We start from the raw sequence: 54,079 nt of genomic DNA on the forward strand, positions 1-54,079 counted from the left end.
CACGTCGCCTCGGCCCTGGCTCGCACCGGCGAATCGGCCGCCACCATCGAGTACGGCACCGGCCGGTCACACTCGCCGGGGGTCACCCGCTGGCCGGTGTCCTACACCACCGGTAGTCTCCCGCAGCAGGAGTGACACAACCACTGACCAATCCCAGAGGTCGGGTTCAGCGGCGTCGCGTTGTGCCGACTTCTCATCGGCATATTCACCCAGTGCCCTGCCCGCAGAGACATCGGCGCGGTTCGTTCGGCCGGGCGGGCGCGGGCCGGTCAGCGTTCATGTGACATGCTGGTTGACGAGCACGGGTTGTTGACATGATCGCTCGGCTCGCAACAGGAAGTTGTACATCAGTATGTCGCAGGGCAGTGTGAAGTGGTTCAACGGCGAAAAGGGCTTCGGCTTCATCGCTCAGGACGGGGGAGGCCCCGACGTTTTCGTCCACTACTCCGAGATTTCCGGCTCCGGCTTCAAGTCCCTGGATGAGGGACAGCGCGTCGAATTCGAGATCGGCCAGGGCCAGAAGGGCCCGCAGGCCCAGAGCGTTCGCGCCATCTAGGGACCGAGTCTCCACGAAACCCGCGCCTGTGGCGCGGGTTTCGTGCTTTTCGGAGGGTTGCCGGCCCGGGCGGCAGAGCGTTCGCCGGCATCCGGCCGGGCATGGGCGGTATGCGGATGGCGTGGGCCCACGTGGACACGGACGGCAGATTCCCGTAGCGTCGAGGTAGACACCCGGTCTCGTAGCAGCGGACGGTGGACTACAGGGTCCGCTCGGCGCTTCTGATCCGGAGACGGGATCACGGTCCTGACGATCGAATATCGGATCGGCAAACCACGAGCGGTCGAACGCCGCTGGATCACTCTTCGCAACCAGCGCCTGCATGATTCGCTTGCTCGGGTGTGTGTTCTCCATCGCTCATCACAGGACCGCCACGGCCCGCGAACGGGCCCAGCGCCGGCGACGCCAGAGCGGAGCGAACCGTTCGGCTCGGCGACATTGCGACCGATCTCACGATCGTCACGTCGCCGGCTTCCCTCAATGCGGCCGATTCGCGGCCGAGTCAGGAGCGTCGGCATGAACTGCCCGACCCGCCCCATCCCCAACACCGCACACCTGGACCGCGAGCATGGCGCACGCGTGCAACTCAAGACAGCCGAGACGAAAACGGGGTATGTCGACGGCGCTTGGTGGCCGCACAGCACCGATCTCGCCGCCGAACTGCCCCACCTGATCACCGCGATCGCGGGACGGCTCGACTCGATTCACCGCGTGGTTTACCAGCCCGGCGAATGGACTCCCACCCCACAACAACTTGCCCACGCCGGACGCAGTGTCCGCCTCGACGGGAACCGGCACGGCACCGCGCATACGATCGAAATCCTCGGCGCCCGCGACCGGCGGCAGATCCTTCTGATCATCCCGCCACACACCGATCCCCACAGGGCCGCCGCCGTGATGGCGATGGCCTGCCGCGTCGACGACGAATCCACGATCGACCAACTGCTGGCCCAGCTTCCCGGACGCACCGGCAGAGCCGCAGCCCTACGACAGTGGCGCAGCAGCGGAACCATCCGCCGGGTCGACACATCCGGCAGCGCACACCAGCTACCTATCCGATAACGACAGAGAGAACTCACCATGAGCGACAGAGCATCCGCCGGACCTCAGCTGTTCAGCCACGAATACACCGCACCGGACAGCACTCCCGCCAGTGCAATCGACACCGACCTGCGACCGAAATTCCTTTCCGCGCACGAAGACCGGCAACACGACGACTAACCGCAGCGGCACCTCGATTTATCGTGGCGGCTCCCGCAGGCGCCGCTTCGACCGCACCGGCATCGGCGTCGAGAGGCCTACCGACGCCGTGCAGTGCGCCATCGGCGGATCGAACACGGTCGTCACCGCCGGCCGCCGATGCGAGTCACCGGAACCCGTGGGGACGAGATCGCCGCCCTCGGTGGCGCCGATATCGAAGCGCGGCAACAGGATCGGCACCGACTCACCGAGCGTGTCGTAGAGCGTCGGCGACGGGCCGATATCGCCGAGAGCGAGGTGCCGACGGCCCTCTCGGTTCGACATCCGGCGGGCGTGGTGGTGCGTACCCCGGCCGTTGAACGATCGGACCTGTCGGTGCATCGTTGCCGACGCTGAGCGAGACGCCGGGGTGATGTGAACCGGATCCGCTGCCGACGGCGTGCGCCGGGAGATCCGGTGGGGTGCGTCACCGGTCTTAGTTTATACAAGCTTTAGATGTATAAATAGAGGTATGGCGTATGTGATCGGCGAGCCGTGCGTGGACGTGATGGACCGGGCGTGTGTGGAGGAGTGTCCGGTCGACTGCATCTACGAGGGTGCTCGCTCGTTGTACATCCACCCCGACGAGTGCGTGGACTGTGGGGCGTGTGTGCCGGTCTGCCCGGTGGAGGCGATCTATTACCAGGACGACCTGCCGGCCGAACTCGAGCCCTACCTCGACGACAACGCCGCCTTTTTCAGCGAGACCTTGCCCGGTCGCGGCGAACCACTCGGATTTCCCGGCGGCGCAGCCAAACTCGGCCCCGTCGGGGTGGATACGCCGCTGGTTGCCGCGCTGCCGAAACGGAGTGCCCAGCCATGACGCGCGAAACGGCGTCCGCTGCCACGCCGTCCAGTTCGCGTGCGACGCCGACCGGAGCCGGTGGTGGGCGGCGCGGCGAGGTGCTCGCGGTATTGCGCGACTCGCGTGATGCGTTGAGCATCCTCGATATCGCCGCGCACCTGCAGCTGCATCCGAACACGGTGCGTTTTCACCTCGAGGCGCTGGTCGAGGCCGGGCAGGCCGAGCGGGTCGACAGTCCGCGCACCGGTCCGGGCCGGCCTCCGCAAATGTTTCGCGCCCATCGCGGGATGGACCCCGCCGGGCCGCGTAACTACCGGCTGCTCGCCGATATCCTCACCGCCCAGCTGGCCTCCGATCCCGACCCGCTGGATCGTGCGGAGGAGGCCGGTCGCAGCTGGGGCCGCACATTGACTCGCGACATGGATGCCGCGGTGCCGACCGCCGAGCAGGCTGTGAGCGATTTGGTGCGGGTGCTCGACGAGGTCGGATTCGACCCCGAACCCGACCTCGATAGCGGCCGGACGCGAATCCGGTTGCGGCACTGCCCCTTCCTCGACCTGGCCGAAACTCGTGCGAGTGTGGTGTGCCCGATCCATCTGGGCCTGATGCAGGGCGTGCTGGAGGGCCGGGCCGCGCCGCTGGCTGTCGAGCGGCTCGAGGCGTTCGCGGAACCCGATCTGTGCCTAGCCCATCTCACCACGACCGGCAGCGCCGGGTCCGCCCCGGCGCGAACGGACTCCGCGCGATGACCAGCGCCGGGGCCGGCATCGTATCCTCCACGACCCGCCCCTGCCCTGGTCGTTCACCGTCCGCCGTGGCGACCCCGCAATCGAACTGACGCGGCTGATTGTTCACATCCACCTCCGACGGTCTGTTCTGCGTCACGTCCGTGGCGGGCATGTGACCCACCTCCTAGTTTTTACAATATTGCTTTGTATAAACTGATTCGTGCGAGGCTCGCCAGCCAAGCCACCCCGGTTATGACACGCGTCATTCATGACCCACCGGCCCGGCAGGGCGGCGACTCGACACAACCGCCCATACCGGAGATTCGAGGAAATGCGATGACCACCGCGATGCTGCCCCCGCCCCCGATCCACCACCCGCTCGAGATTCCGCAGCACGCGGTCGGCGTTATCCACCGGGTGCGAGACGCCGTGCGCGCGTTACCCGCTCCGACACTTCCGCGGGACATGCTCGCGGCAACGACGGTGGGCGATCTCGCCTTCACTCACGTCATCGACGCCCGCACTCTCGCCGTCGTCGCCCGCAAGGACCGCCACATCCAGCCGATCGCCGCGATGATCACCGAACACCTGCTCGGCGTCACCGCGACCGTGGTCGGCAGCGCGATCACGGTGACTCTCCGCTGACCGTTCCGCCACTGTCCACAGCGACGCCACGTTGATCCCGGCCCCGCTGAGCTCGAACCGGCCGAGGGGCCGGGAAGTGTTTCCGCAACGAATCGAACGGTGGTGCTCACTATGCCTATCGGGAAAGCCACGATAGTTCCGGCACTCGATGACCCCTGGCCGAGACCGGAACGGGGTCGGGCTGATGAGTGACGTGGCCAAGGTGATTCGACTGCGCGACAGCGACTTCGAGGCGCGGCAACGGCCGGCGTCGCGGCAATGGCCGAGCCGGCCGGCGTTACGCCCGGTGACGTCGCTGACCGGGCGACTGGCGCCGGCGACCCCGCGCAGCCCGGGCGCCTCGGCCGGCGCCACGATCATCAACGGAATCCGCTGCACCGCCGAATTCGCTCGCCGCCGCTTCACCGGCGACTACAGGGTCGACGAGTTCGGCTTGGACGAACACCTGTTGGAATCGGTTCTGCTGCCGGCTCTGCGGCCCCTGTCGGACCTCTGGTTCCGGGTCCAGGTCACCGGCGTCGACAACATCCCCGAAACCGGCGGCGCCCTGATCGTGGCCAACCACGCGGGCGTACTCCCCATCGACGCCCTGATGCTCCAGCTGGCCGTGCACGACCGACACCCCGAACAACGGCTTCTGCGGTTGCTGGCCGCCGATCTGGTCTTCGACCTGCCCATCCTGGGCGGGTTGGCCCGCAAGGCCGGGCACACCCTGGCCTGCCCCGCCGACGCCGAACGCCTGCTGCGCTCCGGCGAGCTGGCCGGAGTGTTCCCTGAAGGATTCAAGGGTGTCGGCAAGCCCTACCGTCAGCGCTACAAGCTGCAGCGGTTCGGGCGCGGCGGATTCGCTTCTGCGGCGGTCGAGGCGCGCGTGCCGATCATTCCTTGCTCGATCGTCGGCTCCGAGGAGATCTACCCCAAGCTCGCCGACATCACCCCGCTGGCCCGGCTGCTCGGGTTGCCCTACTTCCCGGTGACACCGACATTCCCGCACCTGGGCGTGCTCGGCGCAGTCCCGCTGCCCTCCAAGTGGTACATCGAATTCGGCACCCCGATCCCGATCGACGGCTTCGCCCCGGCGGCCGCCGACGATCCGATGGCCATGTTCGACCTCGCCGGCCACATCCGCGAAACCATTCAACAGACGCTGTACAAACTGCTCGCCAAACGTCCGCACCCTTTCACCGGCCCCGACAACTAACCGCACTTCGAGGCTTTCGGTTCAGAGATGTGCCTGCAGGCCGGTGGTGGCCGAGCCGGTCACTGCATCGACGAGCGGGGTCAGCCGACGAAGTTCTTCCAGATGGGTAGCACTGAGCTGGGCGAGAGCACGTTTTCCGGTCTCGGTCAGGGTGAGGCGCACGACGCGTCGGTCCGTGCCGCCCTCCCGGTTGCGGGTGACGAGCCCGAGTTGTTCGGTGCGATCGATCAGCTGCACCACGCTGTGGTGCCGGGTGCACAGGTAATCCGCGAGCTCGCCGATGCTGGGTCCATCCGGGCCGAGATGGCCTCGGATCGCCAGGAGCAGTTGGTGCTGCGCGGCGGTGAGTCCCACGTCGGCCGCCCGGTGTTCACTCCAGCGCAGGAACCGGCGCAGTCCGACGCGGAACATCAACAGCCGCGAGTACTCCTGATCGGTGAGATCGGGCGACGACGTCGACTCATATGTCATGACATGATATTATCATGTCATGACATAAGGCCGGCGGTGTACCGGACCGGTTCCGCCTATCGTCGTTGTCGATCTCAGCCGCTGGTCTTCACCGTGCAGCCGAAAGGTGGTGGAAGACATGGCTACTGACGCCATGAACATGAGCCTGCATCCCGACATCGTGGAGTTGCGGGCCAAGTACGAGAAGTACGAACTCGCCGCGATGGAACCGGCCGCGCAAGCTGTCATCGGCGTGATGTTCCTGACCGGGCTCTACATCGCGATCTCGGCGTGGGTCGTCGGTTTCCACGGTTATCCGACCTTGACCGCGAACAACCTGATCGTCGGGACCGCCCTGGCGGTGCTGGCGCTGGGGTTCGCCTCGATGTACGGACGTGTGCACGGCATCGTCTGGGCCGCTCCGCTGATCGGCGTGTGGATGATCATCAGCCCCTGGGTGGTCAGCGGCAATGTCGCCCATCCCGCGACGATCTGGAGCAACGTGGTCGCCGGTGCGGTCGCCGTGTTGCTCGGGCTGAGCTCGATGGCACTGGGCATGCGCCGGACTCGATGAGCGCGAACCGCCAACGATGGGGTGCGGGCCGATAACCAGTGGGATTCGGTCCCGCACCGGATAGCGGGACGGAACGGAGGGTGCATGACCGATAGCAAACATAGGTCGCGGGTGGTTGTGGTGACCGGTGCCAGCGGCGGTATCGGCCGCGCGACCGCGGTGGCCTTCGGCCGGCGAGGTGACAGGGTAGCGCTGCTCGCCAGGGGTGAAACAGGTTTGGCGGCCGCGGCCGAGCAGATTCGTCGCGCGGGCGGTACCGCTCTGGCCGTGCCTACCGATGTGGCCGAGAGCGACCAGGTGACAGCGGCGGCCGAGCGGGTCGAACAGGAACTCGGGCCGATCGATGTGTGGGTGAATGTCGCGTTCACTTCCGTGTTCGCACCGTTCGACGAGATCGAGCCCGCGGAGTTCCGGCGGGTCACCGAGGTCTCCTACCTCGGCTACGTCTATGCCACGATGGCGGCTCTGAAGCGGATGAAGGCCCGTAATCGAGGCACGATCGTGCATGTCGGGTCGGCTCTGGCGTATCGCGGCATCCCGCTGCAGAGCGCCTATTGCGGAGCGAAACATGCCATTCAAGGTTTTCACGAGTCGTTGCGATGCGAACTGCTGCACGAGCGCAGCGGGGTGCGGGTGACCATGGTGCAGATGCCCGCGGTGAACACGCCGCAGTTCTCATGGGTGCTGTCGCGGCTGCCGAAGCAGGCTCAGCCGGTGCCGCCGATCTACCAGCCGGAGGTCGCTGCCCGCGCTGTGCTGTACGCCGCCGACCACCCGAACCGACGCGAGTACTGGGTGGGCGGCAGCACCGCGGCCACGCTGGCCGCCAATGCGATCGCGCCGGGCCTGCTCGATCGTTATCTAGCCAAAACGGGTTTCGATTCCCAGCAGACCGATCAACCCCGCGACCCCGAGCAGCCCGAAAATCTGTGGCATCCCGCCGATGGCGAGCAGGGCAGGGACTTCGGCGCCCACGGCATCTTCGACGCCCGGTCCACCGAACGCAGTGCGCAGTTGTGGGCCGGTCAGCACCACGGCGCGGTGGCCGCTGCCGTCGCCGGGGTCGCTACGGCGGCGCTGGGCCTGTGGTCCCGTTCGCGCCGGTCCCGGCTGTGAGCGCCCGCGCATCCGGTTCGGCGGTCCGGCGGAGCCGGCTGGCGGGCATCGTCGCCGGCGTATGCGGTGTGATTCTGCTGAGCGCTCCCCGCCGGTTCGTCGGCCCCGCCCCGAGGGCGGTGACCGTGGCGCGGCTGCTCGGCGCCCGATACGGCGTGCAGGGCGTGGTGCTGGTTGTGGTGCCCGGGCCACCGGTGCGCGCCGTGCGCGCGGTGGACGTCCTGCACGCCCTGAGCATGCTCGCATTCCTCGGCTCACCCCGATACCGGCGCCCGGCCCTGGCCAGCGCCGCACTCTCGGTCGGCCTGACGCTGCTGGCCCGGCCGAGCAACCGTCGGTGATCGCCTCGGACCGCACCGACACGCCGTGCGAAAAGGTGAGCCGTGGGGCTCCGATGTGGTGACCAGGACGCTGACCGCGTGACGGATCGGATCGAATAATCGCTGGTAGAGGTGCTCGCCCGTGTAAGATTCGTCCTGCTTGGTCGAAATGGATGATGCCGCGGCTGGAGCCGGTGGGTACTCGGCCTTCCGTGTTCGTGCGTAGCCCGGTTGTGTAGTGGCAGTACGGCGGCGCATTTCGAGTTGGTCCGATGGCGTCCGCGGTAGCCGACAAATGGATACTTCGCTGACGAGGGAAGGCTCGTATGCAGATTCCGGCTGCGCGAATCCTGTTCACCGACGATGATCGAGACGAAATCGCCCGTCGTGTCACCACCGCGCTGAGCACCGGTGCGCTCACTCTCGGGCCCAATACGCGAGAGTTCGAATCCGATTTCGCCGCCGCCCACGGCGCCCCCTATGCGGTCGCGGTCAGCAGCGGAACCGCCGCGTTGGAGATCATCCTGCGCAGCGTCGGCGTTGCCGGACGTGACGTCGTCGTGCCGGCGAATACCTTCGCCGCCACCGGATTTTCGGTGCTGCGCGCGGGCGGCAACCCGGTCTTCGCCGACGTCGATCGCGATACCTTCGCGCTGTCGCCCGCAACCGTGGAGGCCGCGCTCGGACCCGACACGGCGGCCGTCGTGCTCGTCCATATCGGCGGATTGGTCTCGCCCGATGCGCCGGCCCTGCGGGAGCTGTGCGACGAGCGGGGGATCGTGCTCGTCGAGGATGCGGCGCATGCCCACGGCTGTAGCTACGGTGGGCGGTTCGCGGGCTCCTTCGGCGTCGCGGGTGCTTTCTCGTTCTATCCGACGAAGGTGCTGACCAGCGGAGAGGGCGGAATGATCGTGACCGCCGACGAGCGTATCCGCGACGAGGCCGTGCTCTACCGAGACCAGGGCAAGGCCGGCTTCCTCGGAAACGTGCACATCCGTGAGGGGTATGCCTGGCGGATGAGTGAGCTGCACGCTGCGGTCGGCCTGGTTCACCTGCGTCACCTTCCCGAATTTCTGCGAGTGCGCCAGGCCGCGGCACACCGCTACGACGCGGCGATCGACGCGATGGACGGATTCGAGCGGCTCGCCATCGCTCCCGAAGGGCGCAGCAACTACTACAAGTACATCGTGTTGCCCACCGACGACATCGACCGGGCGCAGTTCAAGAAGGCGGTCAAGGAACGGTTCGAGGTCGCGCTGACCGGTGAGGTGTACGAGGCGCCGCTGCATCGGCAACCGGTGTTCGAGCGCTTCGGCGGCCGCCGGCTCGAGGTTGCCGACGATATCTGTGCCCGGCACATCTGCCTGCCGTTGCATTCCGACATGACCGATGCCGAGGTCGATCATGTGCTGGCTGCGTTGTGCGAGGTCCGAGACACACTGATGGGAGGCTGAACAAGACATGCGGATCGGAGTGACAGGCGGCTCCGGCTTCATCGGAGCCCACGTGATTCACCGGCTCGCCGAATCCGGACACACGGTCTACGCCCTGGATACGGTCGCCCCGTCGAGTCCGGACCCTCGAGCGCGATTCCGCCGGGTGGACGTGCTCGACTCGTCCGCCGTCGTCGGCGCCTCGGCGGATCTCGAGGTGATCTTCCATTTGGCCGGCATGTCGAATGTCGATGTGGCGCATCGCGATCCGCTGCGGACGGTGCGATTGAACGTGGACGGCACCGCCAACATCCTGGACGCGGCCCGCGTGCACGGCCTGCGCCGAGTCGTCTTCGCCAGCACCGTATGGGTGTACGGGGCCGCCTTCGACGTCTCGGACGGGACGCGGCCGCTGACGGAGGCGGCGCCGATGGCGTTGGCCAAGGCCGGCCACATCTACACCTCGACGAAGATCGCCGCGGAGATGCTGATCCACAGCTACGCCGAGACCTACGACGTGCCGTTCACGATTTTGCGCTACGGCGTGCCGTATGGGCCCGGCATGAGAGACGAACTCGTCCTGGCCCGATTCGTTCGCAAAGCCATCGCGGGTGAGCCGCTGACTGTCGCCGGAGACGGCAAACAATTCCGCAACTACGTTTTCGTCGAGGACCTCGCCGACGCGCATGCACGGGTGCTCGACGACGCTGCCGAGAACCAGGTGATCGCGCTCGAAGGCAGCGAGCGGGTGAGTGTGCTCGATATGGCGGAGGCGGTGCAGGCGCGTTTTCCCGGTACCCCGATCGAGCATGTTCCGGCGCGGCCGGGTGATTTCCGGGGCATCGACGTATCGAACGCCCTGGCCGACAAGCTGATCGGGTGGCGACCCACGACCTCGTTCCAGGACGGAGTCCGGCGATACGTCGAGTGGTATCTGGCGGAGCATCCGGACACGGCCGCGGCCCGCGGAAACGGGTAGCTATGTCGACTCCCTCCGCGCTGCTGCTGTCCGGCTCGCTCGGTATGGGACACGATGTGATGGCCGACGCATGCGCGGTGTCGCTGCGCCGGCGCGGCTGGACGACCGACACCGTCGACAGCATGCGCATGATGGGAAACCGTCGAGGTGGACTCGGCGAGAAGGTGTTTCGCGGCATGCTCGCCGTGCCCGGCCTGTACGACGCCTTCCACTTCGGGCCACTGCGCTCCGGGGGCCGGCTGGCCCGGTTCATCGACGCGGCATCGTGCCGCTACCTGGTTCCCGCCCTGGACGCGCGGCTGCGCGACCGGCCGGTGCAGTTGCTGGTGTCGGTGTTCGCCACCGGCGCCGCCGCGGCCAGTCGGATCAAGGATCGTCATCCCGATGTGGTGAATGCGGTGTTCTGCACCGACACCTGCCCGCATCGGTTGTGGGTGCACCCGAACACCGATCTCTACCTGGTGACCTCGGACCCGGCGGCCCGCTACATCCGGCGCTTCGAACCCGGCGCGGAGATCGCGGTGGTACCGGCGCCGGTACGCCCGCAGTTCTACCGGGCGCCGCCGCAAGCCGAGGCGCGGGACGCGTTGGGCGTGCCCCGGAACGCGAAATGCGTGCTGCTCATATCGGGGGCGTGGGGTATCGGTCCGCTGGCCGAGGCGGCCGACCTGATCGCGCGCGCGGGCGTTCACGTGCTGGTCGTGGCGGGCCGCAATGCCGGACTGGAAGCGCGGCTGCGGTCGATGGCCGCTGAAACCGAGCGAATCGTCCCCTTCGGTTTCACCGATGAGATTCCCGTGCTGATGTCCGCCGCCGATCTCGTCATCACCTCGTCGGGGGATACCTGCGCCGAGGCGAGAGTGATCGGCCGCGACTTGCTGCTGCTCGACGTCGTGCCCGGACACGGTCGAGACAACCTCCATCAGGAGCTCGTGCGTGGCGCTGCCGCGGTGACGTCCGCGCAACCGGAGGCGATCCGGCGTTGCGTTCTGGCTTGTCTGGAGCGAGTCGAACCACCGCCGGCTCGAATTGCCGTCGAACCCGAGGCGTGGGAAGAGGCGTTCGGCGCCACGCTGGACCGGGTCGGGCTGGGCGGCCGGGCGTCGGCGCCGTGAATCAGTCGCTGACTTACGGGTTGCCGGCGGTGGTCGTAGCCGCGGCGCTGTACGGATGCGCGCCGGCAATCCAGGCCACGGCGGCGCGGCGGACCGCGCACGGCGGCGGCCTGGGACTGCTGTTGCTGGCGCGGCTCGCCGTGCGGCCGCTGTGGCTGTTCGGATTGGCTTGTGAGATGGGCGGTTTCGCGGCCGAGGCATACGCGTTCTCGGTGGCGCCGGCAACTCTGGTCGCGCCCTTGCTGACCCTGGACATGGTGTTTCTCGTTGTGATTGCCCGCCGCGGTCTCGATGAACGGCTGGCGGCGGTGGGGCGCTACGGGATCGTCGCGATGGTGCTCGGCACCGGCCTGATGGCGTATGCGTTCAACGACGAATCGGCACTCGGTTCGCCCGCATCGAACGTAGAGATGCTCCTGTTCGTCGTTGGCGGCGTAGTGGCCGCCGCGGCCGGGGCGGTCGTGGGGGACCTCGGTACCAGGACCCCACGACCATGGGTCGCGGCGCTCGGGTTCGGCACCGCGGCGGGAATCGCCTACGGCATCGCAACGGTCGCGACACGCCAGGTCGGGCTCACTTTCGAGCTACACCGTCCCTGGACGATGCTCGCCACGCCGACACCGTATGTCCTCGCGGTATGTTCGGTGCTCGGGATCAGCCTGCTGCAGCGCGGTCTGCAGGCGGGCGCCGCGGTCCTCACATTTCCGGTCACCAGCTTTCTGTCCTCGTTCGTTCCCGTCGTGCTCGGTGTCACCGTGCTCGGTGACGAGATCCCCGGAGGCGGCGCGGGCGCCGCCTTCGTCCTCGCGTTGCTGGCGGTATCCGTCGGTGTGACATGTCTCGGCCGCGATCGCGCGTCGGCCGCGCGCAGGCTCGAGGCGGAGACCGACCCGACCCCGAGGAGGGTAGGGTGAGCTGGCTGGTGACCGGTGGTGGCGGTTATATCGGATCGCACGTGGTGCGCGCGCTCCGCGCGACCGGCCGGTCCGTGGTCGTCCTCGACGATTTCTCGACCGGTCGCCGCGCCGCGATACCCGATGATGTCGCGACGGTCGCGGCGTCGGTCACCGACTTCGCGGCCATGACCGCCGCACTGCGCGACCACGAGATCACCGGAGTCGCCCACCTCGCCGGCCGGAAATCGGCAGTGGATTCGATGTCCCACCCGCTCGAGTACTACGAGCAGAACACCGGCGGAACCCGCACCTTGCTCGCCGCGATGCGCGCTACCGGCGTCGAACATCTCGTATTCTCTTCCAGCGCAGCGATATACGGCTCGCAGGTCGGAAACGGTTCGGTACGCGAACAGACACCGCCGTGCCCGATAAACCCGTACGGGCGCAGCAAGCTCGCATGCGAGTGGATCGTCGCCGACGCCGCCGCGGCGTTCGACGCGCTGAGTTCGACCGTACTGCGCTATTTCAACGTCGCGGGGGCGGGCGGCCCGGGGCTCGGGGATCGAAACGCGACCGGCTTGATTCCCACTGTGCTGCAGGCGATTTCGACCGGCCGGCCGCCGGTCGTCTTCGGTGCGGACTACCCGACGCCGGACGGATCCTGCGTCCGCGACTTCGTACACGTGCTCGATGTCGCGAACGCACACGTCAGCGCGGTCGAACGGCTCGAGTGCGGCGGGACGGGGAATTCGGTGTACAACGTCGGCACCGGGCGCGGGTACTCGGTATTCGAAATTCTCGATGCCGCCCACGCGGTGACCGGTGAGCGGTTCCGGTACGAGGTCGGCGACCGACGGCCGGGCGACCCGCCCCGCGTTATCGCCGATATCGCCAGAATCGGTCGGGAACTGGGGTGGCACGCGCGGCTGGGACTGGCTGACATGCTGGGCAGCGAGTGGGAAGCGCGAAACGCCGTGCGGGGGCGAACGAGCGCATGAAATCCGCTGTCGCGCAGGCGATGATCGCTGGTGCCGGTGCCGTGACGCTCAATGCGCTCCCATCGGTCACGGCGATCTCCGCGGTTCGCGAGCACCTGACCCCTCGCCTGTCCGGATACGCGGATACCGGCACGGTCGCATTGACCTTCGACGACGGTCCGGATCCGGCGTCGACACCGGCCGTCCTGGACGCACTGGCCACTGCTGGCGTGCACGCGACGTTCTTCCTCCTCGGATCGATGCTCGAGCGGGCACCGGCGCTCGGCGCTCGGATCGTCGCGGAAGGTCACGAGGTAGCGCTGCACGGCTGGAGCCACCGCTGCCTGCTGGCGCGCGGGCCGGTATCGACGCATCGCGACATCGCGCGCGCGTACGGCCTGATCGCGGAGACGACTCGGAGTAGACCGCTGCACTACCGACCGCCCTACGGAATACTCTCGGCCGCGGCGCTGACCACGGCCCGGCGGCTGGATATGACGCCCGTGCTGTGGACCGCGTGCGGTAAGGACTGGACGCGGACCGCAACGCCGGACACGGTGGCACGCCGAGTGATCCGCGAACTCCGCCCCGGGGGCACCATCCTGCTGCACGACTCCGACTGCACATCGGCGCCAGGCTCGTGGCGCGCGACCCTGGAGGCGCTGCCGCAAATTTTGACCGAGTGTGCCGAGCGTGATCTGTGTGTCGGCTCTCTGGCGCAGCGGACCCGCACCCAGGGGAGTGAGGCCGACAGCCGCACGGGGAGCTGATCGCTACCATGGGGCCACCCCTGATGCTGGACCGCGGAAGTTCGACGGTCAGGTGTCGAGCAGTTCTCGGGCGAAGAGGTCCTCGATCGCCCACTGTCGCGAGGACAGTCCCTGTTCGGCGTGGTAGCGCAGATAGGTGTCGAGGGTAAGGCGGTTGGCCGCGATGCCGTAGGGCCACCAGTCGTCGCCGAACTGCTCGGCGTTGCGTTCGACGAGTGCGTTGAACCACGGCACCATGGTCTGCACCTCGTAGAGGCGGCGATTGCACCGATAGTATTCGGCCGCAGTGTCTTTCGCCTCGCTGAAGACGCGGAAGATTTCGCGCGCGAGGCCGGGACGTTCGCGCAGCAGGTCGCGGCGCACGACGATGACGTGCATGATCGGGAAGATCCCGGTGCGCCGGTGATACTCGCGCTCCAGGAGTTCGGCGTCGGGAAACAGGCGGGCGACGTTCGGTGATCCGTCGAGTACGCACTGAGGGACGTTCGCCGAGAACAGGGCGTCGATCTCGCCCGCGTCCAGCATCGCGCTCAGACAGGCGCCCTCGGGTGCGGCGGTCACGTCGACGTCGGCGGGATGCGGGTGCGGTACGAAATCGAAGGGGGCCATGGGTTTGTCCAGTCCGCCGATCACCCAGCGGCTGCGTTCCGGGTGAAAGTCGTAATCGTCGGCGAAGATGCCTTTGGCCCACACGCCGGAGTCCTGACCGTAGGTGCCGAACTCCCCGATGGTGCGCCCGGCGAGCTGTGCGGGGCGAGTGATACCGGCGTGGACGTTGACGAAGACGCAGGAATGACGGAACACCCGGTTCGGGAAGATCGGCAGCGCCACGTACGGTAGGCCCGCGTCGAGCAGGCGCAGGTAGAACGTGAGTCCCAGTTCCGCGATGTCGTATCCCCGGTCGCGGATCGTCCGTTCGAAGATCTCCGGCAGGGTGGCCGCGGTGTGCACGGTGAGCGCGCTGCCGTCGACGGTGGCGGTCGCATCGAACAGTGCGCGGGTGGTGTCGTAGCGGAAACAATCGGCGGTGAGCGTGTCGTCGGTCATGAGCGTGAATCTCCTTTCGGTTCTGCGCTTTCCACGGTGGCCGGTGGACGTACAAGGTGTCCAAGTCCCGCTCCGCATCGTCGATACCCTCTCGGTATCGTGCGTGGGGTGGATCTTCGCCTGCTCCGGTACTTCGTGGCCGTCGCGGAGGAGCGCCATGTCGGCCGGGCGGCGCACCGCCTGCACATGACCCAACCGCCGCTGACCCGCGCGATCCGCGAACTCGAGGACTACGTGGGTGTGGCGTTGTTCGAGCGCACGCCCAAGGGGGTCGTCCCGACTGCGGCCGGATCGGTGTTGTACGAGGAGGCGTGCGCCCTGCTGCGCCGGGCCGACCGCATCCGCGAGCGGGTGACCACCGCGGCCGGCACCGCGACGCTGACCATCGGGACACTGGCCGATACCGCCGCCCACGTCGGCAGCCGGCTGGTGGCCGCGTTTCGCGCCCGCCATCCGCATGTGCAGGTCAGGATTCACGAAACCGATCTCGGCGATCCGACGGCCGGGCTGCGCGCCGGGCTCGTGGACGTGGCGCTGACCCGAACTCCGTTCGACGCCAACGGAATCGGCATGCGTGTGCTCCGCTCGATACCGGTCGGTGTGGTGATGCGCGAGAACGATCCCCTCGCCCACCGTTCATCGGTCACGGCGGACGATCTGACCGACCGCCGCTGGGTGCGGCTGCCCGCCGAGACCGACCCGGCGTGGACCGCGTACTGGACGTGCGGCACACCCGATGGCGCCGCGCCGGAACTGCGCACGATCCAGGAATGCCTGCAAGCGGTCCTCTGGAACGGGACCTCGGCCCTCGCCCCGCTCGACCAGCCACTACCCGCCGGGCTGGTGACCGTCCCGTTTCCCGATCGCCCGCCGAGCCGTCTGGTCGTGGCATGGTCGAAAACCGCTCGCAGCCCGCTGATCCGCAGTTTCGTCCGGACAGCCGCGGAGGGATACGGAGCCCCGGACGACGGCGCCTGAACGTACCGGCGCGCGGGCGGTGCTGAATCGAGAACTAGCGGATGATCTCGTGAACGAATTTCGCTATGGCGTCTTGTAATCGGGTCAGGCCGGGGTTGTTCGAGGGGGAGTGCCCGGTGTTGTCGAGCACCCGTCCGTACCGGCATTGGCGGAGATCGGCACCCAGGACTGGCTGGCTCAGACGCGACGGCGGTTGCGACGGAACGGAAAGCGGCTGTGCTAATGCGAATTCGGGGTGCTGCATAGGGCGACTCGACCTCATCTCGAGTGACTATCGTGTGTCGGTGAGCAATCGCGAATACGAGCCGGGTGATGTCGTCTACTTCCCGGCGGGACCGTTCCACGGCATCTGCGCGGTCGTACAAGAGGTGGACGACCGCCGAGCGCAACTGCACCTGAGCTTCAGTGAAGGCGTCGCGCATCGCGAAGGGAACGTACTACGAGAACGCCGCCACAACTTGACCGTCGGATTCGATGAAATCGAGTTGTTCTAGGCAGTAAGTCGAGATCGAATCGAGCGCACTGCGGTCCGGTGCGGCCCCCTCACTATCGGCGTTCGAACCGTATTGTCCAGGGAGTGACCAACGCCGAGCAGATCGTACGACTCGCCCAGGGCAACGCTGCTGTCACCATCGACCCTCGCAACGGATGCCGGATCAGCGGCATGACCGTTGACGGCATCGAATTGCTCCGCCAGGGAACCGAATACGGCGCCTTCACGATGGTGCCCTGGTGCGGCCGCCTCGCTTACGGCCGCTTCCGCAACGGTGGCGTCGTCCACCAGATGCCGGTCAACCACCCGCCGCACGCCATCCACGGCACCGGACGGGACTCCGCCTGGACCACAACCCAGGCGGACGACACATCAGCTGCATTCACCGTCGACCTTGCTGACCCGTGGCCTTACCCAGGCCGCGTCACGCAGCGGGTCGAACTCGGCGAGGACTCTGTGACACTCACTCTGGGGATCGAAGCCTCGGCGGATTCGTTTCCGGCGCAGGCCGGCTGGCATCCCTGGTTCCTGCGTAACCTCGGCAAGGGTGACGATGTCGAGATCGACTTTCATGCGTCATGGCAGGAATCCCGTGGCCCCGACTACCTGCCCACCGGTGAGCGCATCGAACCCCTGCCCGGTCCCTGGGACGACTGCTTCGGGATGCCCGACGGCGTCGACGTCACCCTCGCGTGGCCTGGTGCTCTCGAACTGAAGGTCACCAGCGCCGCCGAATGGGTCGTCATCTACGACCAGCAGCCCGGGGCGGTTTGCGTCGAACCGCAGAGCGGGCCACCGAACGGCCTCAACACCCTGCCGCGGCTGGTCACGCCCATCGACCCTCTCGAGATCTCCATGACCTGGAGTTGGCAGCGCCTGACGTAACAGGGCCGAACGACTCGGCAGCCGGCGACATGTCAGGGCCGGCTTCGGCCTTTGGTCTGGCCTTCGGCTTCCTGGATCCGGCGTGCGACTTCGCCGAGGCCGTCGGCGAGGGCGGTCAACTGTGTCGGTGTGAGAACGTCGATCAGCAGATCGCGGACCAGTGTGACGTGCCCGGGGGCGGCTTGTTCGAGTGCGCGGCGGCCCTTGTCGGTCAGGGTGGCGGTGACGCCGCGGCTGTCGCCGGGAACGGTCCCGCGGCAGACCAGCCCGGCCTTCTCCAGCTGATCCACCTGATAGCTCAACCTGCTCTTGGAGTTGATCAGCGAGTCGGCGAGCGCGCTCATGCGGAGGGTGCTGTCAGGGGCGTCGGCCAGCCGGACCAGCACCTCGTATTGCCCGTGGGACAGTCCGGCATCGCGTTTGAGCTGGCCGTCGATCTCTCGCTCGAGCAGCGCCCAGCCGGAGAGCAGCGCCTTCCAGGCGCGCATTTCCTGGTCGTCGAGCCATCGCACGGGCTCAGTCTACCCACCTTGTTCGAATTTGAATAAAGGCGTACTATCGCCGCATAAGGTTCAAATTTGAACAACAGGAGGTGTGATGACTGCCGAGCGGACAGACCGGATGCCGGTTTTGTACCTGTCGCACGGTGCGCCACCGCTGGCCGACGACCCGATCTGGCCCGAACAGCTGGCGCAGTGGTCGGCGGCATTGCCGAAACCGAAAGCGGTGCTGATGATTTCGGCGCATTGGGAGGATGCGCCGGTGACGCTCGGGGCAACCGAGACGGTTCCGCTGGTGTACGACTTCTGGGGCTTCCCGCAGCACTACTACGACGTTCGTTATCCAGCACCGGGCGCGCCGGAGTTGGCGGCGCAGGTTCGGAAGTTGGTGCACGGTCCGGGGACGGCGGTGCGGGAAGCGCCGGACCGGGGCCTGGATCACGGTGCGTACGTGCCACTGGTGGAGATGTATCCGGAGTCGGACGTTCCGGTGCTGCAGATGTCGCTGCCCACTCTCGATCCCGCGGAGCTGATGGCGCTCGGGCGCAAGCTCGCTCCGCTTCGGGACGAGGGCGTACTGATCGTGGGCAGTGGATTCTTCTCGCACAATCTGCGGGCGCTCACCGAAGACGGCTCCGTGCATCCGGTGATGGCCGAATTCGACGAGTGGGGCCACGGCGTGCTCGCCGCGGGCGATATCGATGCCCTGCTCGACTTCGAGAACAAGGCCCCCGCAGCGCATCTCGCGCACCCGCGCACCGAGCACTTCGCCCCGCTGTTCGTCACCCTCGGTGCGGGCGAAGCCGGCCTCGCCACCCAGCGCAGCGTCATCGACGGCTTTTGGCACGGCCTCGCCAAACGCTCCATCCAACTCGGCTGAATCACTCACCCCGACAATAGGAGTTTCCATGACCAGCACCACCGCGACCGCCCCTGTGGCGCACGCCTCCAGCCAGGTCGGCTATGACACCGGGCTGCTGGTGTTGCGTCTGGTGATCGGCCTGACCGTCGCCGCGCACGGCACCCAGAAGCTCTTCGGCTGGTTCGGCGGCGGCGGCATCTCCGGCACCGGCCAATTCTTCAGCGCCAGTGGCTATCCCGCGAGTGACGCCATGGCGGCGGTTGCCGGGCTCAGCGAAACCCTCGGCGGTCTCGGCCTGGCACTCGGTCTGCTCACCCCGTTGGCGGCGGCCGCCGTGCTGGGCGTCATGATCAACGCCATCGAGGTGCACGGAACCGGTTCGTTCTTCGCCCCCAAGGGTTTCGAATACGAATCGACCCTCGCCCTCGCCGCTGCCGCGCTCGCCCTCACCGGACCCGGCCGCTTCTCCGTCGACCACTACCTTCCAGTGCTGCGCACTCACCGGCTCGTGTACGGCGTGGCCGCGATCGTGCTGGCCGTAGTCGCCGCGAGCATCGTGCTGCTGGTACGCAACTGACCTGCCGTCACTGTTCGGCTTCCGTCCCGGGACCGGGCATACCGCCCCGGCGCCGAAGCGGCCGCCCTGGCACCGCAACGAATCCGGCGCCTCGGTCGGTGCTTCGACCTTGCCGGGACGGACTGTGAAGATCAGCCGAGTGTGAACGTCCTGGCGCGGATGCGGCGCCGGCTGGGAGAGTGTTCCCCATGGAGAACTTGCGGGACGCCGAGCGCCGACTCCAGAGCGCGCAGCTCGCCGGAGATGTCGAGGCGCTGGATCGGCTGCTGGATGATCGGCTGATTTTCACCTTCGGTGCGAACGTTCAGACCAAGGCGGACGACCTGGAGCTGCACCGCACCCGAGCGCAGGTGGTGACGAAGGTGACCGAGGAGGAGTTGACCGTGCTCACCGACGGGCGTACCGGGGTGACGTGGTTTCTCGGCACGATCGAAGGGACCGTCTCCGGTACGCCGTTCGCGGCCAGGATGCGCTACACCCGTACTTGGCTGTACGACGAGACCCACGGTTGGCGAATCATCGCCGTGCACGCCAGCACGACTCATTGACGCAGCCGAGCTACACTTTCGCGACCGTGTGCCAGCCCTTCCAGAGATGATGTCCGCCGGCAGTTGGCATCGAGTCCTACTGCTACCCAGTTACTTTCGTCCCTGCCGAACCGGCTGATGGGGCGTTAGCCTTGCGCGAGTTCATAGCTGTAGTACACCAGGCCGTCACCGAGCTGTCGGGTGTCGACCAGGTGTAGCGGCTTCTTGGCGCCGCCCTCGTCGAACAGCCGCCGGCCGGTTCCCACCACCACCGGAAAGACGACCAGCCGCAGTTCGTCGAGCAGGTTGTGTTCGATCAGTGTGCGTCCGAGCCGGTAGCTGGCGTAGATCAAAATGTCCCCGTCCACTGTGCCCTTCAGCTCCGAAACCTCCTCGACCGCGTCGCCGCGCAGGACGGTGACGTTGCTCCACCGAGGGTCCTCGACAGTCGAGGACACGACGTATTTGGGCATGCTGCGCACCCTGTTCGCCCACTCGGGGCCCACACGGCCCTCCGCCAGGTTCTGCTCTGTCATCCGGTCCGCGAACCACTCATTGGTCCGCCCGCCCAGGAGCAGCACCTCGGCGTCCAGCGCCTCCTGCGTCTCACGGACGGTCCAGTCTTCGAGGTCCTTGGCTCCTACGAACTGGTGGAACCAGCCGCCGTGTTCGAAGCCCTCCGCGCCGTCCGGGTCTTGGACCACTCCGTCGAGTGTGACGTTCGAGGTGAGGACGATCTTTCCCATTTCCGTGCTCCTTTGACGAGGTTGTCGGTTGTCACGGGTGTGGACGCCGCGACATCGGAAAAGGGGGTGCTGCCCGAGCGCCCCCTTCGCGCAGCGGCCGGCGTCCGTACAGGATGGAACCGCACACGCGGAGAAAGGTGGCCGGAGTGGAGCTGGCGAAAACAGACCTGATGTCGCGGGCGCGGGCCGGCGACGGCGAGGCGTTCCGAGCGCTGACCGAGCCGCACCGTCGCGAGCTACAGGTGCACTGCTACCGGATGCTCGGATCGTTTCAGGATGCCGAGGACGCTCTTCAGGACACCATGTTGGCGGCGTGGCGGGGCCTCGACCGATTCGAGGGCCGCGCCTCGGTTCGCACGTGGCTGTACCGCATCGCGACCAACCGGTGTCTCGACGCGTTGCGCGCCGAACGCCGGCGTCCCGCGAAGCAGTGGGACGTTCCGGGAGTCGAACCGCCGGAACCGACGGGTTTCGGCGAAATCCATTGGCTCGAGCCCTATCCCGACACCCTTCTGGACGGCGCGATCAGTGTGCCGCTGGGTCCGGAGGCCCGCTACGGGCAATCCGAATCCATTTCCCTGGCGTTCGTGACCGCCCTGCAGATTCTGCCGCCTCGCCAGCTCGCCGTTCTCATCCTGCGCGACGTCCTCGGATTCCACGCCAACGAAGTAGCCGACATGCTCGATACGACCGTCGAATCGGTCAAAAGCGCCCTCAAACGCGCACGGGCGGGCATGCGACATCGACTTCCGGTGACGGCTGCCGGAGCCCAGCCGCCCGCCGCCGGCTCGCCTGCCGAGAACGCGCTCGCGGCGAAGTTCGTCAGCGCCTACGAATCCGCCGACATCGATGCGTTGGTGGCGCTGTTGACCGACGACGTCTTCATGTCGATGCCACCGATACCGTTCGAGTACCGGGGCCGAAACAGCGTGGCCCGCTTCTGCGCCCTCGTTTTCGGCTCGGGACGGAAATTCGAACTGGTGCCGACGCGAGCCAACGGTCAACCGGCGTTCGGTGTCTACCTGCACACCCCCACCGGTAGTCAGGGAGTCGGCCTGTTCGTGCTCACCCTCGCCGGCGGCCGAATCAGCGCCATGACCCGCTTCGAGGAGAACGTCCTCCCTACGTTCGGGCTGCCGCTATCACTGCCACGTGCACGGTAGAACGCCGTCGACTCATGCCGGCTACCGCCGCACAGCGCGCACATCCCGACCCCGGCCAGGCAGGATTCGGGCGATCCGATGACGTTGGCGCACACCGACGCAGTCGCCTCCCTGACCGGGTATCTTCACGACCGTGACCTGTCCGACGTGGTCCCTGGTTCAGGTCGCGGGTACGCTCGGGCCGCCAGGGCAACCACCAGCGGCTTTGTCCCGCAGCAGAACTCAAACAGATCTCTCACCACGCGCTACGCCATATCCGTTGGATATTCGGCTATTACCACCGGAACCGACTGTGGTTCAAAGAAATTCGGAAGGAGCTCGGGGATGCACGCATCGGTTTCCCGGCTGAAGGGGATCATGGCGCCCTCACCGCTGCCCGAAGCGGTGTCGCCGCCGTGGGACGACATCGAATCGGCCTGTGGGGTCCGGCTGCCGTCGGACTATCGGGATTTCATCGACAACTACGGCAACGGCAGGATCGGCGAGCTGTACGTGCTGTACCCGGCGTCCCGTCGGCTCAATGGTGAGGTTCGGCTCACGTCGCTGATCGACAATGCCCAGGATCTGGTTGCCAACAAGGTCTTCGACTACGACGACGACGGCAATCCGCTCGTCGGTTATCCGGAGCCCGGTGGCCTGCTCCAGTGGGGTGGCAGTACCAACGGCGACATGTTCTTCTGGGTCACCGAAGGTGAGGAGCCCGACGGTTGGACGGTGCTCGCGCATTTTCACGGCCCCGCGGTCTGGGCCCGGTACGACGGTAATATGGTCGACTTCCTGACCGGGCTCGTGACCGGTGAATACCGTTATGCCCGTTCGGTACTCGGCTCGCACGCCGGACACGTGCTGTGGACGATGATCAGCGATTGGAAACACCGCTACGGCGGGCCCCCGGAGGCTTCCCTCCATGGCGGCGGCGATCGGGCCGGTGTGCAGGTGAGCCCAGGTTCACCGTTGCCGTGGGACCGTGTCGAGATTTGGGGTGGTGATCAGGACGTCTTCGGGCGAACCGGCGAAGTCGTTCCGCTGATAGCCGCCGACGGTGCGACGACGATCCGGCTCGGTGGAGGCGGCCTCGCGCCCGGCCTCGCCTATCGGCTGTTCGCGTGGGCACATACGGACGAGGACGCCGAGGCCGATCTGCTCGAAATAGTCTGCGACGGAATGATTGTCGCCCGCGGAACCCTGTCGGACTCGTCACGGTCGCGCATGGCGGAGGGCCGGATTCTCGTCCCCGCCAACACGCCGGACGTGGTGGTACAGATCCGTGTTCGCAGCGAGAAGCCGGCAGTCACGCTACGCACCTTCTACCTGACCATCAACGGGACACTGGGGAACTGACTGGCGTCAGGCGTCCGCTTCCAGCTCGGGGATCGCCTCGTGCAGTACTTTCCACCTTCTGGTTCTTTCACAGATCGATGCTCTGGCCAGGGGGTAGGACCGTGATTTCGGTGCCGGTCAGGCCGGCCAGGAGGGTTCGGGTGGAGGTTTGGCCGAGTTCGCTGAGCATGAGCTCGTGGATCTGGATTACCCGGCGAGGCTTGACCGCGCGCAGGTAGTCGGCCGCCTCGCCCAGTTTGGTCCAGGGCCCGCTCGTGGGCAGTAACAGGGTGTCGAGGGGCACCTCGGGTACGAAGTAGGCGTCGCCGGGGTGGAACAGCGTCTCGTCGATGAGGTAGCCGAGATTGTCGACGCAGGGGATGTCGGCGTGAATCGTGGCGTGGCGGTCGCCGTGGACACCGACGGTGAAGCCGCCGACGCTCAGGTCGTCCCCGGTGGTGAGGATTTGCACCCGCCCGCCGTGGCTGCCGAGCTTGTCCAGCACCGCGCGCGGTCCGAAGATCCGCAGTTCCGGATCGTCGTCCAGGGCGGCTGCCAGCAGGCTGTCGTCGAAATGGTCGAAGTGCTCGTGGGTGATGAGCACTGCTGTGGCCCCCGTGACGGCGGCCTTCGCGTCGGGGGTGAACGTGCCGGGGTCCAGCACGATTCTGGATCCGTCCTTCTCCAGGGCGACGCAGGCGTGGGCGTATTTCGTCAGTTGCATGGTGGTTCCGTTCCTGCTCGGGCGTTGTCGCACGATTCAAAGTATACAGGTTTGCTGTATATGTCGAGCGTCGTGTACTTGCCCGTGTTGCTGTTGCTGCGGCCTTCGGTGCAGTGGGTCAAATACAGCGGGGCTGTATAGTTGATCTGTGGCGGACCGAGATCACTTGGCGGAGCGGCTGCGGGTCTCCATCGGCAGGTTCGTGCGTGCGACTCGCGCGCATGCCGACACTCTGCCGCCACCTCTCGCGGAGACCATGGGCCTGCTCGATCGTGAAGGTGATGCCTCGACGGCGTCCCTTGCCCAGTGGCGTGGGGTACGCCACCAGAGTCAGAGCCGGGCGGTAGCGGATCTGCAGGCCAGGGGGTATGTCGCCCGACGGGACGATCCCCGGGACCGCCGCGGCTTCCTCGTGACCCTCACCGAGCAGGGACGCGCTGCCCTCGACCGAGATCGGGAGGCCAGGCGCGAATGGGTCGCCGAGGCCATCGATGCTCTCCTGAGCGCAGACGAGCGCGCGCAGCTCAGCGCCGTCCCTCAGCTCTTGGACCGACTGTCCGCGTACGAGGGCGACCGTAGGTGAACTATCCGGCGCATCATTTCGAGCTTCGATCCGCCGGACGCTTGCCGCGGCCTGGGGCGGCAATGCGAAAGAGATCCGACAAGTCTTGCCGAGGAAGGGAGCCCCAGTGACCGCCGAGCCGTTCGAAGTCGGAATCACCGAAGCCGAGATCGCGGATTTGCGTGAACGATTGCGAAGGACGCGGTGGCCCGAGGCCGAGCCGGTGGACGACTGGTCGCAGGGTTTGCCGCTGTCTTATGCGCAGGAGCTGTGCCGTAGCTGGGCCGAGGACTACGACTTCGGGTTCGCCGAGCGGCTGAACGTGTTCCCGCAGTATCGCGACACGATCGACGGGCTGGGCATCCACTTCCTGCACGTCCGCTCGCCGGAGCCGGATGCGTTCCCGCTGGTGCTCACGCACGGGTGGCCGGGTTCGGTGCTCGAATTCCTGGAGATCCTGGGCCCGCTGACCGACCCGCGCGCGCACGGTGCGGACCCGGCGGACGCGTTCCACGTCGTCGCGCCGTCGTTGCCCGGATACGGCTGGAGTGACAAGCCGTCGACGACCGGGTGGGGCGTCGATCGCATCGCGCGGGCCTGGGACACGTTGATGGTCTCGCTGGGTTACGAGCGGTACGGCGCGCAGGGCGGTGATTGGGGTTCGGCGGTGTCCGGCGCGCTGGGCGAGGTGGCGCCCGAGCGGGTCGCCGGCGTGCACCTGAACATGGGGTCCGTGGCGGCGGGCACGTTCGACGATCCGACGCCCGCGGAGCTGGCGAACCTGAAGGCCGCCAAGGAGTTCCGACGCACCGGTCGGGGGTACTCGGCGATTCAGGCGACGCGGCCGCAGACGCTCGGCTACGGCCTCACCGACTCCCCGGCGGGCCAGGCCACGTGGATCGCAGAGAAGTTCTGGGCCTGGACGGACAACAATGGTCATCCCGAGGACGCGTTGTCGCGCCAGCAGATCCTCGATGAGATCTCGGTTTACTGGTTCACCGCGTCGGCCACGTCGTCGGCCCGCCTGTATTGGGAGAGCTTCGCCGCTTTTCGCGACAAAGTCACCGCGCCGTCCGGGTTATCGGTCTACCCGCGCGACCTAACCCGCCCGTCGCGGCGGGAGGCCGAGCTGCGGTTCACCGACCTGCGCTGGTTCGAGGAACTGCCGCGAGGTGGCCACTTCGCCGCGCTGGAGCAGCCGAAGTCGCTGGTCGAGCAGGTGCGCGGCTTCTTCCGACTCTTCCGCTGACGCTCTGCCCCAACCGACTGCGGCCGGCCCAGCCCGCCAGCATCTCAGGAGCGCCGCCGCGAGAATCCGGACCCACGCGTGCCCTCTCACGTCGATGACGGTGAAAATGGCGTCGGGAGTGTCGAATTCACGCATTGCGTGCCTCTCGCTGGTGTGCGGCCCTTGCCGGGGTGAGCCGGGACATCGGCGCCATTCCGCACATGCCCGCGCGTCACCGGTGAACATGTCGGGCGAGGACGCCGAGCAGACGGGGGACGACGACGTACACCGCGGCCGGAACCACGAACGCGGTGAGTACGAGTGCGCGCAGCACGGGATGCCAGCCGGCCGTGAACGGTGCCATCGCGGTCATTCCGAGGGCGACCATAGGGAAGATCGCGAGCCAGGTGACGGCGGCGCGGACGTGCACGGATGGGGCGGGAACAGTGGTGCTCACAGTGACTCCTCAAGACTCCAACTAGATGGTTGTAGATGTGAGTAGACACCGTCGGGAGAAATTCTGCAACTGTTTAGTTGGAAAATTTGCTAATCTGGCCGCATGGCCTGGGACACCGAACGCACCCGACGATTGCTGCTGGACGCCGCGGTGGCGGAATTCGGTGAGCGCGGGCTGGCAGGTGCGCGCGTGGACCGCATCGCGGCCGCTGCGGGGGTCAACAAGGAGCGGATCTACAAGTATTTCGGCACCAAGGATCAGCTCTTCGCCATCGTGATCGCCCGGGAAATCGGCGAACTCGGTGAGGCGGTTCAGGTCGAAGGGGAGGGAACCGCTGCGGTGATCGGTTATGCCGAGCGGTTCTTCGATCACCTCTGCGACAAGCCCGCATTGGCGCGCCTGCTGTTCTGGGAGAGTCTGGAACTGGGGGCACCGGTGGCCGAATCCGAGCGGCGCGAGAGCATGCTGGGCAAGCTTCGAAGTATCCGCGACGCCGTGCCGGAGCTCCCGGAATCCGCTGCGAGAGAACTACTTCTGACGATTCTGTCGCTGTGTTACAGCTGGCATGCGTTGCCTACCCTGGATCGCCTGGCCACCGCCACGGAGCCCGACGCTGCCCGACGGTCGGCCCGGCGTACGGCGATCGGCGAAACGGTGGCGGCCGAGCTGGCGCTACACGTGTCCGACGACGCCTCGGTTACGCGGCAGTGGTCGGGATAGGCGCCCGCGACCCCTGGTGCGCACTGCGCAACCCGTTTCCGGATCACCGAGCGAGACATTCCGATCAGCGGCGAGCCTGCGCGGCTTACGGGCATTTCAGGATTTGGCATGCCTGGATGAAGTGTTCACGCCGGACGTCTCTTCCGTTGGAACCGCCGTTGATGATGCGCGAGACGGGATCGATGCTCGCGGGGTCCTGGGGGTGCGCGTTGTCGGCGGCGGAGTTGAGGTTGTGGGTGTTCCAGTACCACGCGGCCGTGGCGAACGCGTACTTCGGATCCGCCACAAGCTCAGGGTGATTGACGAAGTCGACACCGAGCGCCTGGCTTGCGCGTTCGTAGTTGTTGCGTCCGGTGAGTTGGAGGCCACCGCGCCCTTTGTACCGGGGGCCGTCGCCCGGTTGGGTGTTGCCGAGATCTGCCCGCCCGTTGTAGTCGCTACCGTCGCTGTACTCGGTCAACGTGGCGAAACCGGCGGTCTCCTGTCCGACCTGGGCGAGGAAAGCGGCGGCGCGCTGCGGTGTGTCGATTCCGGCCGACTGCATCGCGCTATTGATCTCCGGTAGCCAGGTGGTGACATTCGCCTGATCGGCGCCGGGCAGCGCCGCGGGGGCCGCGATCGGCGGAGGGGCCGGGGCCGCGACGGGCTGAAGGGCCGGGGCCGCGGCGGGCTGAGGGGCCGGGCCGGGTGCCTGAGCTGCTCCGGGCGCGCCGGCTGCGGCGACGGTAGTCGCGAGCGCCTTGATATCGATCGCCTGTGCTGTGGACGACTGGCCACCGCCGGCCGTGGCGATGATGGTCGCTGCCGCGGTGGCGGCCAGCGACACGGCACCGGCGGTGCGGACGATCGAGGTCATGGATCTGCGGCGTGTGGATGTTGCGGACATGCGGTCTGATTCCTGTTCTCGACTGTTCGGGCACACAGCGGGCAGCGAGCAGCCGGGCGGGTCCGGATGAACTCGCCTCTGCACGGAGTGCTGTGGGGATGGCCTGACCCGGAACGACCGAACTGTCGCGATGCTGCGGGCGCTGCGCTGTGCCGCGCCTCGACCGGAGTCGGGCGCGCGTCCTACCGCGATCAGTCCGCCGACCGGTTTCTCACGCCGAAGGCGCGGCTAGAATTTGGCGGCGGTTTCAATTGGGAGGTGCGAATTACGATTCGCAAGGCACATTCGGACCAGGTAGCCGAACGTATATCCATACGATAACGCTCCGGCATCACTCCGACAACGACGAGACGTCGGAAGCGGAGCCGCGCGATGGTTGGTTACCACATTTTCAGGCGTCTGACCGGGGGGAGTTTCCTAAACTATGTCGCCGCTCACAGTTTGCGGTTCTGTATTCCAGATCACGTTCACATCACGAAAGCCGTTACGTGTTCGAGCGTCACGAGGCCGGACGGGGGCATATTTCGCCGGCCTGGTCGGCCCTTCGCTCGCGCCTCGGCCATGTCTTCGCGGGTGCGTAAGTGGCCGAGGTTGGCTTCGAATTCGGCGACCATCGCCAGCGTTTGCAGGAAGAGATTGCCGAACGGATCGTTCCCGTCGTTGATCCGGCTGCCGAGCCCGAAACGCACCTCGCGTTCACGCAGTCGAACCACCGTTCGAATCGTCAATCATCAAGTGGCGCAACAAGGCTCAACCTGCGTCGATCCAGATAGGCGCGTCGGAACCGCCGTTCGATCGAAGTCGCCGCAGCGGTAGTGATCTACTGGATTCATGATGGCAGGGGAAACTCCGGCGACGCTCACCGAGGCACTGCTGGCGGGCCCACGTGGTCGTCGTCTTCTCCTCGAGTACGCGCGCATCGCCGACGAGCGTGCGCGCGTCGAACACACGCACGACTCCTTCTGCTCCGGAGTGTTCTACGCCGCTCACCAACTCGACGCGGGAAGCGGAGTCGCATGCGTCATCTACGGACCCGGCGCCGACCAGCCCCTCCCGCGCGTCGCCCCCGAACACGTGGCGCGACTGCTGGCGGACGTGCCGCTGCCGGATGTGACGAAAAAGGACCTGCATACCGCGCTCGCGGCGACCACTGATTCCGCCCGGTACTGGCAGGAGCCCGAAGGTGAAGATGTTCTCGCCATGACGGACCCGATGCTTCCAGAACTGCGACGCGTCGCCGGACACCTCAGTGCGTCGGAGCACGCTCGGTGGTGGACCACCGGCGTTGTTCGCGACGAGCAGTGGTCCCTGAGATGGGGCAAGCGACGCGACAGCGTTCCTTCGGTCGGGAAAGTGCTCACCACATGGCTGGACCGGGTCGTTGCGGAGGAGAAACGCGCGGCGCGAGAACGCCCCACCGATCCGACAGCCGCCTACTCCGGCGTGTGGTGGTCGTCGCCGCTCGGTGTTCCGTGCTCCACGCGGACACTCGATGACGGTTCGCCCGCGTCCCTGTGGTTCGTCGAAGACTCCGCGGGTGAGAATCGTGCCTGGGCTCGGCGACAGATCATCCCGGCAGACATCGATACGTTCGAAATCGACGGCGCTGCCGCCTGGGCGCATCTGTGTCAGCGGTTCCCGCTCGAGGTCACGGCGCAGAAACGCCACGACTGGTACCGCACCACGGGCCGCGACGGACGGTGGGTTCTGCCCGACTGGCATGCCGTAGCCGAGGAGTACGGGGGAGTGCACCTCACCGTCGCCGGCTATCTCGCGGCTGCGGGCATCGCTATCGATGTCGACGGTGACGCGGCGTCGGTGATCGCGGGATGGGCACCCGACGAAGCGTTCTGGCTCACCGGTGACGTCCGCGCCGACGGTGACATCGTCGAATGGGCGCGCGACGACATCAACGAGACGTGGTCCGGCATCCGAAGCGGGGCTGGTGGCCGCAGTGCGAATTCCGGCCACAGTTGATGTGCCGCAGAGTTGATCAGGACGCCCACGAGCGGTGAAGTAGCCCCTGCGCCGCGGTAACAATGTCTGTAGCACCAAGCCTGGGTCGCGATCAGGCGTCGGGACTGCGTGTCTTCTCCCGGTGAGCGGAACGAAGAGACGTCGCTTCGGTTCGCCGCGCCGGCGGCACGGCTTTCCCGATGGATGGAATGGCTCGACGATCTGCGGGCGCCGAGCTCCTAGCGTTGCGTGGTCGCGAGTGACCGAAATCGACATCTCGGAGGTGGGCAAGTGTTCTCGGAGCGGGCATTCTTCTCGTTCATCGAACTGACCGATCCCGACAGGCATCGGGAATACAACGAATGGCATCAGCTGGATCACCGGCCGGAGAATTTGCTGCTACCAGGGGTCGCGTGGGGCGATCGCTGGGCCCGCCGCCGAGACCGCGGCGCAGAGCTCGGGACTTCCGCGGGGGAGCTGGCCGGTACCGACTATATGGCCATGTATTGGTTCCGGCCGCCGTACGAGCAGAGTATCGCCGAATGGACCAAGCTGGGTGAAGACTCCTTCCAGTGGGGGCGGGGCCCGATTCTGCCGGGGATCCGGCGGTCCCTGCTGGCGTTCTTCACTCCGGTGAAAGGCTATGTGGCACCACGGGTTCTGGTGTCGGCCGACGCGCTGCCGTTCCGGCCGAACCGCGGGCTGCACGTCACCCTCACATATCTGGCCGACCCGCACGGTGTGCCCGCGCACGAGCAGTTTCGCTGGCAGGATCGGGTGCGGATCCCCGATCTGCTGGGGTGTCCCGGGGTGGCGGGCGCGTGGTCGTTCGCCCTGCATTCGGTGCAGACGCATCCGACACTGCCGCTCGGGGAGGCACGGCGAGAGTATTCCAGCGGTGCGTTGCGGATTCGCCTGTTGTATCTGGACGGCGATCCCGGGACGGTGTCGAGCGAACTTGCCGAGCACGAGCGGGAATGGGACGCGGCGGGCCGTGGTGCCCCCTGTCCAGAGGCCGAGGAGGTGCTGTTCGCCGCGCCGGTGCATTCGATCGTGCCTTGGCAGGACTGGTAGCAGTGATGCGGAGCGCCGAGTTGTCGTCCGGATAGTGGGAAACCATCGAGTCCGGAACTGAGCAACACGCGCTGATACGGACCTTCGTCGTGGTGTTGTCGCATGGCGGTGTGGTGGCGCGAGAGAGCCGGCACGACGAGCTGGACGCGCTCCTCGCACGTGCTAGCGTATGATCCGGCGATTCGGTGAATACCCGTTCGCCGAACCGGTCCGGGAGGTGATGCGGATGCCGTCTGCGAAGCAGCGTGTGACCGCGACCGATGTTGCCCGTTCACTCGGACTGTCGCGCGCGACTGTCGGGTTCGTCCTCAACAGCACTCCCGGGCAGACGATTCCGGAGAAAACCAGGCAGCGGGTGCTGGCCGAAGCCGAGCGGCTCGGATACCGGCCCAACCGAGCGGCGCAGACATTGCGCCGTGGCAGTAGTCGCCTGGTGCTGTTGGTGCTGCCCGACTGGCCGGTCGAAGACAGTATGGCGGAGTATGTCGACGAAATGGCTTGTGCGCTGGATCGAGCCGGCTATTCGCTGATCACCTACACCCGCCGGGCGGCGGATCGCTCCCGGCCGCTCTGGGAGTCGGTCACCCCCGACGTGGTGATCGGTCTGGCCGATTTCGATGCGGAAGAACAGGATTCGTTGCGGGCCAGCGGGGTCCGCCGAGTTGTCATCGGAACGGTAGGGCGCTCGGAGGCGGCTGTCGCGGGGGTGGGGTTGCAGGTGGAGCACCTCTATTCCCTGGGGCATCGGCGGCTGGCCTATGCCACCGGCCGTGACGAGAGACTCGCAGATCTCGTCGCCGCGCGAGTGGCAGCCGCGCAGGGGGCAGCCCAGCGTTTGGGGCTCGAACCGCTCGACGTTCGTGAAGTCGGCACGGGAGAGGCGTCGGCCGTAACGAGTGTCCTGGCCTGGCGTGACAGCGGTGTCACCGGTGTCGTGGCCTACAACGACACCGTGGCGGCGATCGTTGTCGGTGCTGCGATGCGGGCTGGTATCGGTGTCCCGGCACCCTTGGCGGTGATCGGTCACGACGACACCCGACTGGCGGCTGTGTTCGTACCTTCGCTATCGAGTGTGCGGATGGACGCGGCAGGGGTGGCTCGATACACCGCCGACCTCGCATTGCACGCCGCCGGTGAACTCGCCGCGGCGCCGGAGCCGGCGTTGCCGATCATGACGATGATCCGTCGCGAGTCCAGCTAGTCACCGCTAATCGCGTTGTGCTGCAGTGTAATCGGCGCAAATCCACATAGAACGTCCCGAACCCGGAGCGTAGACCGGGGCGTTGCTACCGACATTGAAGCCCAGCCGTACTAACACGAGATAGTTAGGCATGTTTCGTGAAGGGTGGCTGCTGTGTTATCCGGGCACACTTCCCCGGCCGTATTCCGCTCGGCGGGAAATGCGATGCGCCGCGGGTACGGGCTCAGCCACTCTTACCGGATATGCGAACAGAAATTCCTGCAGTCGTTCCCGCGGCCGACGTCGAGGACTGGACCGGGCACGCGGATGTGATCGTCGTCGGATTGGGCATCGCGGGGGGATGCGCGGCGGCGGAGGCCGCGGCACACGGCGCCAACGTACTGGTGCTCGAGCGGGCTGCGGCCGGCGGTGGTACATCGGCGATGGCCGGCGGCCATTTCTATCTCGGCGGCGGCACCGCGGTGCAGACCGCCACCGGACACACCGACTCCGCGGTGGAAATGGAGAAATACCTCACGGCCGTTTCGCGGGAACCCGATGTGCGCAAGATCCACGATTACTGCGTCGACAGTGTGGCGCATTTCGAGTGGCTGGAAGGTCTGGGCTTTCGCTTCGAGCGGAGCTTCTATCCCGAGAAGGCCGTCATTCAGCCGGGGACCCAAGGCTTGATGTACACCGGCAACGAAAAGGTATGGCCCTTCTGCGAACTGGCTGTCCCCGCGCCGCGCGGCCACAAAGTGCCCGTGGCCGGTGACACGGGTGGAGCGGCGCTCGTGACCGGTCTGCTGGTGCAGCGGCTCGAGCAACTCGGTGTCGAGATCCGGTACGAAACCGGAGCACAGCAGCTGATCTGCGATGAGAGTGGAGCCGTGGTCGGGGTGCGCTGGAAACGGTTCGCGGAATCCGGGGCCGTGAAGGCGCGTGCGGTGGTTCTCGCCGCCGGGGGTTTCGTCATGAATCCCGATATGGTGCGGCAATACGTGCCGCAGCTCGCGGAGAAACCGTATCCGCTCGGCTCGTCGTTCGACGACGGCCTCGGTATCCGGATGGGTATGTCGGTTGGGGCTGCCACCGCGCATATGGACCAGTGTTTCGTGACGGCGCCGGTGTACCCGCCTGCCCGGCACCTCACCGGAATCATCGTCAACGCGCAGGGGGAGCGGTTCGTCGCCGAAGACTCCTATCACGCCCGCACCGCCGGATTCGTCTTGGAACAGCCGGATGCGAAGGCATTCCTCATCCTGGACGAATCGCACTTGGCGAAGCGGGATTTCGAACTGGTGCCGTTCATCGACGGGTGGGAGACGGTCGGCGAGATGGAGACCGCGCTCGGCATTCCACCGGGCAATCTGCAGCGGACGCTGGATGCCTACAACGCGCACGCGGCCGAGCACTCCGACCCGGAATTCGGCAAGCGACCCGAGTATCTGGAGGCGCAGGACCGCGGTCCCTGGGCGGCATTCAACCTGTCGCTGGGCGTGGCGTCCTATGCCGGATTCACCCTCGGCGGACTACGGACGACCGTCGACGGACAGGTCGAGCGCCCGGACGGGACCACCGTTGCGGGTCTGTACGCAGCCGGCGCCTGTGCCTCCACGCTGGCTCAAGACGGCAAGGGGTACGCCAGCGGTACACAGCTGGGTGCGGGGTCGTATTTCGGCCGCCGGGCCGGTCGGCATGCAGCGTTCTCGGCCGGCAGAGAAGCGGATTCGTCTCACTCGCGGAGCCCGATGACCAGTTGAGGCCGGCCTCCCCGACGGTGCCGGAGGGGATCGGGCCGTGCCGGGGAGTGTGCCGCTCACCGGGAAAGCGGGCTAAAGCCGTGCGAGCCCGGTGGACATGGCCTTGCTTCCGATACGCATGCTGCCCCAACGGAGATATCCACATCTTCCCCAACTGCGGGCACTGGGTGATGATCGAGCAGTAGGAAGCGTGGGAAGCGGCGGTTCTAGCGTTCCTCCGCCGCTGACAGTGCCGCCGGCGTCGTGTCGGTGATGACCGGCGCCGACATCGCACAGAAACTGTGACACACACGGTCTTTGACGAGCTGCTCGGGGCACTCCGGATCGAACCACCGGTCCACATGTCCCCAGTGCACCGGATGATTCATATAGGGCCCGAGCAGCGTGTCGAGATCGGCGAACTCCTGCTCCCAGACATGGGTCCAGGCCGACGTTCCGGAAGCGTGAGCGACGCGACTGAGCTGCCACGCCCGGATTCCCGGCAGATGTACGGGCATCTGCAGCATCGCGTGTTCGAACCGCCCGAGTTCCGCGGGCGAAGCGGAATCGTCCACGCGTAACAGCAACGTCCGATAGACCGAGGCCGGGCTCGACGAGTTGCGGCGTCCCGCCCGGTCCTGCCCGGGCGATCCACCGCGATATTCGGCGGCATCGACGTGGTGAATGGAGCCGCCGGAGGTCGCCGCGTCGATCGGTGCCCGCCAGCGCGACCATTCCGATTCCGACTCGAATTGCAGGTGGACGAGAAGGTCCCCGCCGTTGCGTGCTCCGGGCAGTGTGGGCGCGACGAGGGTGTACCGAGCGGGAATCGAATCGGCCGCGGCGGTGATGGTGCGTAGTACCGCCGCCCTGTCCGCGGTGTCGTCCAGATGGAGTAGTCGGGTCACCTTATACATGGCACAGCCCTTCTACGGCATCGGCCGCGGCGGCCATGGACCGGGACCGTTCGACGATCATGGGGGATACCGACTGCCACCATTGGGCGTACACCGGATCGTGGCGTCCCTTCACTGCCGCGGCCCACCACTGCTGCGGGCCCTCGACGGTCCAGGTCGCGGTGACGATATTGCTCTCCGCATCGATCCAGGCCGGCGGGCTGACCAGGACGCGGTCCAAGGTCAGACCGCGTTCCCGCGCGCCGGGGGCGTATTCGCTCAAATACGCGTCGATGAAAGCGCGCGCGTGGCCGGGTTTGAGCACTATCCGGTCGATGATGTAGATGGTGCTGTCGCTCATGGTGTTCAACGTAAGTGGTGCGCCGCCGAGTGGGTGATCTCGTTCCCGTCAGCCGGGAGCGGCCGGGGGCAAGGGGTCCGGAATGCCTTGTAAGCTCGGCGATTATGGGTGCTGACGTCGATTCTTTCCCCAACTTGCCCGCCACCAGCTGGGCAGTATTGGGGATGTTGTCATTCGGTGAGGAATTGACCGGCAACGAATTGAAGAAATGGGCCGACTGGAGTATCGGATTCTTCTATTGGAGTCCGTCGGTAAGCCAGATCTACGGCGAACTGAAGAAGCTCGAGGACCTGTCGCTGGTGCAGTCCCGACTGGTCGCGGACGAGGGCGTGCGCAACCGGCGGCTGTATCGCATCACCGAGGACGGGCTGCGCGCGCTGCGTAACTGGTCGCGCGATGCCGACGTGGACATGCCGGTGCTCAAACATGGGGTGATGCTTCGCCTTTGGATGGGTCATCTGCACGATCCGGAGCAGTTGAAGCGCATCGTCAGGACCCATATCGACAACCTTCGCGAGCGCGCGCGGCGAGCGGGACGGCACGCCGACCGGTCGGATCCGGAGCCTGGATGGTCGTTCACGCAGATGAGTTTGCGATGGTCGCAGCGCTATTTCGAAGCCGAGATCGAGCTGGCCGAGCAGCTACTCGCGGATATCGATGCCGCGGCCGAGCATTATCGCTCCTCGGTCGTCACCGACGAATTCGGACTTCCGGTGCCGCGTCATCCCGGAAGTTGGCGTGCTGTGGGCGCTGACGATCCGGACGCGGAGACCGGAACCGACCAGTCAGCCTTCGGCGAGAACGGAGGGCGCGGTCGGTAGCGATCGCAAGATGTTCCTGCGCTGCAACGTCGGAGTCACGAACCGGCCGGCGTTGAGGCTGCGCACGATGGCGGCGGCCGTGAGCTGCACCGGCGTGGTCATGCGGCTGTCGAACGACATCTTGTTGAGCGGACCGCAGATGGACACTGCGGTCCTGGCCTCGCCCACCTCCCCGATCGGAGCGGCGATACAGCCGAACCCGGTCGGTGCGCCGTTTCGTTCGACGGCATAACCCAGCTGCCGGACCACCTCGCCGCCCGGTTCGGCGTGGTTGTCGTATGCCAGCAAAGCCTTGCCCAATGCCGTGCGGGCGGCGGGCAGGCGGCCGCCGATGCGCGTCGGAACCTGCGCGGCCAGCCGGCCGCCGATCTTGTCCAGGTACACCACATCGGCGCCGTCGAGCACCGCGAGATGCACCACCATGCCGGTGGCGCGGTACAGGTGATGCAGGTGTTCGCGCGCCGCGGCGTGCACCCGATCTTGGTGGACGGCCAGCGAGCCGAGCTCGACGAGCCTGATCCCCAGGCTGTAGCTGCGGCCCTGGCGCTGCAACCAGCGCAGGCGGACGAGCCGATCGAGCATCCGGTGCGCCGACGAGCGAGGCAGTCCGGTCCGGGACACGATCTCGGTCAGACCGAGACTTTCGTGTCCGTCGAAGGCGTCGAGGACGAGAGTCAACCGGTCGAGGATATTGCTGGGGGTGTTCGCCTCGGCCGCGTGAATCTCCTGCGTAACGGTCATGCTGTGCTCCTCGTTGACCACGGCGACGATCTGACGTGCCTATTTCGATTAGAAAATACTGGCACATCGACGCTGATCTGTGAAGCGGGTCACGGAGTTTGCTGCCGTCGTGGCAGGTGTGCCGAAATTTCTGCGAACCGTTGTCCCGGTGAACGGGAACCGCCGTCCGCGACCGGGTGTCCGATCCGCACATAATCGCCGCTGACATCGATATGTGATGCACATCATGCGAGGAGCCCGGTGTGCCGACGAACACTCGGCGTGGCTCCTCCTCGCAGAAGGAGATCTCGGATCATGAAACTTGGCGGACTTGCTCGCCACCGGCGAACACTTGCCGGATTCAGCGCATTGGCCCTGATAGGGGCTTTGGGCGCGAGTGCATGTAGCAGCGACGACACCTCGAACAACAGCGCGATCGCCGGTGCCTCGACCACATCGCTGCCGGACAACCCGGCCTCCGGTACACCGGTGAAGATCGGGTTCGTCTCCACCGAGGGCGGCGCGGTCGTCTCGATTCCGGAAATGCGTCAGGGGGCCGAGGCCGCGGTCCAGTATGTGAACAAGAACGCCGGTGGGTTGGCCGGGCATCCGATCGACCTGGTCGTGTGCAAGCAGCAGGAGGAACCGACCTCGGCGACCAAGTGCGCCAACGAGTTGGTCGAACAGAAGGTGGCGGCCGTCCTGTCGCCGGGAACCTCGCAGGGTCCGGCCATCGTGCCGATCGTCGCGGGGGCGGGGATCCCCTACGTCACCCTCAACGGTGTGTCGCAGGTGGAGCTGGCCTCGCCGGAATCATCGTCGCTGTCGGCCGGGTTGCCCGGCACGATCACCGCGATGGCGCAGGCGGCCAAGAAACAGAACATGAAGACGTTCACCATCTTCGCCAGTGACGGCGGCGGTATCGGCGCCATGATCAACGCGATGGGCGCTCCGATCTTCCAGGGGGCCGGCGTCGACCTGAAGGTGGTGCCGATCGCCCTCGGCGTGCCGGACCCGACTCCGCTGGTCACCTCCGGACTGTCCGCCAAGCCGGACGGTGTCAGCGTCATCGCCGATGCCGGAACCTGCACCTCGGTGTACAAAGCGATCCAGACCGCCGATCCGAACGTGCAGAAGGTCTACATCCCGACGTGCCTCGATCCCTCGGTCACCAACATCATCGGGATGGACACGGTCAAGGGCAGCATCGGCATCACCGCCACCGACTATCTGTCCGATCGCCCGGATTCGGTGCTCTACCGCTCCGTGCTGCAGCGGTACGCGAAGGATCTGAACGTCACCGGCGCCGCGTCCTCCGGCTACCAGCTCGTCATGGCGCTGGTCGGGGCCACGAAGAATCTGCAGGGCCAGGCCGATGCGGCGGGCATCAAGCAGGCGTTGAAGACGGCCCAGAACGTCGAGATGCCGGCCGGCGGCGGGATCACGTTCACCTGCAACGGCACCGCCGTGCCGCAGATGCCGTCGATCTGCTCGCATCAGATGCTGATCGGCAAGATCAACGACAAGGGTGTCCCGGTGGACCTCGAAGTGACCGGATAGGTCAAGGGTAACAACGGGATTCGGCCAGAGAGATCGCCATGACAGACCATCTTTCCTACCTCGTGCTCGGCCTAGGAAACGGGGCCGTGTACGCGGCCATCGGACTCGCGCTCGTGATGACGTTCAAGAGTTCCGGTGTGGTGAACTTCGCGACCGGCACGGTCGCGCTGTACACCGCCTACACCTACGCCTTGCTCCGCAAGGGGGAGTTGCTGGTTCCGATACCGGGGCTGCCCAAGTCCATCCATCTCGGTGGGCCACTGGGTGTCGCCCCGGCCATGGCGATCTCTCTGGTCTTCGCCGCCGTCCTCGGCGTGCTCTGCTACGCGCTGGTGTTCCGGCCGATGCGGACCGCGTCGGTGGTGGCGAAGGCGGTGGCATCTATCGGGTTGATGATCGTGATCCAGGCGCTGATCGCGCAGCGGGTCGGCACCGGACTCGTTGCCGTCCAGCCGATTTTCGCGCTCGACACCTTCCGGATCGGGGACCGAACCGTGCCCACCGACCGGATCTGGCTCGCGGCCTCGATCATCGGCATCGCGATCGTCGCGACGCTCGTGTTCCGCTTCACCCGCTTCGGTGTCGCGACCGAGGCGGCCGCCGAATCGGAGAAGGGCGCCTACCTGACCGGGCTGTCCCCGGACCGGATCGCGTTCAGCAACTGGGCGCTGTCCTCGGTGGTCGCGGGCCTCGGCGGCATTCTCATCGCGCCGCTGGTGGCGCTGAATCCGGTCGCTTATTCCATGTTCATCGTGCCGGCACTGGCGGCCACCCTGGTGGGCAATTTCAGTTCCATCTGGCTGACCGTGGCCGCGGGCATCGCGATCGGCGCCCTGCAGGCGGAGGCCACGAATCTGCAGGACCTCTACAGCTGGATGCCGAAGTCCGGTACGGCCGAAGCGATTTCGCTGCTGCTGATTCTGGGATTCCTGGTCGTGAAGGGACGGCCGCTGCCCGACCGCGGCAGCGTGGTGCGCAAGGCCCTCGGACGCGCCCCGCGACCCGATCACATAGCGATCCCCGCAATGCTGTCGCTGGTGGTCGCCGTCGTGGCGCTGACCGCGACATCCGGCAGCTACCGGGCCGCCGTCGTCAGCAGCATCATCTTCGGCGTGCTCGCCCTGTCGCAGGTCGTGGTCACCGGATATGCCGGTCAGATCTCGCTGGCCCAGCTCACCCTCGCGGGTGTTTCGGCCTATGCGTTGAGCGTGCTGAACCAGCACCTGGGGATCCCGTTTCCGTTCGCGCCGATCCTGTCCGCCCTGTTCGCGACCCTCGTCGGCGTGGTGGTCGGCCTGCCGGCGCTGCGGGTGCGTGGCCTGCCGCTCACCGTGGTCACGCTGGCGCTCGCGGTCTTCGTCGAAGCGTTCTGGTTCCGCAATTCCGACCTCAACGGCGGTGTCGCCGGTGCGCCGATCGACAACCCCCGGCTGTTCGGCATCGACCTCGGAATCGGTGCGGGACATGCCTATCCGCGCATCGCGTTCGGTGTGTTGTGCCTGGCGGTACTGACGATGGTCGGACTCGGTGTCGCCTGGTTGCGCCGCAGCAGCCTCGGTACCGACATGCTCGCCGTGCGCGTCAACGAACGTTCGGCGGCGGCCGCGGGCATCGATGTGTCGCGCACCAAACTGATCACCTTCGCGATCGGCGCTTTCATCGCCGGGTTGTCGGGTGCTCTGCTCGGCTATCAACAGACTCTTGCCACGCCGGAGCCGTTCGCGGTGTTCGCCGGCATCGGGCTGTTCGCCATCATGTACGTCGCCGGCGTCACCTCGATCACGGGCGCGATCCTGGCCGGTCTCATGGCTCCGGGGGGTGTGGTCTACCTGCTGGTCGACCGCTTCCTGCACATCGGTGACTACTACGCCGTACTGAGTGGAATTCTGCTCATCATCACGGTGATGACCAATCCCGACGGCATCGCCAGTCGCCTGCCGCGGGTTCGGTGGCCTGCGCCGCGCCGCGGCGATCGCACCTCGTCCGGCGGGGTGGAGGTGACCGATGCCGTGACGCCGCGCGACGCCGACATTCCGCTGCTGTCGGTCGACGGCGTCAGTGTGTCCTACGGTGCGGTGGCCGCGGTATCGAATGTCACCTTCGAGGTGTTCCCGGGTGAGATCGTCGGCCTGATCGGGCCCAACGGCGCCGGCAAGACCACGCTGATCGATGCCGTCACCGGATTTGCCTCGGCGAGTGGTGCTATCACCCTGGACGGCACCGCCATCGCCGGTGCACCGCCTCATGTCCGCGCACGATCGGGACTGGGCCGCAGCTTCCAGGATGTGGAACTCTACGACGATCTCACCGTCGCGGAGAACGTCCGGGTCGGCGCCGCCCGATCACAGTCGAAACTTCCGGTTGCCCAGTTGGTTTCGCGCACACTGGCTGTCCTCGGACTCGGGGACATGGCCGATGCCGCGGCGGCCTCGCTGTCGCAGGGACAACGGCAACTGGTCTCGGTGGCCCGCGTGCTGGCCGCGGCCCCCGCGGTGGCGCTGCTCGATGAACCCGCCGCGGGACTGGACAACAACGAAAGCCGTTGGCTCGGTGAGAAGTTGCGTTCCGTGCGCGACAGCGGGACCGCGATTCTGCTGGTGGATCACGATATGGAGCTGGTACTCACCATCTGCGATCGGGTGATCGTGCTCGACCTGGGCACGGTGATCGCCAGTGGGCCACCGGAATCGATCCGGACGAATACCGAGGTGCTGCGCGCCTACCTCGGCGTCTCGTCCGACACCGTCGAAGTGGCTTCCGAAGCAGTGCCCGAATTGCAGTCCGGCGCTCTGACCACGCAGGAGGCATAGCCATGACAACAGTGCTGGAATGTCGCGACCTCAGTGCCGGCTACATCAAGCAGCGACCGTGCCTGCGCGGTGTGGACCTGGATCTGCACGCCGGGGAGATCACCTGCCTGCTGGGGCCGAACGGGGCGGGCAAGACCACGTTGCTCTCGACCTTGTCCGGACTGCTGCCTCGGGCCGGCGGTGAGATCCGGGTCGAGGGCGCCGACATCGTGAGCGGACGCCCACGAGCCGCAGTGCGTGCCGGAGTCGTGCTGGTGCCCGACGACCGGGCCTTGTTCCGGCAGTTGAGCACCCGGCAGAACCTGCGTCTCGCCGTGGCAGAGCGCGCCCGGCGCCGGACGGCGATCCCCGAAGTGCTGCAGTACTTCCCGGCCCTGGAGAAGCGGCTGTCGGTCAACGCCGGGCGACTGTCGGGCGGGGAGCAGCAGATGCTGGCCATCGGCCGGGCGATTCTGCAGCGCCCCAAGGTCCTTCTCATCGACGAACTCAGTATGGGACTGGCCCCGGTCATCGTCCGCGAAATCCTGGATGTGCTGCGTGCACTCGCCGACGACGGCATGAGCGTGCTACTGGTCGAGCAGCATGTGCACCTGGCGCTGGGAATCGCCGACCGAGCCGCGATCCTGGTGCACGGCACGGTCGCGGATTCCGATACCGCCGAAGCGCTGCGTGCCGATCCACGCCGAATCGAGCGGGCGTATCTCGGTGAGGCAGCCGAGGATTCGGCCGCGACGGCGGTCTCCTGACCCCGAGCTCGCCATGCGCGGCCGGCACCGGTGCGGACCGGGCAAATCGGTGTCGCCGCAGTGGCCGGCCGAAACACCTGTCGCGATGCGGATCGGTCGACCCCGACTGTTCCGCTCCACGGGACGGGATCCGTGTTCGCCGGTAGGTTCGAGGAAGGATTTCGGTACTACCGTTGTCACCCGGTGTGCGCCGGTGGCGTTGTCGTCGAGGAGGGCCGGGTATTGCGCGGGATCAACCACGTCGTCCTGTACGTGTCGGATCTACAGCGCAGCCTGGACTTCTACGAGGGTGTACTCGGGTTCCGCCGGCTTCCCGGAGCATTTCCCGGCGCTGCCTTTCTGCGCCACGCGGACTCGGCCAACGATCACGATCTCGGTCTGTTCCAGGCCCGTGAGCGCGCGACGCCGGTATCCGGCGCTGTCGGCCTCTATCACGTGGCGTGGGAGGTGGACACCCTGGCCGAACTCGCGGCACTGCACAAACGTCTCGCCGCGGCAAGGGCTTTGACCGGCACCGGCGACCACGGCTCCACCAAGGCCCTCTACGGGCGCGATCCCGACGGGATCGAATTCGAGGTGTGCTGGCTGGTGCCCGACGAATGTGTCGAGCAGGCCCTGATGCCGGGTACTCCGCCGACCGCTCCGCTCGATCTCGCCGCCGAGATCGAGCGTTACGGCGCGTCCACTCCGGGCGGTCCCCGCACCGATCCGACCGTGTGGGAGCGCATCGCGGCACGGTACGCGGACGGGTTCTGACAGACCTCTCCCGCTGAATGGGAGGGCGTCGGCTGACGCCGATCGCGGAAACCTATCGTCCTGTCATGCCACGTGCTTGTGACCCAGTTCACCGCCGTGAACCGGGTGCACCGGGCCTCTCGGGCCACCGCCTTCGCACCCTGCGGTAGTCGTGGCTCACGTGGGCTGTGGAGCCGAGAATGCCACGGCTGCACCTACTTTCCGTCCCTATCACCGTTGCTGGAGGGCCTCACAATGACCAATCCCGTCGACACCGTCGCCGCCGCCGTCGCGGCGGCGAAAGCCCCGACCTACGAGGCCCGCAGGATCTCGACCGGATACTCCTGGCCGGAGTGCCCCCGCTGGCACGAGGACACCTTCTGGTTCTCGGACATGTACACCGGAACGTTGAAGACCCTCGACGCGGCAGGCAACGCCACCGTCGTCGTCGACGCGAACGCACGGGCGGCGAAGACCGACGTGCCGATCGTGCTGGGCGGATTCGGCTGGTTGCCGGACGGGCGGCTGATCGTGGTGTCCATGCACGAGAAGCTGGTGCTGATCCACGGCGGGGGCGGGCCCGAGGACCTGTCGGTGTACGCCGACATCTCCGAGCACTGCTCGGCCGCGGCCAACGACATGGTGGTCGACGCCGACGGGCGCGCCTACATCACCCAGCTCGGCTTCGATCTGTTCAAGGGCGAGGATCCCGTTCCGTCACCTCTGATCGTGGTGGAACCGGACGGCACCGTCGGCACTCCCGAGAAGGTCGGTCCGCTGTTGTGCGCCAACGGGATTGCCGTCAGCGCCGACGGGACCCGGGTCTACACCGCCGAGGTGATGGCCTTCAAGATCACCGTGATGGATCGCGCCGCCGACGGCACCCTGTCGAATCCGCGAGAGTTCGCCACCTGCCCGTTCATGCCGGACGGGATCGGCCTCGACGCCGAGGGCGGGGTCTGGGCGGCCATGCCCGGCGGCGGATATGTCGCGCGCTTCACCGATCAGGGCATCACCGACGCCGTCTCGCTGCCGCTGGAGAACGGCATCGCCTCCGCCTGCCTGCTCGGCGGTCCCGATCGCAGCACCCTGTACCTGACCGCCGGTTACGAGGTCTTCGATTTCGAGAAGTCCGCCCGGGAAGCACTCGGTGGCATCTGGGTGGCGGACGTGCCGCAGCACGGCGGCGACACCCGTCCCTGATCCCGTCCGAAGCCCACCGAATTCACAGAGCTCGAGGAAAAGATAATGGCAACACTGGATTTCAGCGATCGCGTCGTCATCGTGACCGGCGCGGGCCGGGGCATCGGGCGCGCCCATGCGCTGCTGCTCGCCTCGCGCGGCGCCTCGGTCGTGGTCGGCGACCTCGGTGCGAGCATCGACGGTTCCGGCGTGGACGGTGACGATCCGGCCGCGCAGGTCGTCGACGAGATCACCGCCGCCGGCGGCAGAGCGGTGGCGTGCGCTGCGGACGTGTCCACCGAGGACGGCGCCCGCGCCCTCGTCGACGCGGCGGTCTCCTCTTTCGGCGGGCTTACCAGCGTGGTGAACAATGCCGGCATCGTCCGCACCGCGCCGTTCGACGAGGTGCCCGACGAGGAATATCAACGCCACCTCGACGTCCACTACTTCGGCACTCTGCGTGTATGCCGGGCGGCGTGGCCGCATCTGCTGCGGGCCGAATCGCCGCGTATCGTCAACACCATTTCGCAAGCGATGCTGGGCAATCCGGGGATGTCGCACTACGGCGGCTCCAAGGGCGCGGTGTTCAGCCTGACCCGCAACCTCGCCCTCGAAGGGCTGGACAAGGGCATCAAAGTGAACGCCGTCGCTCCCGGGGCGGGTACCCGCATGGCCGAAGCCGCCGCCGACACCTTGTCGCCGGAAATCATGGAGTACATGCGCACCTCGCTGCTGCCCGAGCACATCGCACCGGTGGTGGCCTACCTGCTGCACCCCAGCTGCGATGTCACCGGTGAGGTGTTCAACGTGGCCGGCGGCATCGTGAACCGGCTGGCACTGGTCAACACCGTCGGCATCCATGACCCAGGCCTGACGGTCGAGAGCGTCGCGGAGCGGTTCGACCAGGTCATGGCGATCACCCCCGATGCCTTGCCGCAGGTCGTCGCGCCGGCGCAGATGCCGGTGTCCTGACCACCTTCGACAGCCCCGACTGGAGTTTGCTCATGAGTACGACAGAAACGGTCACCCCGACCGAATACCCCTTCGAGCCGGTGCCGCCGAAGGACGCCGTCGATCGTTACCGGGCTATCGCCGCGGAGCGGCCGATGACGAAGATGACGATGCCCTTCGGCGGCGACGTGTGGGTCATCCACCGCAACGCCGCCGCCCGCGAGATGCTCGGTGACGGGCGGTTCGTACGTGAACCGTTCCGCACCGGCGAACGGGTGGTGCCCTACTTCGTGGAATTCCCCGACTTCCTCAGGACGACACTGCAATTCGAGGACCCGCCGCATCACACCAAACTGCGCAAACTCGTCCAGCGCTCGATCTCGCCCAAGCGAGTGAAGGCGATGCGGGATTCGGCCGTCGAGTTCGCCAACCATCTCATCGACGAGATGGTCGCCAAGGGTGCGCCCAGCAACCTGGTCCACGACTATGCCGTCGCCTTGCCGATCCAGATGCTGGCCAACCTGCTCGGGGTACCGCCGGAGGACCGTCCGAAATTCCAGAAATGGAGTTCGGCGACTCTCGCGGTGGCGAATATGCCGGAGGAAGAAGTCGTCGCCAACATGACCGAACTGGTCGTGTACATGATGGCGCTGATCGAGGAACGGCGGAAGAGCCCGCGCGAGGATCTGCTCAGCGATCTGGCCAATGCCCGCGACAAGGACGACAGCCTCACCGACGGCGAGATTCTGCCGATCGCGCTGGTGCTCATCATCGGCGGATTCGACAACACCGCGAATTTCATCTGCGCCGGTGTGCTGTCGCTGCTGCGCAACCCCGACCAGCTCGAGTTGTTCCTGCAGGATCCGGACGGCATGGCGCCGACCGCCGTCGAGGAGATTCTGCGCCACGGTCGAATGGCGTTGGGGGACAAGGTCGCCGGTGGTGGCGGACTCGTGCCGTTCGTCGCCACCGAGGATGTGGAAATCGACGGTCAGCTGGTCGCTCGCGGTGAGGCCGTGATGGTCGACCCGGCGGCGGTGGCGCACGACGGTGTGGCCCTCGAACACGACGACGTCTTCGATATCCGGCGCAGCAACAACCCGCATCTGACGCTGAGCTACGGGCTGCACCACTGCCTGGGCGCGCCCCTGGCCCGGATGGAGATGCAGGTCGGGCTGGCCGAGCTGTTCAAGCGGCTGCCCGGGTTGACACTGCACGGTGATGCGGTCGTCGACAACGACAACCTTACCCAGCCGATCGTCGATCTGCCGGTCACCTGGTAGGAGCGTGCCGATGCCCAAAGTGTTCTACACCCAGCCCGACGGCCAGGTGCGTGTCGTCGACGGCGCCGTCGGTGATTCGGTGATGTCGACCGCGGTCAAGAACGGCGTGAACGGCATCGTCGGCCAATGCGGCGGAACCTTGTCGTGCGCGACCTGCCACGTGTATCTCGAGCCGGGCGAATTGGGGTACTTCGCCGATCCGTCCGAGGACGAGGACGAGATGCTGGACTGCACGGCCTCCGATCGCGAGGACAACTCGCGGCTGTCGTGCCAGCTCACGTTGTCCGACGGTGTCGATCTGCACGTAACCATTCCCGACGAGCAGGTCTGACGATGACCGAATCGCAGGACGGGACCGACGTGCAGGCGCCACCCCACAGTGTGGTGGTGGTCGGCGCCGCACACGCCGGGGTGCAGCTCGCCGATCGCCTTCGCGCCGGGGGCTACACCGGTGAGCTCACGCTGATCTCGGATGAGCCGCATCTGCCGTATCAGCGCCCGCCGCTGTCGAAGGCGTGGCTGAAAGGTGAGGCCACCGGTGACTCGGTGCTGTTGCGCGAACCGGATTATTACCGCGACCAGAAGATCGAACTGATCGTCGGTGCCCGGGTCACGCACCTGAGCCGCACCCCGGCCGGCGTCGAGGTGCGGTTCACCCGCGACGGTGAGAATTCGATCCGGAAATTCGACCGGCTGGTGCTGGCCACCGGCGCGCGTCCGCGGCGTTTGCCGCTGCCCGGCGCGGATCATCCCGATGTGCTGGTGCTGCGCGACCTCGACGATGCCCGCCTGCTCGCCGCGCGGGTGCCGGCCGGGCCCGTCGTGGTCGTCGGCGGCGGCTTCGTCGGTCTCGAGGTCGCCGCCACGGCGCGGGCACTGGGAGCCGACGTGACCGTGATCGAGGCAGGGGAGCGGCTGCTCGCGCGGGCGGTGGGTGCCGACACCGCCGAGGCACTGCTCGCCGCTCACCGAACGATGGCGACCGACGTGGTGCTGGGAGCGCTGCCGGTGTCGATCGAGCACCACGACAACAGGATTCACGCGGTACGGCTCGCCGACGGACGCGAAATCCCGGCGGCGACGGTCGTCGTGGGGATCGGGGCCGAGGCCCGGACCGAGCTGGCCGAGCAACTCGGGCTCGACTGCGACGGCGGCATCCTCGTGGACCGGCACTGCCTGGCCTCGGACGGCTGGACTCTCGCCATCGGCGACTGCGCCACCCATGTATCCGAGTCCGGCGCTCGCTACCGGCTCGAATCGGTGGACAATGCGGTCGAGCAGGCCAATGCGGCTGCTGCGGTGCTGCTGGGCCAACCGTGCCCGCAGCGGCCCATCCCATGGTTCTGGTCGGATCAGGGGGATCAGAAGTTGCAGATCGCCGGCCTCATCGGCGGGCACACGTCGATGCTGGTTCGCACCGATCCGCAGCGTCCGCATCGGCGGGTAGCGCTGTACTTCACCGACGATGCGCTGATTGCCGCCGAATGCCTCAACTCCCCAGCGGATTTCGTGGCATTGCGGTCGGCGCTGAGCCGCGGGCATCGGCCGGGGCCGAAGGATCTGGCGGACACAGCCGTTCCGCTCAAGAAGCTCCTGGCTCCGGCGCGGAGCTAGGTCTGTGTCGTCGCGATTGTACGGAAATCTGTTATGGCAAAGCTGATCTCGAGCCGCCCTCGGGTGGCGTCGCGGTTGCGTCACATCCGCATCGAAGCCGGTGCGTTGAGGCTCGACTACAAGGCGGGCGCTGAGCAGGCACGCGACGTGGCGTGCGCGCTGACGCAGCTGTCGTCGGATCTCATGGTCACCGTCGACGACGAGGTGTGCCGCGATCTGCCGCCCTTGCCGTGCGCTGGATTGTGGTCCTGAGCGTCGCTGCAGACCTGCCGGGAAGCCCGTTGCGGGCCTGTAACTCGGCGCCGGACTCGTCGAATCATCCCATCGCCGAGCGGGCCTCGGCGATGGGAGGTCTCTCGAACGTGGTCACACGGGAAGACCGAGTGGGTTCTCCTCGGTGACATCGCTCCGGTCGTCGGTGCTCACCAGCGGGCAGCGCGTGCCGGTGAAGATGCTGGCCGCGCACAGGTTGCAGTGGATGCACAGCGACTTCTTCGACGACTCCGCTCGGATGCGATTGATCAGATCGGGCTCACGCAGCAGTGCCCGCGCCATCGCCACGAACTCGAACCCGTCGCTCATCGCGGTGTTCATGTCGGCGAGGTCGGTGATTCCGCCGAGCAGCACCAGCGGCATGTCCAGTTCGTTGCGGAACTGGCGTGCGTAGTCACGGAAGTAGAGGGGTTCGTACGGGTAGTGCTCGAACACGAAGCGGCCGAACATCTTCATGCCCAGTTTCACCAGACCGCTTTGGGTCTCGGCCATTTCGCGGATTGGTACATCGCCGCGGAACAGATACATCGGGTTGAGTAGCGAGGACCCGCCGGTCAGCTCCAACGCGTCGACATGGCCGTCGCTCTCCACCATCCGCGCGAAGAGCAGGGATTCGTCGAGCCACAGACCGCCGGGTACGCCGTCGGCCATGTTCATTTTCGCCAGCACCGCGATCTGTCCGTCCGCTGCTTCGCGGACCGCCTGCAGAATTCGGCGGGCGAACTCCGCGCGACGGTGGAGCGGGCCGCCCCAGGAATCCTTGCGGCGGTTGATCTTCGGGCTGAGGAACGAGCTGGCGAGATAGTTGTGGCCGAGGTGGACCTCCACCGCGTCGAATCCCACCTCGATCGCGTTCCGTGTCGCGCGGGCGTGATCGTCGATGATCCGCCGGATATCTGCTTCGGTTGCGGCGCGATCCAGGCTCATCGACAACGGGTTCGGTCGCGTCGACGGGGCCAGCGAGGGCAGACCGGTGGAACGTGAGTTGGCGACCGGACCCGCGTGCCCGATCTGCGCGGATATCGCGGCGCCGGTGGCATGCACCGCCTCGGTGAGTCGTCGTAACCCGGGAAGTGCCTCGGGGCGCCAGTAGATCTGGTCGCGTTCGGTGCGGCCCTCGGGTGAGACCGCCAGGTAGGCGACGGTGGTCATGCCGGCCCCGCCCGCGCCGACCGCCACGTGGAAGTCGATCAACGCGTCGGTGACCAGGGCGTCGGTGGTGACCCCCTCGAAGGTGGCGGACTTGATCACGCGGTTGCGCAACCGGATCGGGCCGAGGGTGGCAGGCGCCAGCGGATCCGGATGTGCGGGCGCGGGCATCGGGGTGACGGACATGGTGGAACTCCTTGTCAGGACTGGTTGGTGGCGGGAGTGCTGCGGTCGCCCCGGACATCCACGGGAGCGTGAATATCCATCCAGCGCAACATCTCGTCGACCACATCCGCGCAGTCGCCCTCTGCGCCGGCATCGGCCCATTCGACCAGTGCGGCGAAGGATGCGGCTTGGTAGGCGGTAGCGAGCGCGCGGCAGATCGCCAGTGGTGCATCCGGGAGGACACCGGATATGTATGTCGCCAGAGTGTCGATCCACGGCCGGTAGGCCAGCGGCGCGATGGCGGCCAGCTCCGGTTCGGCGGAGATCAGGCGCAACCACCGCGGCGCGATCCGGCTGATCCCCGGGTCGTGCGAGACCGATTCGACGACGGCCGCGCGAATGACAGCCGACGGGTCGGCGTTGTCCGTCGCGTTGTCGAGGGCATCGCGAAGCCTGCTCGTGGCGGGCTCGACACCGAGGTAGGCGATATCCGAACGAGACGAGAAGTGACGCAGCAGGGTTCGGGCGCTGATGCCGGTCGCATCGGCCAGATCGCTCCAGCTGGTCGTCGAGTATCCACGTTCGGACCACAGGTGAAGCGCGCATTCGGCGACGGCCCGAGTGTCCAGCACGGACGGACGCCCGCGCCCGCGCCGAGCTGCGGTGTTCGGGGGCATGGCCCCAGTTCACCATTTTTGTCGTAGTGTGTCAATATTGCGTGGAGTCGCAGAAGTGGCAGTCGGCAGAGCGGAAAGCAGGCAAGCGATGGGCGTCTATGTCGTGACCGGATCGGCATCGGGAATGGGACGAGCGGTGGCGGACAAACTTCGTCGAAATGGCCACACCGCGGTCGGGGTCGACCTGCGTGATGCCGACGTGGTCGCCGATCTGTCCACCGCCGAGGGCCGTCGCGCGGCTGTCGATGGCGTCCGCGCCGCAGTGGACGGACACCTCGACGGTGCTGTCCTCGCAGCCGGGGTCGGCCCTGCTCCCGGTGCGGAACGCCCCCGGCTGATCTACGAGGTGAACTATCGCGGCGTCATCGAGTTGCTGGACGGCTGGCGGCCGCTGTTGGCTGCGGCGACCGATGCCAAGGTAGTGGTCTTCGGCAGCAACGCGACCACGACCACGCCCGCGGTCCCCGGCCGCGCGATCCGCGCGCTGCTGGCGGGGGATACCGACAAGGCTCTGCGCGCGGTGCGGATCTTCGGCCGGAACGCGCCCTCGTTCGCCTACGCGGCGTCGAAGATCGCGGTGAGCCGCTGGGTCCGGCGCCAGGCCGTCACCGCCGCCTGGGCCGGCGAAGGGATCCGGCTCAATGTGCTGGCGCCGGGCGCCATCTTGACGCCGCTGCTGGAAAAACAACTCGCCACTCCACGGGAAGCCGCGGCCATCCGCCAGTTCCCGGTGCCGATCGGCGGTTTCGGCGACGCGGGCGACCTGGCGGATTGGGTGCTGTTCATGCTGTCCGATGCAGCGCGGTTCCTCTGCGGCAGCGTGGTTTTCGTCGATGGTGGCAGTGACGCGTATTTCCGGGCCGACGACTGGCCGCGCGCCGTTCCGGTCCGGAAGATCCTCGGCTACCTCCGGCGTTTCCGCGGATTCAGCGCCGGCTGAGGGGCCCGGAGAAGCCCCGCCGGATCAACGAGACTGCCGGAAGCGGGCGGCGACGAGCGCGCCCACTTCCGCGATCGCGGCCCGGCCGCGGGCCACGGACGGTGCCTGCATGGCGAATCCGTGACCCACACCCGGATAGCGCAGCTGCGCAGTCGGCACGCCTGCCTCCCGGAGCCGGTCGCCGTAGGCTTCGACGCCGTCGCGGATCGGGTCGGCATAGCCGACGGCGATGATCGCGGGAGGCAGATCGGCGAGCGAATTCGCCAGTGCCGGAACGCCATAGGCGTCGTCGGTCGAGGGATCGGGGCCGAGGTAGAGACTCTTCATCCAGTCGATGTCCTCGGCGGTGAGGAAGGGGGACGAGCCGAACTGACGCATCGAGGGACGGTCGGTGCGGCGCTCGACACCGGGGTAGAACAGTACCTGCTGCGCGATGGTCGGGCCGTAGTCGTCGCGGCTGCGCAGTGTCGTGGCGGCGGCGAGTCCGCCGCCGGCGCTGTCTCCGCCGACGCCGATCCGGGTGGCGTCGACGCCCCAGTTCGATGCGGTGTCGACGGCCCAGCACAGCGCCGCGTAAGCCTCGTCGTTGGCGACGGGGTAGCGGTACTCCGGGGCGAGGCGGTAGTCGACGTTGAACAGCACCACTCCGGTCGCGTCGGCGATATCGCGGGCGAGGCGGTCGAAGGACTGCAACGTGCCCATGATCATGCCGCCGCCGTGGAACCACACCAGGGCGGGCGCATCGGATTCCGGTGCGGTCAGCGGATGGTAGACCCGCACCGGGACCGCACCGTGCGGGCCGTCGAAGGTGGTGTCGCGCACGGTGCGCATGTCGGGGCCGGGCGGGCGCACGATGGATTCGAGGGACCGGCGTGCGGCTTCGACTCCGGCGGCGTGCATGGGGCCGGTCTTGTTCGCGCGGACTCGCTCGAGAATCACTTCGACGTCGGGATCCCAGGCGAACTGGTAGGGCTTGTACCCGCTTGATGCGGTCACGGTTCACTCCTCGGGAGGTAGGGGAGGCGCGCCGGTTCGAGTGGCGCGCAACATCATCCCGGTGCTGGTCTCCCCGCCGCGGCGGTGCTCGTTCATCAACTCGACGAGCCGTTCGTTGTCGTGGCGGGTCAACGCTTCGATCATCTGGTCGTGTTCGGCCACGACGCGGGCGCGCGCGGCCGGGTCGTACAGGTAGGCGGCGTGGTAGGGCATCGCGAGAGTCCACAGCCGGCGGATCTCGGCGACGACGAGATTCAGTGGGGATCGTTCGAAGATCACGAAGTGGAAGGCGTGGTTGTGCATGCGCATCGCGAGCACGTCACCCTGTTCGGCTGCTTCGACCACCTGGTGCGCGGCGCGGGTGGCTGCTGCGAGAGCGTCGGCGGAAAACGCGGGCAATGACAGCAGCACCTCCCGTTCCAGGGCGGCGCGCATCAGATAGATCTGGTCGAAATCCGACTGCTGCAGCCGCGCGACCGTGTAGCCCACATTCGGTTCGTGTGCCACCAGGCCTTCGGCGGTCAGATGGCGCAGGGCTTCGCGGATCGGCAACCGGCTGACCCCGAGGCGTTCGGCCATGAGCACTTGGCGGATCGGCTGGCCGGGCAGCAACTCCCCGGTCACGATCAGGCGCTCCAGTTCCGCGACCACCCGCCCGGCGGCTGGGCCGACTTCGCGGCTCGTCGGGGCGGGGCTTTCAGTCGGTTTGCTCACGGGTCCCCGAAGATACCAGCCGAGCGCCAGGCGCCGATTCGCTCAGCGGGGTAACCCATCGCGGTCAGCACCGATATGGTGTCGGCGCCACGGGCGACCGCGGGGCGGGGGCGGCGGTGCGGCGACCGGCTGAGCGAGATCGGCACACCGACGCCGCGGTAGTCCGGAGCCTCGATGAACAGGTCGCGGTGACGGGTCTGCGCCGACTGCAGAGCCTCGTCGACGGTGTTCACCGAGCTCGCCGCGACACCGGCCTGCTCCAGCCGGGCGGCGAGTTCGGCGCGGGGCCAGGTCGCGATCCGCTCGCCGAGCAGTGCTACGAGTTCCTCCCGATGTGCGTGCCGCTGGGCGTTCGATGCGAAGCGTGGTTCGTCGGCGAGCTCCGGCACGCCGAGAGTCTTTGTCAGCGAACGGAATTGGCGGTCATTGGCCGCGCTGACGAAGAAGTCGCCGTCGGCGGCCCGGAACACCTGATAGGGGACCACGGTCGGATGGAAATCGCCGGTCCGCTGGGGGACGGATCCGCTGGCGATCCAGTTGGCCGCATGCGGATGCAGGATGGAGATGACCGCGTCCAGCAACGCCATATCAACCAGTTGCCCGTGCCCGCTACGGTCGCGCTCGAGCAGCGCCAGCAGAATGCCGTTCACGGCCAGGTTGGCGGTGACGATATCGACGATCGGCACGCCGACACGCAGGGGGTTGCCGTCGGGATAGCCGTTGATACTCATCAGCCCGCCGAAGGATTGCAGGACCGCGTCGTAGCCGGGAAGTCCACCCATCGGGCCGTCGACGCCGAATCCGGTGATGCGGCAGTAGATCAGTCGCGGATACCGCCGGCTGAGCACGGTGTCGAAGTCGAATCCCCAGCGAGCCATCGTGCCGGCCTTGAAGTTTTCGATGATCACGTCGGCGCCGGCGACGAGGTGGCCGAGGATCTCGCGTCCCTCGGGCGTGCGCAGATCCAGGCAGATGTTGTCCTTGCTGTGGTTGAGGCTGCCGTAGTAGGCGCTGCTCGTACCCGAATCCACGAACGGCGGCCCCCAGCCGCGGGTTTCGTCCCCGCCCGGCGCCTCCACCTTGATGACCTCGGCGCCCTGGTCGGCCAGCATCTGCGCAGTATACGGGCCGGCCAGTACGCGGCTCAGGTCCAAAACACGCAGACCGGTGAGCACGCCGTTGCCGGTGGCGGTGTCGGCGGCACGCCATGCCGCCCGGCCGTCGATGCGCAACTCGTCATCGGCCTCGGCCGGTGCGGGAGGGGTGATGCTCATCGGGAATTCCCTTCTGCGACAGTGGGTTCGCCCGCCGGCTCGGCGCCGACGACGACATCCCACAAGTCCGTGCCCTCGTCGAGGATCTGCCCGGCGAGGACCTCGGACCAGTACTCTTCGGACCCGTAACGGTCCCGCCAGGCCCACAGCGCCGTGGTGAACCGCCCCAGGCTGTGTTCGCTGGTGAATCCGATCGCCCCGTGGATCTGGTGCCCAGCGGCCGCGACTTCGCGAGCCAATGCCGAGGTCACCGCCTTCGCCGCGGCGATCGCTGCGCGGCGCAGGTGCGGGGCGGCCACGGCTGCCTCGGTCGCGGCGGTGGCTGCTGTCCGCATCAGCGCGGCGCGGGCGGCGAGCCCCGCGAGGCGTTGCTGAATGGCTTGGAATTTCGCGAGCGGACGTCCGAACTGGGTGCGTTCGCCGGCGTAGCGCAGGGTTGCCTCGCGCACCGTACCGGCTACGGCGGCCAGGACGACAGCATAGGACAGGGCGCCTCGCTGCTCGAGTTCGTCTGCGCCGATAGGAGATTCGGCAATGAGATCGACGGTTGTCGCGTCGAACCGGTAGTCGTCGAGTGCGGCGCCGAGCAGATCGGTGCCGGGCCGCATCTGCACGCCCGGGGCATCGGTGGCGACGATCGCGATCGACGGGAGCGCGGCCGGGGTCGGCGGCTCGAGCAGGACGACCAAACGGACTGCGTCACGACCGTGCACGACATCGGTGACGATGCCGTCGAGGACGGTGGTGCCGTCCACTTCGCGTGTGCTGCAACGATCATCGG

At 67.0% G+C, this 54,079-nt stretch carries 60 protein-coding genes and 2 pseudogenes (1 of these 62 cut by a window edge); 44 read left to right on the forward strand and 18 right to left on the reverse strand.

Annotated elements, in window-relative coordinates; genetic code table 11:
* Positions 1-352 precede the first annotated feature (352 nt).
* The 3 genes from ACPCUW_RS32125 to ACPCUW_RS32135 all read left to right on the forward strand — a co-directional run bounded on the left by ACPCUW_RS32125 (position 353) and on the right by ACPCUW_RS32135 (position 1,777).
* Complete coding sequence (locus ACPCUW_RS32125; RefSeq protein WP_030517997.1) at positions 353-556, forward strand: cold-shock protein; 204 nt, start codon at positions 353-355, stop codon at positions 554-556.
* A 516-nt stretch (positions 557-1,072) separates the two neighbouring features.
* Entirely contained in the window at positions 1,073-1,618 is a 546-nt protein-coding gene (locus ACPCUW_RS32130; protein ID WP_063910839.1) for a DUF5994 family protein, read from the forward strand.
* Positions 1,619-1,636: 18 nt separating this feature from the next.
* On the forward strand, positions 1,637-1,777 hold the full coding sequence (locus ACPCUW_RS32135) for a hypothetical protein (RefSeq protein WP_156055821.1): 141 nt from the start codon (positions 1,637-1,639) through the stop codon (positions 1,775-1,777).
* 18 nt (positions 1,778-1,795) lie between these two features.
* On the opposite strand, the gene ACPCUW_RS32140 is transcribed toward ACPCUW_RS32135, so the two are convergent.
* Positions 1,796-2,137: a hypothetical protein gene (locus tag ACPCUW_RS32140; protein ID WP_423428981.1), complete on the reverse strand. Its 342-nt coding sequence runs from the start codon at positions 2,135-2,137 to the stop codon at positions 1,796-1,798.
* A gap of 130 nt (positions 2,138-2,267) precedes the next feature.
* Here ACPCUW_RS32140 and fdxA point away from each other — a divergent pair, with 130 nt between their 5' ends.
* From fdxA to ACPCUW_RS32160, 4 genes are all read left to right on the forward strand, one after another.
* A complete protein-coding gene (gene fdxA / locus ACPCUW_RS32145) occupies positions 2,268-2,618 on the forward strand; it encodes a ferredoxin (RefSeq protein ID WP_104393047.1) in 351 nt (116 codons plus the stop codon).
* Positions 2,615-3,349, forward strand: coding sequence for a helix-turn-helix transcriptional regulator (locus tag ACPCUW_RS32150; RefSeq protein ID WP_423428982.1), 735 nt, complete (start codon positions 2,615-2,617; stop codon positions 3,347-3,349). Before fdxA ends, ACPCUW_RS32150 begins: the two co-directional genes overlap by 4 nt.
* 315 nt (positions 3,350-3,664) lie before the next feature.
* On the forward strand, positions 3,665-3,973 hold the full coding sequence (locus tag ACPCUW_RS32155) for a hypothetical protein (protein ID WP_423428983.1): 309 nt from the start codon (positions 3,665-3,667) through the stop codon (positions 3,971-3,973).
* A 184-nt stretch (positions 3,974-4,157) separates the two neighbouring features.
* Positions 4,158-5,174, forward strand: coding sequence for a lysophospholipid acyltransferase family protein (locus ACPCUW_RS32160; protein ID WP_423428985.1), 1,017 nt, complete (start codon positions 4,158-4,160; stop codon positions 5,172-5,174).
* Positions 5,175-5,195: 21 nt separating this feature from the next.
* Here ACPCUW_RS32160 and ACPCUW_RS32165 read toward each other — a convergent pair whose 3' ends face one another.
* Positions 5,196-5,645 (reverse strand): MarR family winged helix-turn-helix transcriptional regulator, encoded by a 450-nt coding sequence (locus tag ACPCUW_RS32165; protein ID WP_423428986.1) that lies wholly within the window; start codon positions 5,643-5,645, stop codon positions 5,196-5,198.
* 118 nt (positions 5,646-5,763) lie between these two features.
* Between ACPCUW_RS32165 and ACPCUW_RS32170 the strand changes: the two genes are divergently transcribed.
* The 9 genes from ACPCUW_RS32170 to ACPCUW_RS32210 all read left to right on the forward strand — a co-directional run bounded on the left by ACPCUW_RS32170 (position 5,764) and on the right by ACPCUW_RS32210 (position 13,804).
* Positions 5,764-6,198, forward strand: a complete 435-nt coding sequence (locus ACPCUW_RS32170) for an SPW repeat protein (RefSeq protein WP_423428988.1) — start codon at positions 5,764-5,766, stop codon at positions 6,196-6,198.
* An 84-nt stretch (positions 6,199-6,282) separates the two neighbouring features.
* Positions 6,283-7,314, forward strand: coding sequence for an SDR family oxidoreductase (locus ACPCUW_RS32175; RefSeq protein ID WP_423428990.1), 1,032 nt, complete (start codon positions 6,283-6,285; stop codon positions 7,312-7,314).
* Entirely contained in the window at positions 7,311-7,655 is a 345-nt protein-coding gene (locus ACPCUW_RS32180; RefSeq protein ID WP_156511532.1) for a hypothetical protein, read from the forward strand. The genes ACPCUW_RS32175 and ACPCUW_RS32180 overlap by 4 nt, the downstream gene beginning before the upstream one ends.
* A 305-nt stretch (positions 7,656-7,960) precedes the next feature.
* Positions 7,961-9,088, forward strand: a complete 1,128-nt coding sequence (locus ACPCUW_RS32185) for a DegT/DnrJ/EryC1/StrS family aminotransferase (RefSeq protein ID WP_423428992.1) — start codon at positions 7,961-7,963, stop codon at positions 9,086-9,088.
* 19 nt (positions 9,089-9,107) lie between these two features.
* Positions 9,108-10,046 carry an NAD-dependent epimerase/dehydratase family protein gene (locus ACPCUW_RS32190; protein ID WP_197516592.1) on the forward strand — a complete coding sequence of 313 codons (939 nt, stop codon included), beginning with the start codon at positions 9,108-9,110 and terminating at the stop codon, positions 10,044-10,046.
* A gap of 2 nt (positions 10,047-10,048) precedes the next feature.
* The gene (locus ACPCUW_RS32195) at positions 10,049-11,161 is read left to right on the forward strand and encodes an MGDG synthase family glycosyltransferase (RefSeq protein ID WP_423428993.1); all 1,113 of its coding nucleotides are present in this window, start codon (positions 10,049-10,051) and stop codon (positions 11,159-11,161) included.
* Complete coding sequence (locus ACPCUW_RS32200) at positions 11,158-12,075, forward strand: DMT family transporter (RefSeq protein ID WP_423428994.1); 918 nt, start codon at positions 11,158-11,160, stop codon at positions 12,073-12,075. The genes ACPCUW_RS32195 and ACPCUW_RS32200 overlap by 4 nt, the downstream gene beginning before the upstream one ends.
* Positions 12,072-13,055, forward strand: coding sequence for a UDP-glucose 4-epimerase GalE (gene galE, locus ACPCUW_RS32205; protein ID WP_423428996.1), 984 nt, complete (start codon positions 12,072-12,074; stop codon positions 13,053-13,055). Before ACPCUW_RS32200 ends, galE begins: the two co-directional genes overlap by 4 nt.
* Positions 13,052-13,804, forward strand: a complete 753-nt coding sequence (locus ACPCUW_RS32210) for a polysaccharide deacetylase family protein (protein WP_423428998.1) — start codon at positions 13,052-13,054, stop codon at positions 13,802-13,804. Before galE ends, ACPCUW_RS32210 begins: the two co-directional genes overlap by 4 nt.
* A gap of 48 nt (positions 13,805-13,852) precedes the next feature.
* Here ACPCUW_RS32210 and ACPCUW_RS32215 read toward each other — a convergent pair whose 3' ends face one another.
* Positions 13,853-14,851, reverse strand: a complete 999-nt coding sequence (locus ACPCUW_RS32215; RefSeq protein WP_423428999.1) for a 4,5-dihydroxyphthalate decarboxylase — start codon at positions 14,849-14,851, stop codon at positions 13,853-13,855.
* A 108-nt stretch (positions 14,852-14,959) separates the two neighbouring features.
* Between ACPCUW_RS32215 and ACPCUW_RS32220 the strand changes: the two genes are divergently transcribed.
* The 3 genes from ACPCUW_RS32220 (at position 14,960) to ACPCUW_RS32230 (ending at position 17,207) form a co-directional block, all read left to right on the forward strand.
* Positions 14,960-15,829: a LysR family transcriptional regulator gene (locus ACPCUW_RS32220; RefSeq protein WP_423429000.1), complete on the forward strand. Its 870-nt coding sequence runs from the start codon at positions 14,960-14,962 to the stop codon at positions 15,827-15,829.
* A 284-nt stretch (positions 15,830-16,113) separates the two neighbouring features.
* Positions 16,114-16,323, forward strand: coding sequence for a hypothetical protein (locus tag ACPCUW_RS32225; protein ID WP_423429002.1), 210 nt, complete (start codon positions 16,114-16,116; stop codon positions 16,321-16,323).
* Positions 16,324-16,406: 83 nt separating this feature from the next.
* Positions 16,407-17,207: an aldose 1-epimerase gene (locus tag ACPCUW_RS32230; protein ID WP_423429003.1), complete on the forward strand. Its 801-nt coding sequence runs from the start codon at positions 16,407-16,409 to the stop codon at positions 17,205-17,207.
* Between the two features lie 32 nt (positions 17,208-17,239).
* Here the strand turns inward: ACPCUW_RS32230 and ACPCUW_RS32235 are convergent, their stop codons facing one another.
* On the reverse strand, positions 17,240-17,719 hold the full coding sequence (locus ACPCUW_RS32235) for a MarR family winged helix-turn-helix transcriptional regulator (RefSeq protein WP_423429004.1): 480 nt from the start codon (positions 17,717-17,719) through the stop codon (positions 17,240-17,242).
* A gap of 85 nt (positions 17,720-17,804) precedes the next feature.
* Between ACPCUW_RS32235 and ACPCUW_RS32240 the strand changes: the two genes are divergently transcribed.
* The 3 genes from ACPCUW_RS32240 (at position 17,805) to ACPCUW_RS32250 (ending at position 19,694) form a co-directional block, all read left to right on the forward strand.
* Positions 17,805-18,587, forward strand: coding sequence for a dioxygenase (locus ACPCUW_RS32240; protein WP_423429006.1), 783 nt, complete (start codon positions 17,805-17,807; stop codon positions 18,585-18,587).
* A gap of 28 nt (positions 18,588-18,615) precedes the next feature.
* A complete protein-coding gene (locus tag ACPCUW_RS32245; RefSeq protein ID WP_423429007.1) occupies positions 18,616-19,146 on the forward strand; it encodes a DoxX family protein in 531 nt (176 codons plus the stop codon).
* A 188-nt stretch (positions 19,147-19,334) separates the two neighbouring features.
* A complete protein-coding gene (locus ACPCUW_RS32250; RefSeq protein ID WP_423429009.1) occupies positions 19,335-19,694 on the forward strand; it encodes a nuclear transport factor 2 family protein in 360 nt (119 codons plus the stop codon).
* A 125-nt stretch (positions 19,695-19,819) separates the two neighbouring features.
* On the opposite strand, the gene ACPCUW_RS32255 is transcribed toward ACPCUW_RS32250, so the two are convergent.
* A complete protein-coding gene (locus ACPCUW_RS32255; protein ID WP_423429011.1) occupies positions 19,820-20,419 on the reverse strand; it encodes a dihydrofolate reductase family protein in 600 nt (199 codons plus the stop codon).
* Between the two features lie 146 nt (positions 20,420-20,565).
* On the opposite strand from ACPCUW_RS32255, the gene ACPCUW_RS32260 reads away from it, so the two are divergent.
* Positions 20,566-21,582, forward strand: coding sequence for a sigma-70 family RNA polymerase sigma factor (locus ACPCUW_RS32260; protein WP_423429012.1), 1,017 nt, complete (start codon positions 20,566-20,568; stop codon positions 21,580-21,582).
* Positions 21,583-21,660: 78 nt separating this feature from the next.
* Positions 21,661-22,923: an SMI1/KNR4 family protein gene (locus tag ACPCUW_RS32265; protein WP_423429013.1), complete on the forward strand. Its 1,263-nt coding sequence runs from the start codon at positions 21,661-21,663 to the stop codon at positions 22,921-22,923.
* 67 nt (positions 22,924-22,990) lie between these two features.
* On the opposite strand, the gene ACPCUW_RS32270 is transcribed toward ACPCUW_RS32265, so the two are convergent.
* Positions 22,991-23,626 (reverse strand): MBL fold metallo-hydrolase, encoded by a 636-nt coding sequence (locus ACPCUW_RS32270; RefSeq protein WP_423429015.1) that lies wholly within the window; start codon positions 23,624-23,626, stop codon positions 22,991-22,993.
* A 148-nt stretch (positions 23,627-23,774) separates the two neighbouring features.
* Here ACPCUW_RS32270 and ACPCUW_RS32275 point away from each other — a divergent pair, with 148 nt between their 5' ends.
* Together ACPCUW_RS32275 and ACPCUW_RS32280 are read left to right on the forward strand one after the other, a co-directional pair.
* Entirely contained in the window at positions 23,775-24,209 is a 435-nt protein-coding gene (locus tag ACPCUW_RS32275) for a MarR family winged helix-turn-helix transcriptional regulator (protein ID WP_063018605.1), read from the forward strand.
* A 106-nt stretch (positions 24,210-24,315) separates the two neighbouring features.
* On the forward strand, positions 24,316-25,437 hold the full coding sequence (locus ACPCUW_RS32280) for an epoxide hydrolase family protein (RefSeq protein WP_423429016.1): 1,122 nt from the start codon (positions 24,316-24,318) through the stop codon (positions 25,435-25,437).
* Between the two features lie 211 nt (positions 25,438-25,648).
* On the opposite strand, the gene ACPCUW_RS32285 is transcribed toward ACPCUW_RS32280, so the two are convergent.
* A complete protein-coding gene (locus ACPCUW_RS32285) occupies positions 25,649-25,873 on the reverse strand; it encodes a hypothetical protein (RefSeq protein ID WP_036525741.1) in 225 nt (74 codons plus the stop codon).
* 102 nt (positions 25,874-25,975) lie between these two features.
* Between ACPCUW_RS32285 and ACPCUW_RS32290 the strand changes: the two genes are divergently transcribed.
* A complete protein-coding gene (locus ACPCUW_RS32290; RefSeq protein ID WP_064907873.1) occupies positions 25,976-26,593 on the forward strand; it encodes a TetR/AcrR family transcriptional regulator in 618 nt (205 codons plus the stop codon).
* An 85-nt stretch (positions 26,594-26,678) separates the two neighbouring features.
* On the opposite strand, the gene ACPCUW_RS32295 is transcribed toward ACPCUW_RS32290, so the two are convergent.
* Both ACPCUW_RS32295 and ACPCUW_RS32300 read right to left on the reverse strand, forming a co-directional pair.
* On the reverse strand, positions 26,679-27,479 hold the full coding sequence (locus tag ACPCUW_RS32295; RefSeq protein ID WP_423429018.1) for a glycoside hydrolase family 19 protein: 801 nt from the start codon (positions 27,477-27,479) through the stop codon (positions 26,679-26,681).
* A gap of 536 nt (positions 27,480-28,015) precedes the next feature.
* Positions 28,016-28,198 (reverse strand): annotated as a pseudogene (locus ACPCUW_RS32300) (recombinase family protein); the annotation flags it as partial.
* 112 nt (positions 28,199-28,310) lie between these two features.
* Here ACPCUW_RS32300 and ACPCUW_RS32305 point away from each other — a divergent pair.
* The 5 genes and pseudogenes from ACPCUW_RS32305 to ACPCUW_RS32325 all read left to right on the forward strand — a co-directional run.
* A complete protein-coding gene (locus ACPCUW_RS32305) occupies positions 28,311-29,456 on the forward strand; it encodes a hypothetical protein (RefSeq protein WP_423429020.1) in 1,146 nt (381 codons plus the stop codon).
* 270 nt (positions 29,457-29,726) lie between these two features.
* Complete coding sequence (locus ACPCUW_RS32310) at positions 29,727-30,509, forward strand: hypothetical protein (protein WP_423429022.1); 783 nt, start codon at positions 29,727-29,729, stop codon at positions 30,507-30,509.
* Between the two features lie 226 nt (positions 30,510-30,735).
* Complete coding sequence (locus ACPCUW_RS32315) at positions 30,736-31,710, forward strand: LacI family DNA-binding transcriptional regulator (RefSeq protein WP_423429024.1); 975 nt, start codon at positions 30,736-30,738, stop codon at positions 31,708-31,710.
* 242 nt (positions 31,711-31,952) lie between these two features.
* Positions 31,953-33,452, forward strand: coding sequence for an FAD-binding protein (locus ACPCUW_RS32320; protein ID WP_423429026.1), 1,500 nt, complete (start codon positions 31,953-31,955; stop codon positions 33,450-33,452).
* A gap of 79 nt (positions 33,453-33,531) precedes the next feature.
* A pseudogene (locus ACPCUW_RS32325) lies at positions 33,532-33,637 on the forward strand (alpha/beta hydrolase); the annotation flags it as partial.
* A gap of 21 nt (positions 33,638-33,658) precedes the next feature.
* On the opposite strand, the gene ACPCUW_RS32330 reads toward ACPCUW_RS32325, so the two are convergent.
* Positions 33,659-34,348, reverse strand: coding sequence for a Dabb family protein (locus ACPCUW_RS32330; RefSeq protein ID WP_423429028.1), 690 nt, complete (start codon positions 34,346-34,348; stop codon positions 33,659-33,661).
* A complete protein-coding gene (locus tag ACPCUW_RS32335) occupies positions 34,341-34,688 on the reverse strand; it encodes a hypothetical protein (protein WP_423429030.1) in 348 nt (115 codons plus the stop codon). The genes ACPCUW_RS32330 and ACPCUW_RS32335 overlap by 8 nt, the downstream gene beginning before the upstream one ends.
* 104 nt (positions 34,689-34,792) lie before the next feature.
* Between ACPCUW_RS32335 and ACPCUW_RS32340 the strand changes: the two genes are divergently transcribed.
* Positions 34,793-35,509, forward strand: a complete 717-nt coding sequence (locus ACPCUW_RS32340; RefSeq protein WP_063013234.1) for a PadR family transcriptional regulator — start codon at positions 34,793-34,795, stop codon at positions 35,507-35,509.
* Here the strand turns inward: ACPCUW_RS32340 and ACPCUW_RS32345 are convergent.
* On the reverse strand, positions 35,474-36,250 hold the full coding sequence (locus ACPCUW_RS32345; RefSeq protein ID WP_064902536.1) for an IclR family transcriptional regulator: 777 nt from the start codon (positions 36,248-36,250) through the stop codon (positions 35,474-35,476). The genes ACPCUW_RS32340 and ACPCUW_RS32345 overlap by 36 nt on opposite strands.
* 294 nt (positions 36,251-36,544) lie before the next feature.
* On the opposite strand from ACPCUW_RS32345, the gene ACPCUW_RS32350 reads away from it, so the two are divergent.
* The 10 genes from ACPCUW_RS32350 to ACPCUW_RS32395 all read left to right on the forward strand — a co-directional run bounded on the left by ACPCUW_RS32350 (position 36,545) and on the right by ACPCUW_RS32395 (position 47,362).
* Positions 36,545-37,789: an ABC transporter substrate-binding protein gene (locus ACPCUW_RS32350; protein WP_423429031.1), complete on the forward strand. Its 1,245-nt coding sequence runs from the start codon at positions 36,545-36,547 to the stop codon at positions 37,787-37,789.
* Between the two features lie 38 nt (positions 37,790-37,827).
* Entirely contained in the window at positions 37,828-40,599 is a 2,772-nt protein-coding gene (locus ACPCUW_RS32355) for an ABC transporter permease subunit (protein WP_423429032.1), read from the forward strand.
* A gap of 2 nt (positions 40,600-40,601) precedes the next feature.
* On the forward strand, positions 40,602-41,345 hold the full coding sequence (locus ACPCUW_RS32360) for an ABC transporter ATP-binding protein (RefSeq protein WP_423429034.1): 744 nt from the start codon (positions 40,602-40,604) through the stop codon (positions 41,343-41,345).
* A gap of 222 nt (positions 41,346-41,567) precedes the next feature.
* On the forward strand, positions 41,568-42,101 hold the full coding sequence (locus ACPCUW_RS32365) for a VOC family protein (protein WP_423429082.1): 534 nt from the start codon (positions 41,568-41,570) through the stop codon (positions 42,099-42,101).
* Between the two features lie 234 nt (positions 42,102-42,335).
* The gene (locus ACPCUW_RS32370; RefSeq protein WP_423429035.1) at positions 42,336-43,283 is read left to right on the forward strand and encodes an SMP-30/gluconolactonase/LRE family protein; all 948 of its coding nucleotides are present in this window, start codon (positions 42,336-42,338) and stop codon (positions 43,281-43,283) included.
* 45 nt (positions 43,284-43,328) lie between these two features.
* Positions 43,329-44,234, forward strand: coding sequence for an SDR family NAD(P)-dependent oxidoreductase (locus ACPCUW_RS32375; protein WP_423429037.1), 906 nt, complete (start codon positions 43,329-43,331; stop codon positions 44,232-44,234).
* 32 nt (positions 44,235-44,266) lie between these two features.
* Positions 44,267-45,496: a cytochrome P450 gene (locus tag ACPCUW_RS32380; protein ID WP_423429039.1), complete on the forward strand. Its 1,230-nt coding sequence runs from the start codon at positions 44,267-44,269 to the stop codon at positions 45,494-45,496.
* Between the two features lie 10 nt (positions 45,497-45,506).
* Positions 45,507-45,827, forward strand: a complete 321-nt coding sequence (locus tag ACPCUW_RS32385; RefSeq protein WP_030517599.1) for a 2Fe-2S iron-sulfur cluster-binding protein — start codon at positions 45,507-45,509, stop codon at positions 45,825-45,827.
* 2 nt (positions 45,828-45,829) lie between these two features.
* On the forward strand, positions 45,830-47,110 hold the full coding sequence (locus ACPCUW_RS32390) for an NAD(P)/FAD-dependent oxidoreductase (RefSeq protein ID WP_423429041.1): 1,281 nt from the start codon (positions 45,830-45,832) through the stop codon (positions 47,108-47,110).
* 33 nt (positions 47,111-47,143) lie between these two features.
* Positions 47,144-47,362, forward strand: a complete 219-nt coding sequence (locus tag ACPCUW_RS32395) for a hypothetical protein (RefSeq protein ID WP_423429043.1) — start codon at positions 47,144-47,146, stop codon at positions 47,360-47,362.
* A 114-nt stretch (positions 47,363-47,476) separates the two neighbouring features.
* On the opposite strand, the gene ACPCUW_RS32400 is transcribed toward ACPCUW_RS32395, so the two are convergent.
* Both ACPCUW_RS32400 and ACPCUW_RS32405 read right to left on the reverse strand, forming a co-directional pair.
* Positions 47,477-48,718, reverse strand: coding sequence for an NADH:flavin oxidoreductase (locus tag ACPCUW_RS32400; RefSeq protein WP_423429045.1), 1,242 nt, complete (start codon positions 48,716-48,718; stop codon positions 47,477-47,479).
* 14 nt (positions 48,719-48,732) lie between these two features.
* Positions 48,733-49,329 carry a TetR/AcrR family transcriptional regulator gene (locus ACPCUW_RS32405; protein ID WP_227463140.1) on the reverse strand — a complete coding sequence of 199 codons (597 nt, stop codon included), beginning with the start codon at positions 49,327-49,329 and terminating at the stop codon, positions 48,733-48,735.
* Between the two features lie 133 nt (positions 49,330-49,462).
* Here ACPCUW_RS32405 and ACPCUW_RS32410 point away from each other — a divergent pair, with 133 nt between their 5' ends.
* A complete protein-coding gene (locus ACPCUW_RS32410; protein ID WP_423429047.1) occupies positions 49,463-50,314 on the forward strand; it encodes an SDR family oxidoreductase in 852 nt (283 codons plus the stop codon).
* Positions 50,315-50,338: 24 nt separating this feature from the next.
* On the opposite strand, the gene ACPCUW_RS32415 is transcribed toward ACPCUW_RS32410, so the two are convergent.
* The 4 genes in view from ACPCUW_RS32415 to ACPCUW_RS32430 are tightly spaced (at most 3 nt apart) and all read right to left on the reverse strand, a layout consistent with a single transcriptional unit that may run on beyond the window.
* Positions 50,339-51,310: an alpha/beta hydrolase gene (locus tag ACPCUW_RS32415; protein ID WP_423429048.1), complete on the reverse strand. Its 972-nt coding sequence runs from the start codon at positions 51,308-51,310 to the stop codon at positions 50,339-50,341.
* A gap of 3 nt (positions 51,311-51,313) precedes the next feature.
* Positions 51,314-52,024, reverse strand: a complete 711-nt coding sequence (locus ACPCUW_RS32420) for a GntR family transcriptional regulator (RefSeq protein WP_423429049.1) — start codon at positions 52,022-52,024, stop codon at positions 51,314-51,316.
* Positions 52,021-53,298, reverse strand: coding sequence for a CaiB/BaiF CoA transferase family protein (locus ACPCUW_RS32425; RefSeq protein WP_423429051.1), 1,278 nt, complete (start codon positions 53,296-53,298; stop codon positions 52,021-52,023). Before ACPCUW_RS32425 ends, ACPCUW_RS32420 begins: the two co-directional genes overlap by 4 nt.
* Positions 53,295-54,079, reverse strand: the 3' portion of a protein-coding gene (locus tag ACPCUW_RS32430; RefSeq protein WP_423429053.1) for an acyl-CoA dehydrogenase family protein. It continues 316 nt past the right edge of the window; the window shows 785 of its 1,101 coding nt (coding positions 317-1,101); the start codon falls outside the window, past its right edge; its stop codon occupies positions 53,295-53,297. Before ACPCUW_RS32430 ends, ACPCUW_RS32425 begins: the two co-directional genes overlap by 4 nt.

The sequence above is a fragment of the Nocardia sp. AB354 genome (assembly GCF_049538315.1).
Classification (GTDB): Bacteria; Actinomycetota; Actinomycetes; order Mycobacteriales; family Mycobacteriaceae; genus Nocardia; species Nocardia nova.

Coding starts and splice junctions, on each gene's coding strand:
- ACPCUW_RS32125 (WP_030517997.1), top strand. CDS start 353: ATGTCGCAGGGCAGTGTGAAGTGGTTCAACGGCGAAAAGGGCTTCGGC.
- ACPCUW_RS32130 (WP_063910839.1), top strand. CDS start 1,073: ATGAACTGCCCGACCCGCCCCATCCCCAACACCGCACACCTGGACCGC.
- ACPCUW_RS32135 (WP_156055821.1), top strand. CDS start 1,637: ATGAGCGACAGAGCATCCGCCGGACCTCAGCTGTTCAGCCACGAATAC.
- ACPCUW_RS32140 (WP_423428981.1), bottom strand. CDS start 2,137: ATGCACCGACAGGTCCGATCGTTCAACGGCCGGGGTACGCACCACCAC.
- fdxA (WP_104393047.1), top strand. CDS start 2,268: ATGGCGTATGTGATCGGCGAGCCGTGCGTGGACGTGATGGACCGGGCG.
- ACPCUW_RS32150 (WP_423428982.1), top strand. CDS start 2,615: ATGACGCGCGAAACGGCGTCCGCTGCCACGCCGTCCAGTTCGCGTGCG.
- ACPCUW_RS32155 (WP_423428983.1), top strand. CDS start 3,665: ATGACCACCGCGATGCTGCCCCCGCCCCCGATCCACCACCCGCTCGAG.
- ACPCUW_RS32160 (WP_423428985.1), top strand. CDS start 4,158: ATGAGTGACGTGGCCAAGGTGATTCGACTGCGCGACAGCGACTTCGAG.
- ACPCUW_RS32165 (WP_423428986.1), bottom strand. CDS start 5,645: ATGACATATGAGTCGACGTCGTCGCCCGATCTCACCGATCAGGAGTAC.
- ACPCUW_RS32170 (WP_423428988.1), top strand. CDS start 5,764: ATGGCTACTGACGCCATGAACATGAGCCTGCATCCCGACATCGTGGAG.
- ACPCUW_RS32175 (WP_423428990.1), top strand. CDS start 6,283: ATGACCGATAGCAAACATAGGTCGCGGGTGGTTGTGGTGACCGGTGCC.
- ACPCUW_RS32185 (WP_423428992.1), top strand. CDS start 7,961: ATGCAGATTCCGGCTGCGCGAATCCTGTTCACCGACGATGATCGAGAC.
- ACPCUW_RS32195 (WP_423428993.1), top strand. CDS start 10,049: ATGTCGACTCCCTCCGCGCTGCTGCTGTCCGGCTCGCTCGGTATGGGA.
- ACPCUW_RS32210 (WP_423428998.1), top strand. CDS start 13,052: ATGAAATCCGCTGTCGCGCAGGCGATGATCGCTGGTGCCGGTGCCGTG.
- ACPCUW_RS32215 (WP_423428999.1), bottom strand. CDS start 14,851: ATGACCGACGACACGCTCACCGCCGATTGTTTCCGCTACGACACCACC.
- ACPCUW_RS32240 (WP_423429006.1), top strand. CDS start 17,805: ATGACTGCCGAGCGGACAGACCGGATGCCGGTTTTGTACCTGTCGCAC.
- ACPCUW_RS32245 (WP_423429007.1), top strand. CDS start 18,616: ATGACCAGCACCACCGCGACCGCCCCTGTGGCGCACGCCTCCAGCCAG.
- ACPCUW_RS32250 (WP_423429009.1), top strand. CDS start 19,335: ATGGAGAACTTGCGGGACGCCGAGCGCCGACTCCAGAGCGCGCAGCTC.
- ACPCUW_RS32255 (WP_423429011.1), bottom strand. CDS start 20,419: ATGGGAAAGATCGTCCTCACCTCGAACGTCACACTCGACGGAGTGGTC.
- ACPCUW_RS32265 (WP_423429013.1), top strand. CDS start 21,661: ATGACGTTGGCGCACACCGACGCAGTCGCCTCCCTGACCGGGTATCTT.
- ACPCUW_RS32270 (WP_423429015.1), bottom strand. CDS start 23,626: ATGCAACTGACGAAATACGCCCACGCCTGCGTCGCCCTGGAGAAGGAC.
- ACPCUW_RS32290 (WP_064907873.1), top strand. CDS start 25,976: ATGGCCTGGGACACCGAACGCACCCGACGATTGCTGCTGGACGCCGCG.
- ACPCUW_RS32295 (WP_423429018.1), bottom strand. CDS start 27,479: ATGTCCGCAACATCCACACGCCGCAGATCCATGACCTCGATCGTCCGC.
- ACPCUW_RS32305 (WP_423429020.1), top strand. CDS start 28,311: ATGATGGCAGGGGAAACTCCGGCGACGCTCACCGAGGCACTGCTGGCG.
- ACPCUW_RS32315 (WP_423429024.1), top strand. CDS start 30,736: ATGCCGTCTGCGAAGCAGCGTGTGACCGCGACCGATGTTGCCCGTTCA.
- ACPCUW_RS32320 (WP_423429026.1), top strand. CDS start 31,953: ATGCGAACAGAAATTCCTGCAGTCGTTCCCGCGGCCGACGTCGAGGAC.
- ACPCUW_RS32330 (WP_423429028.1), bottom strand. CDS start 34,348: ATGTATAAGGTGACCCGACTACTCCATCTGGACGACACCGCGGACAGG.
- ACPCUW_RS32335 (WP_423429030.1), bottom strand. CDS start 34,688: ATGAGCGACAGCACCATCTACATCATCGACCGGATAGTGCTCAAACCC.
- ACPCUW_RS32340 (WP_063013234.1), top strand. CDS start 34,793: ATGGGTGCTGACGTCGATTCTTTCCCCAACTTGCCCGCCACCAGCTGG.
- ACPCUW_RS32345 (WP_064902536.1), bottom strand. CDS start 36,250: ATGACCGTTACGCAGGAGATTCACGCGGCCGAGGCGAACACCCCCAGC.
- ACPCUW_RS32350 (WP_423429031.1), top strand. CDS start 36,545: ATGAAACTTGGCGGACTTGCTCGCCACCGGCGAACACTTGCCGGATTC.
- ACPCUW_RS32355 (WP_423429032.1), top strand. CDS start 37,828: ATGACAGACCATCTTTCCTACCTCGTGCTCGGCCTAGGAAACGGGGCC.
- ACPCUW_RS32360 (WP_423429034.1), top strand. CDS start 40,602: ATGACAACAGTGCTGGAATGTCGCGACCTCAGTGCCGGCTACATCAAG.
- ACPCUW_RS32370 (WP_423429035.1), top strand. CDS start 42,336: ATGACCAATCCCGTCGACACCGTCGCCGCCGCCGTCGCGGCGGCGAAA.
- ACPCUW_RS32375 (WP_423429037.1), top strand. CDS start 43,329: ATGGCAACACTGGATTTCAGCGATCGCGTCGTCATCGTGACCGGCGCG.
- ACPCUW_RS32380 (WP_423429039.1), top strand. CDS start 44,267: ATGAGTACGACAGAAACGGTCACCCCGACCGAATACCCCTTCGAGCCG.
- ACPCUW_RS32385 (WP_030517599.1), top strand. CDS start 45,507: ATGCCCAAAGTGTTCTACACCCAGCCCGACGGCCAGGTGCGTGTCGTC.
- ACPCUW_RS32390 (WP_423429041.1), top strand. CDS start 45,830: ATGACCGAATCGCAGGACGGGACCGACGTGCAGGCGCCACCCCACAGT.
- ACPCUW_RS32395 (WP_423429043.1), top strand. CDS start 47,144: ATGGCAAAGCTGATCTCGAGCCGCCCTCGGGTGGCGTCGCGGTTGCGT.
- ACPCUW_RS32400 (WP_423429045.1), bottom strand. CDS start 48,718: ATGTCCGTCACCCCGATGCCCGCGCCCGCACATCCGGATCCGCTGGCG.
- ACPCUW_RS32410 (WP_423429047.1), top strand. CDS start 49,463: ATGGGCGTCTATGTCGTGACCGGATCGGCATCGGGAATGGGACGAGCG.
- ACPCUW_RS32425 (WP_423429051.1), bottom strand. CDS start 53,298: ATGAGCATCACCCCTCCCGCACCGGCCGAGGCCGATGACGAGTTGCGC.